The sequence below is a fragment of the Muricoccus vinaceus genome (genome assembly GCF_042433125.1).
In the GTDB taxonomy this organism is placed as follows: Bacteria; Pseudomonadota; Alphaproteobacteria; order Acetobacterales; family Acetobacteraceae; genus Roseomonas; species Roseomonas vinacea.
The window spans coordinates 1-44353 of record NZ_JBHLVZ010000110.1 but is presented as its reverse complement, the minus strand read 5'-3'; the positions used below and the strand labels follow the sequence as shown (position 1 = coordinate 44353).

Annotated in this window: 37 protein-coding genes; 11 read left to right on the top strand and 26 right to left on the bottom strand. The window is 72.7% G+C overall.

Going from position 1 to position 44353, the window contains the following annotated elements; genetic code table 11:
• The first annotated feature begins 296 nt into the window (after positions 1 to 296).
• From ACFFIC_RS28170 to ACFFIC_RS28160, 3 genes are read left to right on the top strand one after another with little or no spacing between them, the layout of a single operon-like run.
• On the top strand, positions 297 to 1091 hold the full coding sequence (locus ACFFIC_RS28170) for a VOC family protein (RefSeq protein WP_377056715.1): 795 nt from the start codon (positions 297 to 299) through the stop codon (positions 1089 to 1091).
• A 1-nt stretch (position 1092) separates the two neighbouring features.
• Complete coding sequence (locus ACFFIC_RS28165; protein ID WP_377056713.1) at positions 1093 to 1374, top strand: VOC family protein; 282 nt, start codon at positions 1093 to 1095, stop codon at positions 1372 to 1374.
• Positions 1374 to 1658 carry a zinc-binding dehydrogenase gene (locus tag ACFFIC_RS28160; protein WP_377056711.1) on the top strand — a complete coding sequence of 95 codons (285 nt, stop codon included), beginning with the start codon at positions 1374 to 1376 and terminating at the stop codon, positions 1656 to 1658. Before ACFFIC_RS28165 ends, ACFFIC_RS28160 begins: the two co-directional genes overlap by 1 nt.
• Before the next feature lie 60 nt (positions 1659 to 1718).
• Here ACFFIC_RS28160 and ACFFIC_RS28155 read toward each other — a convergent pair whose 3' ends face one another.
• From ACFFIC_RS28155 to ACFFIC_RS28125, 7 genes are all read right to left on the bottom strand, one after another.
• Positions 1719 to 1976: a hypothetical protein gene (locus ACFFIC_RS28155; RefSeq protein WP_377056709.1), complete on the bottom strand. Its 258-nt coding sequence runs from the start codon at positions 1974 to 1976 to the stop codon at positions 1719 to 1721.
• Between the two features lie 104 nt (positions 1977 to 2080).
• Entirely contained in the window at positions 2081 to 3472 is a 1392-nt protein-coding gene (locus tag ACFFIC_RS28150) for an AtzE family amidohydrolase (RefSeq protein ID WP_377056707.1), read from the bottom strand.
• A 20-nt stretch (positions 3473 to 3492) separates the two neighbouring features.
• Entirely contained in the window at positions 3493 to 3699 is a 207-nt protein-coding gene (locus ACFFIC_RS28145; protein ID WP_377056705.1) for a DUF4089 domain-containing protein, read from the bottom strand.
• An 11-nt stretch (positions 3700 to 3710) separates the two neighbouring features.
• Positions 3711 to 5384, bottom strand: coding sequence for a dipeptide ABC transporter ATP-binding protein (locus ACFFIC_RS28140; RefSeq protein WP_377056703.1), 1674 nt, complete (start codon positions 5382 to 5384; stop codon positions 3711 to 3713).
• Positions 5381 to 6274, bottom strand: a complete 894-nt coding sequence (locus tag ACFFIC_RS28135; protein WP_377056701.1) for an ABC transporter permease — start codon at positions 6272 to 6274, stop codon at positions 5381 to 5383. Before ACFFIC_RS28135 ends, ACFFIC_RS28140 begins: the two co-directional genes overlap by 4 nt.
• On the bottom strand, positions 6274 to 7284 hold the full coding sequence (locus ACFFIC_RS28130) for an ABC transporter permease (RefSeq protein ID WP_377056699.1): 1011 nt from the start codon (positions 7282 to 7284) through the stop codon (positions 6274 to 6276). The genes ACFFIC_RS28135 and ACFFIC_RS28130 overlap by 1 nt, the downstream gene beginning before the upstream one ends.
• Positions 7285 to 7290: 6 nt before the next feature.
• Positions 7291 to 8886, bottom strand: a complete 1596-nt coding sequence (locus tag ACFFIC_RS28125) for an ABC transporter substrate-binding protein (protein WP_377056697.1) — start codon at positions 8884 to 8886, stop codon at positions 7291 to 7293.
• Between the two features lie 153 nt (positions 8887 to 9039).
• Here ACFFIC_RS28125 and ACFFIC_RS28120 point away from each other — a divergent pair, with 153 nt between their 5' ends.
• The 5 genes from ACFFIC_RS28120 (at position 9040) to ACFFIC_RS28100 (ending at position 15245) form a co-directional block, all read left to right on the top strand.
• Positions 9040 to 10803: a monovalent cation:proton antiporter-2 (CPA2) family protein gene (locus tag ACFFIC_RS28120; RefSeq protein WP_377056695.1), complete on the top strand. Its 1764-nt coding sequence runs from the start codon at positions 9040 to 9042 to the stop codon at positions 10801 to 10803.
• A 114-nt stretch (positions 10804 to 10917) separates the two neighbouring features.
• Positions 10918 to 12237: an ergothioneine biosynthesis protein EgtB gene (gene egtB, locus ACFFIC_RS28115; RefSeq protein WP_377056693.1), complete on the top strand. Its 1320-nt coding sequence runs from the start codon at positions 10918 to 10920 to the stop codon at positions 12235 to 12237.
• A complete protein-coding gene (gene egtD / locus ACFFIC_RS28110) occupies positions 12234 to 13223 on the top strand; it encodes an L-histidine N(alpha)-methyltransferase (protein ID WP_377056691.1) in 990 nt (329 codons plus the stop codon). The genes egtB and egtD overlap by 4 nt, the downstream gene beginning before the upstream one ends.
• 203 nt (positions 13224 to 13426) lie before the next feature.
• On the top strand, positions 13427 to 13837 hold the full coding sequence (locus ACFFIC_RS28105) for a response regulator (RefSeq protein ID WP_377056689.1): 411 nt from the start codon (positions 13427 to 13429) through the stop codon (positions 13835 to 13837).
• Between the two features lie 118 nt (positions 13838 to 13955).
• Positions 13956 to 15245 carry a phospholipase D-like domain-containing protein gene (locus ACFFIC_RS28100; protein ID WP_377056687.1) on the top strand — a complete coding sequence of 430 codons (1290 nt, stop codon included), beginning with the start codon at positions 13956 to 13958 and terminating at the stop codon, positions 15243 to 15245.
• A 19-nt stretch (positions 15246 to 15264) separates the two neighbouring features.
• Here the strand turns inward: ACFFIC_RS28100 and ACFFIC_RS28095 are convergent, their stop codons facing one another.
• The 4 genes from ACFFIC_RS28095 to ACFFIC_RS28080 all read right to left on the bottom strand — a co-directional run bounded on the left by ACFFIC_RS28095 (position 15265) and on the right by ACFFIC_RS28080 (position 21972).
• Positions 15265 to 18579 (bottom strand): DEAD/DEAH box helicase, encoded by a 3315-nt coding sequence (locus ACFFIC_RS28095; RefSeq protein WP_377056685.1) that lies wholly within the window; start codon positions 18577 to 18579, stop codon positions 15265 to 15267.
• A gap of 60 nt (positions 18580 to 18639) precedes the next feature.
• The gene (locus tag ACFFIC_RS28090; protein ID WP_377056683.1) at positions 18640 to 20058 is read right to left on the bottom strand and encodes a dihydrolipoyl dehydrogenase family protein; all 1419 of its coding nucleotides are present in this window, start codon (positions 20056 to 20058) and stop codon (positions 18640 to 18642) included.
• Positions 20051 to 20788, bottom strand: a complete 738-nt coding sequence (locus ACFFIC_RS28085) for a TVP38/TMEM64 family protein (RefSeq protein WP_377056681.1) — start codon at positions 20786 to 20788, stop codon at positions 20051 to 20053. Before ACFFIC_RS28085 ends, ACFFIC_RS28090 begins: the two co-directional genes overlap by 8 nt.
• Positions 20789 to 20868: 80 nt before the next feature.
• Positions 20869 to 21972, bottom strand: coding sequence for an NAD(P)/FAD-dependent oxidoreductase (locus tag ACFFIC_RS28080; RefSeq protein WP_377056721.1), 1104 nt, complete (start codon positions 21970 to 21972; stop codon positions 20869 to 20871).
• On the opposite strand from ACFFIC_RS28080, the gene ACFFIC_RS28075 reads away from it, so the two are divergent.
• Positions 21971 to 22762, top strand: coding sequence for a glycosyltransferase (locus ACFFIC_RS28075; RefSeq protein ID WP_377056719.1), 792 nt, complete (start codon positions 21971 to 21973; stop codon positions 22760 to 22762). The genes ACFFIC_RS28080 and ACFFIC_RS28075 overlap by 2 nt on opposite strands.
• Complete coding sequence (locus tag ACFFIC_RS28070; protein WP_377056679.1) at positions 22759 to 23424, top strand: TIGR04282 family arsenosugar biosynthesis glycosyltransferase; 666 nt, start codon at positions 22759 to 22761, stop codon at positions 23422 to 23424. Before ACFFIC_RS28075 ends, ACFFIC_RS28070 begins: the two co-directional genes overlap by 4 nt.
• Before the next feature lie 49 nt (positions 23425 to 23473).
• Here ACFFIC_RS28070 and ACFFIC_RS28065 read toward each other — a convergent pair whose 3' ends face one another.
• The 10 genes from ACFFIC_RS28065 to ACFFIC_RS28020 all read right to left on the bottom strand — a co-directional run bounded on the left by ACFFIC_RS28065 (position 23474) and on the right by ACFFIC_RS28020 (position 38458).
• On the bottom strand, positions 23474 to 24448 hold the full coding sequence (locus ACFFIC_RS28065) for a UDP-glucuronic acid decarboxylase family protein (RefSeq protein WP_377056677.1): 975 nt from the start codon (positions 24446 to 24448) through the stop codon (positions 23474 to 23476).
• Between the two features lie 208 nt (positions 24449 to 24656).
• A complete protein-coding gene (locus ACFFIC_RS28060) occupies positions 24657 to 25367 on the bottom strand; it encodes an SDR family NAD(P)-dependent oxidoreductase (RefSeq protein WP_377056675.1) in 711 nt (236 codons plus the stop codon).
• A gap of 330 nt (positions 25368 to 25697) precedes the next feature.
• Positions 25698 to 29201 (bottom strand): AAA family ATPase, encoded by a 3504-nt coding sequence (locus tag ACFFIC_RS28055; RefSeq protein ID WP_377056673.1) that lies wholly within the window; start codon positions 29199 to 29201, stop codon positions 25698 to 25700.
• Positions 29202 to 29211: 10 nt separating this feature from the next.
• Complete coding sequence (locus tag ACFFIC_RS28050; RefSeq protein ID WP_377056671.1) at positions 29212 to 30540, bottom strand: metallophosphoesterase family protein; 1329 nt, start codon at positions 30538 to 30540, stop codon at positions 29212 to 29214.
• A 101-nt stretch (positions 30541 to 30641) separates the two neighbouring features.
• On the bottom strand, positions 30642 to 31445 hold the full coding sequence (locus tag ACFFIC_RS28045) for a PEP-CTERM sorting domain-containing protein (RefSeq protein WP_377056669.1): 804 nt from the start codon (positions 31443 to 31445) through the stop codon (positions 30642 to 30644).
• A gap of 249 nt (positions 31446 to 31694) precedes the next feature.
• Positions 31695 to 32816: a glycosyltransferase family 4 protein gene (locus ACFFIC_RS28040; protein ID WP_377056667.1), complete on the bottom strand. Its 1122-nt coding sequence runs from the start codon at positions 32814 to 32816 to the stop codon at positions 31695 to 31697.
• A 73-nt stretch (positions 32817 to 32889) separates the two neighbouring features.
• Entirely contained in the window at positions 32890 to 34065 is a 1176-nt protein-coding gene (locus ACFFIC_RS28035) for a glycosyltransferase family 4 protein (protein ID WP_377056665.1), read from the bottom strand.
• Positions 34062 to 35291 (bottom strand): GNAT family N-acetyltransferase, encoded by a 1230-nt coding sequence (locus tag ACFFIC_RS28030; RefSeq protein WP_377056663.1) that lies wholly within the window; start codon positions 35289 to 35291, stop codon positions 34062 to 34064. The genes ACFFIC_RS28035 and ACFFIC_RS28030 overlap by 4 nt, the downstream gene beginning before the upstream one ends.
• Entirely contained in the window at positions 35275 to 35997 is a 723-nt protein-coding gene (locus ACFFIC_RS28025; protein ID WP_377056661.1) for a YdcF family protein, read from the bottom strand. The genes ACFFIC_RS28030 and ACFFIC_RS28025 overlap by 17 nt, the downstream gene beginning before the upstream one ends.
• 55 nt (positions 35998 to 36052) lie before the next feature.
• Positions 36053 to 38458: a glycosyltransferase gene (locus tag ACFFIC_RS28020; RefSeq protein ID WP_377056659.1), complete on the bottom strand. Its 2406-nt coding sequence runs from the start codon at positions 38456 to 38458 to the stop codon at positions 36053 to 36055.
• Between the two features lie 80 nt (positions 38459 to 38538).
• On the opposite strand from ACFFIC_RS28020, the gene ACFFIC_RS28015 reads away from it, so the two are divergent.
• Complete coding sequence (locus ACFFIC_RS28015) at positions 38539 to 39618, top strand: GNAT family N-acetyltransferase (RefSeq protein WP_377056657.1); 1080 nt, start codon at positions 38539 to 38541, stop codon at positions 39616 to 39618.
• A gap of 14 nt (positions 39619 to 39632) precedes the next feature.
• Here ACFFIC_RS28015 and ACFFIC_RS28010 read toward each other — a convergent pair whose 3' ends face one another.
• The 5 genes from ACFFIC_RS28010 to ACFFIC_RS27990 all read right to left on the bottom strand — a co-directional run.
• Complete coding sequence (locus tag ACFFIC_RS28010; RefSeq protein WP_377056655.1) at positions 39633 to 40625, bottom strand: glycosyltransferase family A protein; 993 nt, start codon at positions 40623 to 40625, stop codon at positions 39633 to 39635.
• Entirely contained in the window at positions 40625 to 40786 is a 162-nt protein-coding gene (locus tag ACFFIC_RS28005) for a hypothetical protein (RefSeq protein WP_377056653.1), read from the bottom strand. Before ACFFIC_RS28005 ends, ACFFIC_RS28010 begins: the two co-directional genes overlap by 1 nt.
• A gap of 10 nt (positions 40787 to 40796) precedes the next feature.
• The gene (asnB, locus tag ACFFIC_RS28000) at positions 40797 to 42731 is read right to left on the bottom strand and encodes an asparagine synthase (glutamine-hydrolyzing) (RefSeq protein ID WP_377056651.1); all 1935 of its coding nucleotides are present in this window, start codon (positions 42729 to 42731) and stop codon (positions 40797 to 40799) included.
• 220 nt (positions 42732 to 42951) lie between these two features.
• The gene (locus ACFFIC_RS27995; protein WP_377056649.1) at positions 42952 to 44091 is read right to left on the bottom strand and encodes an NAD-dependent epimerase/dehydratase family protein; all 1140 of its coding nucleotides are present in this window, start codon (positions 44089 to 44091) and stop codon (positions 42952 to 42954) included.
• Between the two features lie 178 nt (positions 44092 to 44269).
• The coding region (locus ACFFIC_RS27990) for a PEP-CTERM sorting domain-containing protein (RefSeq protein WP_377056717.1) at positions 44270 to 44353 on the bottom strand (84 nt) is incomplete at its 5' end.

Here is a 44353-nt window from a genome sequence, read left to right as displayed (position 1 = left end):
ATCCCGCGCCGCCTCGGTCACCATCGCCTCCCGCCGCACAGCATCCACCCGCGCACCAGCGGCCAGGACGGGCTTGAAGGGAAGTCGGACGTCGTCGGGCATGGCTTCCTCCTTATCGTTTCCGCGAATTCTGGAGGGCGTGCCGCGACGCAGCATTGAGCTAGATCAAGTTTCCGGGCTGCCTCGCCCTGACACCCCGTGGCCCGCCGCGCAGCGTCCCCGTAACAAAGGTCCATCGCCCCGGTGGGAAGGCCCGGCCGGTCCGGCCGGGTACCCGCCGGCCAGGGAGGGAGGTCATGAAGGCTTTCGCCGGGCCCGATGCGCGCCACAGGCTGCTGCGATCCGCCCTCTGTGCCCCGGCGGCCCTCCTACTCGGCAGGGACGTGGCGGCACAGGCTCCCGGACCGGTGACCATCGTCGTGCCCGCGACTCCCGGAACGTCGCAGCACGTGCTGGCCCGCCTGCTCGCCCCCTTCCTGCAGCGGCGCCTCGGCCAAACCGCGATCGGGGAGAACCGCCCGGACGCCAGCGGCAACATCGGCACGCAGCACGTATGTGGGCGTGCAATTCGCGGTCTGGCGCTGCGTGATCCAGCAGGGCGGCATCCCCATCCAATGACAACGTCACCAAACGAAGCCACCGGCATCGCGCGGGTCTGCGGCCTCGGCCACCTGACCCTCGAAACCCCCGATCTTCCGCGGAAGCTCGACCACTTCATGCACGTGGTCGGCCTTTCCGTCATGACGCACGGGCGCGACGCCGCTTGGCTCGCTGGCCCGGACGGCCAGCCCGCGCTTGTGCTGCGGGCGGGCGCGGCGCTGCGGCCCGCGCGGCTTTCCCTCCGGCTTGGCGCTGATGCGGCGCCAGCGGAGGTGCTGCGCGACCTACGGAACCGTGGCCTGCGCGCGATGCGGCGCCACGACACGGGCCCCGGCCTGCCGGAGGCCGTCGCCTTCGTCGACCCAAACGGCCCAGAAGTGGAACTGCATCTCGGGCACGCCCCCGCCGCCGCGCCGGTCCGGCCCGAGGGCGGCGTGGTGCCGGAAAAGCTCGGCTACGTCGACCTTCTCCGTGCCGGACCCGCAGGCTAGCGTGCGCTTCTACTGCGACGTGCTGGGCTTCCGCGTGTCAGGCTGGATCGGCGACTTCTTTGCCTTTCTGCGCTGCAAACTCGATCACCACACGCTGAACTTCTTCCGCCGCGCGGACGCACCGCGGGGCCTGCACCACGTCGCCTTCGGATTGCGCGACTGGACCCATGTGCGCGACGCCTGCGACACGCTGGGCCGCCACCGCGTGCCGCTGACCTGGGGGCCGGGGCTGCACGGCGCCGGGCACAACATCTCGCCAGCCTCGGCCACAACGGGCGGCTGATGACGGCCGGCGCGCATGGCGGCGGCACGGTGCCGCTCGACGTTCGCCATCTCTACCTGAACCGCATCACCGTGATCGGCTCCGCCCCCCATGGCGCCGGCGACATGGATGCCAGCCTGCGGGCGGCGGCCGAGGGCCGCCATCGTGCCACCATCGACCGCATCATGCCGCTGGAGGAGGCCGCGGAGGCGCACCGCATCGTGGCCGCCGGGGAGGGGTTGGGAAAGGTCGTGCTCGTCCCGCCCGGCATCGCCCCGCAGCCCGCCGCACCCCGCGCCGCTTGAAGGGCAGAGGGGCTTGGCCCATCCTGGCCACAAGCGCACGGCCGCAAAGGCCGGCGGTGGTCAGGCCGTCGCCCCGGCTCCCTGGGACGCAGCGGCCCCCGGCGTAGCCCCCTGGGACGCCCGGCTTTCCTGCCACTGGCGCTGGACCTCGGCGTTCACCGCCTCGGCCGTCGCGCCGGGGCGGACGATCACCTCCGCACCGTTCAGGCGGAAGCGGTGGGGCAGCTGGTGCCGGTTCGCCTTCTCGACGCAGCGGGCGATGACGTGGGGCAGGTAGTCGGTCTCGCTCGTCTCGTAGTCCACGACACCCATGACCACGGTCGCCTCCCTTGCTTGCTGCGGCAAGCCTAGCAGGACCGTGCGCCACGTCACTCTCGTTGTGGACGCGGTTGCGTGATCGCGCGGAACGCCGCCGGGGCGGCTCAGGATGGGATGCGGGACCGCGCGACGCCCAGCCTTTCGAGCACCCGTGCCACGCGAAGCGCCAGGTCCTCCCGCCAGGGCGGCGCGATCACCTGCACGCCCAGCGGCAGCCCGTCATCGACCCAGACCGGCACGGCGCAGACCGGCAGGCCGATAAAGGAGACCGGCTGGGTGAACACCCCGATATTCGGCCGCAGCGGCAGCGTCGCCCCGTCCATCAGGATGCTGGCCTGCCCCAGGGCGGGCGCCCGGCATGGGGTGGAGGGCGCCAGAATGATGTCGGTGCCTTCGAACAGCGCCAGCACGCGGTCCCGGTACCAGCGGCGGAAGCGCTGGGCACGGTTGACCCAGGCGGCCGGGATGGCGGCGCCCGCGATCAGCCGGTCGCGCGTGGCAGGATCGAGGTCTCCAGGGCGGACGCGCAGGCGGTCGAGGTGCAGCGCGGCTCCCTCCGACGCCGTGATCACGAAGGCCGCCGCCCTTGCGCGCGCCGCCTCGGGCAGTTCGATCTGTGCGGTGGCACCGAGCGCCCGGGCCACGCGGTCCACGGCGGCGAAGCATTCGGGATCGCCGTTGCGCAGGAAGTGCCCGCCCGCGACGGCTATGCGGAGGCCGTCCGCGCCCTTTTCCAGCTCGGGCAGAACCGGCTCCGGCGCGCGCGGCGCCTGGGCGGGGTCCTCGGGGTCAGGACCCTGCATGGCGTCATAGGCGAGGGCGAGGTCGCGCGTGCCGCGTGCCAGCGGGCCAAGGTGGTCGAAGGATGAGACAAAGGGAAAGCTGCCGGCGCGGCTCAGCCGACCATAGGTGGGCTTCAGTCCGAAAAGCCCGCAGAAGGCCGCTGGAACCCGGATCGAGCCATTGGTGTCCGAGCCCAGCGCAAGGGGCACCATGCCGGAGGCGACCGCCCCGCCCGACCCGCCGGAGGAGCCGCCCGTCATCCGCGACGGGTCGTGCGGATTGCGCGAGGCGCCGTCGTGCACGTTCTCGCCCGTGAAGTCGTAGGCGTATTCGCCCATGTTCAGCCCGCCCAGCAGAATAGCCCCCGCGGCTTCCATGCGGCGCACCAGCGCGGCATCCCGCGCGGCGGGCGCGCGCCCGCGGTTGATCAGGGAGCCGGCGCGTGTCGGCAGCCCCGCGATGTCGAACAGGTTCTTCACGGCAAAGGGCACGCCCGCCAGCGGACCCGACCCACGGCCGGCCGCGCGTGCCGCATCGACGGCCTCGGCCGCCGCCAGCGCGCGGGCGGGGAGCAGGTCCGTGAAGGCGTTGAGGCGGGTGTTCAGGGCCGTGACGCGCGCGAGCGCCGCCTCGGTGACCGCCCGCGCCGAGACGGCGCCGGAGGCCACGGCCCGGGCGATCTCGGCGGCACCCGCCATGTCCGTCGGCACCATGCCCGTGGGTTCCAGGTCATTCATGCCGCGAAGACGGGCGCGGGCTCGGCCTCGTCCTCCAGCGGGAACGAGAGCACGGCACGGGCGGCGCCGGCGACGGCGCGCATGTTGGCCAGCACGTCGCCGCGCCATGCGGGATCGACGGGGATGCCCTGCAGCACGGCGGCGGCGTCGAGATAGGCGAGCATCGCCGCGTCATCCGGCAGGGGTGGCAAATCGGCGGGCATGGGGCGCCTCCTCAGGCGGGCGGGTGGGGAATGGCGGCGAGAAGCTCGCGCGTGTAGGCGGCGGCCGGGCGTTCCAGCACCTGCGCGACCGGACCTTCCTCCTCGACCCGGCCGGCGCGCATGACGATCACGCGGTCGCAGAGCAGGCGCACCACGTTGAGGTCGTGGCTGACGAAAAGGTAGCTCATGCCGAGCCGCAGCTTCAGGTCGTGCAGCAGATTCAGCACCACCGCCTGCACGGACACGTCCAGCGCCGCCGTGGGCTCGTCCAGGACAACGAGATCCGGGTCCAGCGCGATGGCGCGGGCGATGCCGACGCGGGCCTTCTGCCCGCCCGAGAGCTGGTGCGGAAAGCGGTCCAGCAGCGCCACCGGCAGGCCCACCAGCGTGGCAAGCTCCTCCACGCGCGACGCGAGCGCCGCGCCACGCAGCGTGCCCAGGCGGCGGATCGGATCGGAGATGGCGCGGGCGGCGCTGTGGCGGGGGTTGAGGCTGTCCGTCGGGTCCTGGAACACCATCTGGATGCGCCGGCGGAGCGGGGATGTCGCGAAGCCGCGGGCGGCGATGGAGCCGATGTCGTGCCCGTCGAAGGTAATGCGCCCGGCGGTGGGGTCCAGCAGCCGCATGATCATCATCGAGGTCGTGGACTTGCCGCAGCCGGACTCCCCGACGAGGCCCAGGCTCTCTCCCCGGCGGATTTCGAAGCCGATGCCGTCCACCGCACGGAAGGGCGCCTCGGGAGCGGCGCGGCCAGCCAGGCGCGCGAGGAAGCCGCCGGTTTCCTGGCGCGCGTATTCCTTCACGAGCCCCTCCACCCGCAGCAACGGGGACCCGGGGGCAGGGGCGGGCGGGAAGGGGGCGGCTCCCTCAGGCAGGAGGTCGCGCAGCCCGGCGCCGGGGCGCGGCGTGGCCCGCATCAGCCGCCGCGTGTAGGGATGCGAGGGCGCACGGAAGATCTCGGCCGCCCCGGCCGTCTCCACCACGCGCCCCTTCTCCATCACCACCACGCGGTCGCAATAGGTGGCGGCGAGGCCGAGGTCGTGGGTGATCAGCAGCGTGGACATGCCGCGGGCGCGGGTGAGCTCCGTCACCAGCTCCATCACCGATTTCTGCGTGGTGACATCAAGCCCCGTGGTGGGCTCGTCCGCGATCAGCAGCTGCGGCCGGCAGGCGAGGGCGAGGGCGATGACGATGCGCTGGCACATGCCCCCCGACAGCTCATAGGGATAGGCGTGGTAGCGCTCCGCGGGGCGGGCGATGCGGACCTGCTCCAGCACGGCGATGGCCCGCGCCCTGGCATCCGCCCGGCCCGCCTGCCCGTGCTGGCGGAGCACGTCCTCGATCTGGCGGCCGACCTTGCGGATCGGGTTCAGGGCCGCGCGCGGGTTCTGGAAGATCATGGAGATCTCCCGCCCGCGCAGGTCGCGCATCTCGGATTCCGGTAGCGCGCGCAGCGCCATGCCGGAAAAGGTGACGCTGCCTTCGGCGATGCGCCCGGCACGGTCCAGGATGCGCATCACCGCGTAGGAGGTGACGGACTTGCCGGAGCCGGACTCCCCCACCACGGCCACGGTCTCGCCCTTGGCGATCGAAAGGTCCACGCGCTCCACCGCGCGCACGGTGCCGCGCCGTGTGGCGAACTCCACCGAAAGGTCGCGGATGTCGAGCAGGGGGATGTCGCTCATGTGCGGCGCTGCGGGTCGACGATGTCGCGCAACCCGTCGCCCAGCAGGTTGAAGCAGAACACCGCGAGCATGAGCGCGAGGCCAGGAAAGAGCGCCACCCACCATTCGCCCGAGACGATGAAGCTCGCGCCCTCCGCCACCATGATCCCCCATTCCGGCGTGGGCGGGCGCACGCCCAGGCCAATGAAGGAGAGGCCGGCTGCGTTGAGGATGGCATACCCCATGGTGAGCGACATCTGCACGGCCATGATGGGCAGGATGTTCGGCAGGATGGTGGTGAGCAGGATGCGCATCTCCCCGTTGCCGCAGAGCCGCGCGGCCTGCACGTAGCCGGCTTCCCGCCGCACCAGCGCCTCCCCGCGCGCGATGCGGGCATAGAGCGGGAAATTCACGATGGCCGTGGCGAGCACGATGTTGGTGACGGTGTTGCCCAGCGCAGCCACCACGCCCATCGCGAGCACGAAGAGGGGAAAGGCCATGATGGTGTCCGCCAGCCGTCCGACGATGCGGTCCGTCCAGCCGCCGAAGAACCCCGCCGCCACGCCGGCCAGGCCACCGACGGCGAAAACCAGGGCCACCGAGAAGAAGGCAATGCCGAGGTCGAGGCGCGTCGCGGCGACCACGCGGCTGAGGATGTCGCGCCCGAGCTGATCCGTGCCGAACAGGTGCTGGGCGGAGGGCGGCTGCAGAGCGCGCATGGAATTGCTCGCCTGCGGGTCATAGGGCACCAGCGAAGGGCCGAGCAGCGCGCATCCCACCAGAAACAGAAGCAGCAGGAAGGAGAAGGCGGTGACGGGATTGCCCGCCAGCACATGGCGCGCGTGCCGCAGCAGGTTCCCCGTGGCGGAGGGGCGGGGCAGGGGGACCGCCTCGGCGGGCATGTCCGTCATCACCCGGCCTTCGCGCGCGGATCGATGAGGCCGTAGAGCAGGTCGATCGCGAGGTTCAGGGCGATGTAGAGGATCGCCATGGTCAGCACGAAGCCCTGCACCGGCGCGAAGTCCGAGGCGATCAGGGCCTCCACGGCGTAGGAGCCGATGCCCGGCCAGGCGAACACCTTCTCCACCAGCACGTTGGCGCCGAGCAGGAAGGAGAACACCATGCCGAGCGTGGTGACCACCGGCAGCATGGCGTTGCGGAAGGCATAGGTGACCACCACCGTGCGCCCGGCCAGACCGCTGGCGCGCGCGGTGCGGATGAAATCTGAATCCAGTGCGGCGAGCATGGAGGCACGGGTGATCCGCGCCAGCGGCGCCAACGCGAAGAGGGCGAGGGTGAGGGCGGGAAGCGCCAGCTGCGAGAGCGCGGCGAGAAAGGTTTCGCTGTCGCCCGCGAGCAGGCTGTCGATGAGATAGAAGTTGGTGACCGCCGGCGGCGCCGAGGAAAAGGCGTCCAGCCGCCCGAGCGGCGAGGGCGCCCAGCCCAGCAGGAAGTAGAACACATACACCGCCAGCAGCCCCGTGAAGAAAACAGGCAGCGAAACCCCCGCCGTGGTCAGCACGCGGCAGAGGTGATCCACCCAGGACCCCTGCCGCAGCGCCGCCAGGATGCCCATGGGCACCGCGACCAGCACCGCCAGCAGCAGGCCGCACAGGGTGAGCTCCGCCGAGGCGGGAAGCCGCGTCGCGATTTCGCGCAGCACGGGCTGCCCGGTGCCGAGCGAGGTGCCGAGGTCCCCGCGCGCGAGGTCCGACACGTAGCGGCCGAACTGCACGGGCAGCGTCTGGTCCAGGCCGAGCTGCGCCTTGATCTGCGCGATCGCCTCGGGCGAGGCCACCGGCCCCGCGAAGTAGCTGGCCGTGTCACCCGGCAGCACCCGGGTGAGCAGGAAGGTGACGATCACCACCCCGACGAGGCTCGGGACGGCCGTGCCGAGGCGCGAGAGGGCGATGCGCAGCACGGGCGCTCAGCCCTTGGTGAGGAAGCGGAAGTCGGGCTCGCGCGAGGGCCAGAACTGGTAGCCGCCGATCGAGCGCTGCATGGCGACGTCGTGCAGCGGCTGCGCGATGGGGATCATCGGCACGTCCTGCTCCGCCAGGCCGATGAAGCCCTTCACGGCCTCCGCGTAGCTGCCGGCATCGGGTGCGAAGCGCGCCGCGTCGATCAACTTGTCCATCGCCGGGTTCTGGTAGGAGGCGATGTTGAAGATCGAATTGTTGCCGTGGTAGTTCCAGAAGAAGAAGTAGTCGGGCCAGTCGAGCCAGCCGCCGAAGCGGTTGATCGCCATGGGCGCGGTCTTCTTGTTCAGCTCGCCGCGGAAGTTGGCGCCGGGGATCTTGTTGAGCTCCACCGTGATGCCGAGCGGCGCCAGCGCCTCCTTGACCAGCACCGCCATGGGCTCCGCGACGGTGGCCGAGCCCGCGTCGAACAGCAGCGAGGTGGTGAGGCCCCCCGGGGCCGCCTGCTGCACCAGTTCGCGCGCGCGCGCGACGTTGGTGCTGTAGGGAAAGGGCTGCGGCCAGGCGGTGGTGGGCCCGCCCGTCGCGCCCCACATCGGCACGCCGCGGCCAAAAAGGGATGCCTGCATGATCGCCTCGTAGGGCAGGGCCCATGCGACCGCCTGGCGCAGGCGCACATCGGTGAAGGGGCCGGTGGCCGCGTTCAGCGCCACGTACCAGATGGCATTGGGCACGGGCACGCCGACCACCTTCACGCGGCGCGCCTCGGCCAGGTCCTTGAAGTCCTTTGGCGGCAGGCCGTAGGAGATGTCTGCATCGCCGCGCTCGATCAGCGCGCGGCGGGTGGAGGGGGAGGGGATGTCGCGGGCGATGACGCGGCGCAGCTTCGGCATCGGCCCCGACTTCCAGTCGTCGTTGCGGGCATAGATGGTCTCCGTGCCCGGGCGGAAGGCCTCCACCCTGAAGGCGCCCGAACCCGCGACGTTGTTCTTCAGCCACTCCTTGGCCCAGGGATCGCCGCCCGAGTTGCGGATCGCCAGCTCGCTGTCGAACACAAAGGGAATGGTGACACCGAGGTTGGGCAGCGTCAGCTTGTCCTTCCTGATGTAGTCCACCCGGAAGGTGCGGTCGTCCAGCGCCACGAACTGCTCGGGCTTCTCCATGCTGCCCGCGTTCATCTGCGTGGTGGCGAAGCCGCCGATGGAGACGGCGCGGTCGAGCGACCACTTCACGTCCTTCGCCGTGACCGGGCGGCCGGAGTGGAAGGCAGCCTCGCGCAGGCGGAAGGTGCAGCTCATGCCGTCGCTGGCCTCCTGCCAGCTTTCGGCAAGCTCCGGCTCCAGCGACGTGATGTCGAAGGTGCTGCCGTTGCCCTCGCCGGGCAGCGGCACGCGCTTGTAGCGCACGAGCCGGTCGTAGCAGTTCAGCGCCACGCCGTTGACCGGCTGCGAGGAGCCCAGCCCCTGCATGTCCAGGCTGTTCGGCCCGTATTCCTGCACCAGGAGCAGGGTTTCGGCACGGCCGGGTGCGGGCTGCGCGGCCGCCGGGCGCAGCGCGGGGGCGGCGAGGGCGGTCGCGGAGGCGAGAAGGGTGCGGCGGCGCATGGGTCGTCCCCTGGGAAGCGCGGCGCACGAGATGCTGCGCCGTCGCCGGTCCCGGTAAGCAAACCCTGTGCCGGATGTGCCAGGCTGCGTCATTGCCAAGCCGGCGGGGCTCGTCCACCTATGGTGCGCGCAAACCCCCGGCACGGAGCGACCATGGCCGAAGCCGCCCACGCGACGGTTCTGCTTGAACCCGTCGTCCTGCTGTCCGCCGCCGTTCTGGCCGTGCCCATCGCCAAGCGCATCGGCCTCGGCTCTGTGCTCGGCTACATCGCGGCGGGGGTGGCGGTCGGTCCTTCCGTGCTCGGCCTTTTCGCCGAGCCCGGGCGGGTCACCGGGGTGGCGGAGCTCGGCATCGTGCTCCTGCTCTTCGTGATCGGGCTGGAGCTCAACCTGTCGCGCCTGTGGTCCATGCGGCGCGACATCATGGGGGTGGGCACGGCGCAGATCCTTGTGTCGGGCGCGCTGATCGCGCTCTACCCCTTCTTCGTGGCGGGCCGCAGCCTGCCCGCCTCCATCGTGGCGGGGCTCGGGCTCGCCCTGTCCTCCACGGCGCTGGTGATGCAGCTGCTGGAGGAACGGCGGGAGGTGGAGGCGCCGCATGGCCGCACCGCCTTCGCGGTGCTGCTGATGCAGGACCTGGCCATCGTGCCGCTGCTCGCTCTCGTGGCCTTCCTGTCCCCCCTGCCGCGCGCCGATGGCGGGCCGCTCTGGCTGGCCGCCGCGGAAATGCTGGCCGCCGTGGCGGCCGTGGTGCTGGTGGGGCGCTTCCTGCTCAATCCGCTCTTCGGTCTTCTGGCCCGCAGCGGCGCGCGGGAGATCATGACGGCGGCCGCCCTGCTGGTGGTGCTGGGCGCCGCGGCCCTGATGGCGGCGGTCGGGCTTTCCATGGCCACGGGCGCCTTTCTCGCCGGGGTGCTGCTCGCCGAATCCACCTACCGGCACGAGCTGGAGGCCGATATCGAGCCCTTCCGCGGGCTGCTGCTCGGGCTGTTCTTTCTGTCGGTCGGCATGAGCGTCGACCTCGCGGTGGTGCGCGCGAACTGGGCGGGGCTGCTCGCCGCCGCCAGCGTGCTGACGCTGACCAAGGCCTGCGCCATGTACGCGGTGTCCCGCGTCTTCGGGCATTCCCATCCGACGGCCGTCCGCGCCTCGCTGCTGCTCGCGCAGGGCGGCGAGTTCGGCTTCGTGCTGTATTCCACGGCCGCCGCCGCGCAGGTGATGACGCCCGAGCACGCGACGCTGCTTGTCGCCCTCGTGACCCTTTCCATGGCGCTCACGCCGCTGATCGTCCGCCTCGGCCCGCTGCTGATCCGGGAGCGCCCGGGTGCCGAGCCGGAGGAGGATTTCTCGGATGCCCGCGGCAGCGTGCTTCTGATCGGCTTCGGCCGCGTGGGCCAGCTCGTGGCGCAGGTGCTGCTGCGGCGGGGCTTCGCGCTCACCATCATCGATTCCGACGTGGAGCAGGTGGAGGCCGCTGCGCGCTTCGGCGCGCGCGTGCATTACGGGGACGGCACGCGCCTGGACGTGCTGCGCGCCGCCGGCGCCGGGCGGGCCCGGCTGATCGTGGTCTGCACCGACGTGCAGGACACCACCGACCGGGTGGTCACCCTCATGCGCGAAGCCTTTCCGGACACCCCCTGCGTGGTCCGCGCCTTCGACCGGCGCCACGCGCTCGCGCTGCGCCGGACCGGGGTGGTGGAGGTGCGCGAAACCGTTGAATCGGCACTCGCCATGGGGAGGGAGGCGCTGGTGAGCCTGGGTGTCCCGGCCGGGGATGCGGAGGCGGTGGAGCGCGACGTGCGCCGGCGCGACCAGGAGCGGCTGGCGCTCCAGGAGGCGGGCGGACTTTACGCGGGAGGCGGCCAGTACACGGTGCGCCCGGAGCCGCTGGAGCCACCCCTGGAACAGCGGAGCTAGCTGCCGAAGGGAGGGCCGGACGTGGAGGCGAGCCGGATGTCGTGATCGGGGAAGCCGCTTCCGGCCCTCGCGCCAGGCCGTCCGCGTCGTATCTAGGCAGGCATGGGAATCCTGATGCCTGACCACGCCGCCTCTTCTCCTCCGGCGGAGGAGGGCGGAAGCGGCATCGGCCCTTCCCCCGGCCGATCGCTGCGCGGCAGCGCGGACCAGGGGGTTCGCGCTCTGTACCGCCGCGTCCGCGCGGCAACCGAGGCGCTCGCCGCCCCGCTCTCCGCCGAGGACCAGACCGTGCAGTCCATGCCGGATGCGAGCCCGGCCAAGTGGCACCGCGCCCATACCACCTGGTTCTTCGAAACCTTCGTGCTCGCCTCCCGCCTGCCGGGTTATCGCGTCTTCGATCCCGCATTCGGCTATGTCTTCAACTCCTACTACGAGGCGGTCGGCCCCCGGCACCCCCGGCCCTCCCGCGGGATGCTCAGCCGCCCGGGGATCGAGGCCGTTGCGGCCTATCGGGCCCATGTGGACGCCGCCATGGAGCGCCTTCTGGATGGCGGCGACGAGGATGTTGCCGCGCTGGTGGTCATGGGGCTGCACCACGAGCAGCAGCACCAGGAGCTGCTGCTGACGGACATCAAGCACGCCTTCTCCCTCTCGCCGCTCAACCCGGCCTATGCGCCGCCACCTGCGCGCGGGCCGGTGGGCAAGCCTGCGAGCCCGGGATGGTGGCAGGCGAGCGGCGGCATCCACGCGGTGGGCCACGCGCCCTCGGGCGACCCGATGGACTTCGCCTTCGACAACGAGGGCCCGCGCCATGAGGTGCTGCTCCGCGACCACGCCATGGCCGACCGCCCCGTCAGCAACGGCGAGTTCCGCGCCTTCATGGAGGATGGCGGATACCGCCGCCCCGAGTTCTGGCTCTCCGAGGGATGGGCGCTGGCCCAGGCCTCGGCCTGGGAGGCCCCGGGCTACTGGCGGCGGGACGGGAGGGACTGGGTGGTCCATACGCTGCACGGACTGCTGCCGGTGCGCGACGACGAGCCGGTGCTGCATGTCAGCTTCTTCGAGGCGGCCGCCTACGCCGAATGGGCGGGCATGCGCCTGCCCACCGAGTTCGAATGGGAGGTTGCCGCGCAAGCGCGGGCGGGCACGGGCCTCCCCGCCGGCGGGCCGTGCGAGCATCCCCGCCCGCTCGTCCCGGGGTTGCGCCAGGATGTCTGGGAATGGACCGCCAGCCCCTATTCCGCCTATCCCGGCTACCGGCCGGCGCCGGGGGCGCTCGGCGAGTACAACGGCAAGTTCATGATCAACCAGATGGTGCTGCGCGGCCGGTCCTGCGCCACGGCCGAGGGGCACGAGCGCCCGACCTACCGCAACTTCTTCCCGCCCGGTGCCCGCTGGCAGTTCTCCGGCTTCCGTCTGGCGGCCGGCGCATGAACGTGGTCAGCGCCTTGCACGAACTGCGCGACCTTTCCCCGGGGAAGGAGGAATTCCGCGCGAGCGTGCTCGCCGGCCTCTCGGCCAGCCCGAAGACCCTGCCCTGCAAGTTCTTCTACGACGCCGAGGGATCGCGGCTCTTCGACCTGATCTGCGAATTGCCGGAATACTACCCCACCCGCACGGAGGTGGCCCTGCTGACGGCGCGCGCGGCCGAACTCGCGGCCCTAGCGGGCCCCGGTGCGGCGCTCGTGGAATTCGGCTCCGGCGCCGGGGTGAAGATACGCCTGCTGCTGGAAGCCATGCGGGAGCCCTCGCTCTACGTGCCCGTGGACATTTCCCGCGGGCACCTGCTGGCCGCGGCGGATGGCTTGGCCGAGGACTTTCCGGGCCTGCCGATCGCCCCTGTCTGCGCCGACTACACCGCGCCCTTCCTGCTGCCCGCCCCGTCCGGGCAGCCGCCGCGCCGCTGGGCCGGCTTCTTTCCGGGATCGACCATCGGCAACTTCACCCCGCCGGAGGCAACCGCGTTCCTGGCCGGCGCCGCGCGGCTGCTCGGGCCTGGATCGCTGATGATCGTCGGCACGGACCTGCCGAAGGAGCCGGCCGTTCTGATCCCGGCCTATGACGACGCGGCAGGGGTCACGGCGGCCTTCAACCTCAACCTCCTCGCCCGCATCAATGCGGAACTGGGCGGGGAGTTCGACCTCGCGGCGTTCCGTCACGAGGCACGCTGGAATGCCGCGGAGAGCCGCGTCGAGATGCATCTGGTCAGCCGGCACAACCAGTCCGCCCGCATCGGCGCGAGCCGCTTCACCTTCGCCGGCGGCGAGTCGATCCATACGGAGAATTCCTACAAATACGCAGCGGACGCGTTCCGCCGGCTGGCCGACGATGCAGGCTATCGCGCCCTGCGGTTCTGGACCGATCCGGCCGGCCTGTTCGGCATCCATGTTCTGGAGGTGCCGGCTTCCGCCCGAGTCTAGAAGCGCCTGAGCCGCTGCGACTTTCCCGATGGCGGCCGCTCCGGCAGCGGCCGCCGCAATGCAGCTATGCTCTGACGCGTCCAGAACACTGTTTTCGAGACCCATTTCCCACACGTTGAGGCGGTCACTCCACCAGTGGTTGCGTTGGTCTTGCGTCCAGCGCGTATTCCGCGTTGAACCATGGCTTCTCCAGGTGAGACCCAATGCCCGACCGATCGACCCGAGAAGGACCGCCGCGCGTGCTGGTGGCCGAGGATGAAGAGGCGGTTGCGCTCCTGATCGATCTTGACCTGAGCGAGAGCGGCTACAGCGTCACCTGTGCGCCGGACGGCGCCGTGGCCGCCGAGGCGCTGGCCGCGGAGCCGTTCGACGCCGTGGTGACGGATGTCCGGATGCCCAACCTGGATGGGGTCGGACTGGTGCGTAAGATCGTGGCGACCTGGCCGAGCATGCCCATCGTCGTGCTGAGCGGCTACATGACGGCGGAACAGAACCGCACGCTTCTGAGTCTGGGTGTCCGCCCCGAGGCGTTGCTGGAGAAGCCGGACGGCTTCCGCCACCTCCGCAGCACGCTCGAGGGACTGCTCGGGGACCGCAGCGCCGCGCCGGTCTAGCCAGGCAGAGGCGGGGCAGGAGACCCTTTCGCGGCCAGGCCGAACATCATTCCGTGAGGCCATCCGGCGGCCGCCCGGCGGTCCGAAACCTGCCATGAACGGCTGGCTTACTACGATTATGAAACGTTCATTCCCGCTTTCCGCCGTGGTCGCCATGGGCCTGCTCTCGGCCTGCGCCAGCGTGCCCACGCCGGGGGTGAGCCCGGACCTCCTCGCCGCGCGTGCTGCGGCCGATCCGGCGCGCAACCTCCAGCTCATGCGGGAACAGGGCGAGCGTTTCGCCGGGGTGCCGTTCCTGGGCGGAAACCGCGTGGACCTGCTGGTGGATGGGCCGAGCACCTTCGCCGCCCTGGCGGAGGCCATCCGCGCGGCGCGCACCCGCATCGACATGGAAAGCTACGAGTTCGACGAGCAGGCGGGCGGGCAGTTCGCCGACCTGCTGCTGGCCGCGCGCGCCCGCGGCGTCGAGGTGAACCTGATCTTCGACGCCTGGGGGGCTGCCGAAACCACGAGCGCCCTGTTCGACCGGCTGCGCGAGGGGGGCGTCCGGGTTCTGGAGTTCAACCCGCTGGGTCCGAACGGCCGGGTTCCGCTGTCGATCAACAAGCGCGACCACCGCAAGCTGCTCTGCGTCGATGGGCGGCTCGCGATCACCGGCGGGGTGAACATCAGCAAGGTCTATCAGAACGCGCCGCAGCCCCACGGCGCCGCCCCGGACGAGCAAGCCTGGCGGGACACCGACGTGCGGATCGAGGGGCCCGTCGTCGCACAGTTCGAGCGGTATTTCATGGAAACATGGCACCAGCAGAACGGCCCGCCGATCTCCGACCCCCCTCCCGCGCCCACGGGCCCCGTGGGCGACGTCACCGTGCAGGCGATCGATGGCGCGCCGGACAGCGGGCAGCCGCTGATCTACCGCACGCTGCTGGCCACCATCGCCCTGGCCCAGCGCTCGATTCACCTGACCACCGGCTATTTCGTGCCCACGCCGGACCTGTCGCGCGCGCTGATCGACGCCGCCCGGCGGGGGGTGGATGTGCAGGTGGTCGTGCCCGGGCAGAGCGACAGCGGCGCCGCCGTCGCCGCGGGCCGGGCCGCCTACGGGGATCTGCTGGCGGCAGGGGTGAAGATCCACGAGCGCCAGGGACGCGTGCTGCACGCCAAGACGGCGGTGGTGGACGGCGCCTGGTCCGCGGTCGGATCCTCCAACCTGGATTGGCGCAGCACGGTCTGGAACAACGAGATCGACGCCATCATTCTCGGCACCGGGTTCGGTGCCCAGATGGAGGCGCTGTTCCGGCGGGATGTCGCCAGCTCCCGCACCATGGACCTGGCGAGCTGGCGCGCGCGCGGGCTCGGGCCGCGGCTGGAGGAGCTCGGGGCCAAGCTGGTCGAAACCCTTCTCTGAGCCCGCGCCGTCGCCTGCGTCAGGCGGCCGCCTGCGATCCGGTGCTTTCGCCCGCCGCGCCGCGGGCCCGGCGTCCCCTCTGCCGCCCGAGCCGTGCCAGGAGGGCCTCCGCCATCGCGAGCGGTCCGCTCCCCGCGCCTGGCGGGGCGAGCAGGATGCGCTCCCCCTTGCGCTCCAGCGGCGGATCGGCGCGCGGCGGCTCCCCGCGGAAGGAGGCGGCGGCCGCGTTCGGACCCACCTCGAGCCTGCTGATCCCGAGCCGTCGGCAGCGCGCGCGCAGCCGCGCCAGGGCGAGGAGGTTGCACACCGGCTCGGGCGGGCTGCCGAAGCGATCCGCCACCTCCTCCACGAAGTCGTCCAGCGCGCCCATGTCGCCCCGGCGGAGGATGGCCGCCAGCCGCGCGTGGAGCTCCACCCGGGCGGCCTCGTCCTCGACGTAGTCCTTCGGGATGCAGGCGGGAACCGCGATGGCCAGGGCGGGCGTCCATGCCTCCGGCACGGCCTCACCGCGTGCCGCGCGCAGCGCGCGGTCCAGCAGGTGCTGGTAAAGCTCGAGGCCGATCATCTTCAGGTGCCCGGCCTGGCTTTCCCCCAGCAGGTCACCGGCGCCGCGCAGGTCCATGTCCCGCGCGCTGATCGCGAAGCCCGCGCCGATCCGGTCCAGTGCCTCCAGCGTGCGGAGGCGCTTGAGGGTGAGGGGGGAGGGCGGCTCGGCCGGGTCGGTCAGCAGGATCACCGTGCCGCGCACCCGCCCCCGGCCCACGCGGCCACGCAGCTGGTGAAGCTGGCCAAGGCCGAAGCGATCGGCGCGATGGATGAGCATGGTGTTGGCGCGCGGCACGTCGAGCCCGGTTTCGACGATGTTGGTGGAGAGCAGCACGTCGCCCTGCCCGTCCGCGAAGCGCACCAGGGCGGTGTCCACCTCCGCCGCGGGAAGCTCGCCATGGGCCTCGACGATGTCCAGCTCCGGCAGCAGCGCCTCGATGCGCTTCCGCATGGCCGGCAGGTCCTCGATGCGCGGACAGACCACGAAGCTCTGCCCGCCGCGCCGCCGCTCCCGCGACAGGGCCTGCAGGATCACCGCATCCTCCAGCGGGGCAAGCACGGTCCGGATGGGCTGGCGGCGGCCCGGCGGCGTCGCGATCACGCTCAGCGGCTGAAGGCCGATCAGCGCGGATTGCAGCGTGCGCGGGATGGGCGTCGCGGTCATGACCATCACATGCGCGCCCTCGCCGAGGCGGCGGAGCATGGCCTTCTGCCGCGTTCCGAAGCGCTGTTCCTCGTCGATGACGACCAGGCCCATTTCCTTGAGGGCGACGCCCTTTCCGGCGAGGGCCTGGGTGCCGATCACAATCCGCACCGTGCCGTCCGCGAGCCCGGCTTTCACGGCCTTCGCCTCGGCCGGAGTGGAAAGGCGGGACAGCTGCTCGATGCGGATCGGCTTGCCGCCGGCCCTGAGCCCCGAGAAGCGCCGGCGGAAGGTGTTGAGGTGCTGGCGCACCAGCACCGTGGTGGGCGCCAGCACCGCCACCTGCCGCCCCGCCAGCACCGCCACCGCGGCCGCGCGCAGCGCGACCTCGGTCTTGCCGAAGCCCACGTCGCCGCACACCAGCCGGTCCATCGGCCGGCCGGAGGCAAGGTCGTCCAGCACGGCGTCGATCGCCTCGGACTGGTCGGGGGTGAGGGCGAAGGGAAACCGGGCGGCGAAGCGGTCATAGGCACCGCGGGGCGCGCGCAGCACGGGCGCCCGGCGGCCCTCCGCGTCCCGCGCCAGGCGGAGAAGCGCCTCCGCGCTTTCCGCGACCTGCGCCTTCACCGCGTCGCGGCGCTTTGGCCAGGCCTCGCCGCCCAGCCGGTCGAGGGTCACGCCCTCCGCCTCGGCACCGTAGCGCCACAGGCGGTCCATCTCATCGAGCGGCACGAGCTGCGTGGCACCGCCGGCATATTCCAGGCGCAGGCAGTCCAGCACCGTGTCGGCGGCCGTCACCGCCTCCACGCCGCGGAGCGCGCCCAGCCCATGGTCCAGGTGGATCACCGCATCGCCGGGCTGAAGCACGGGATCGGCCAGGCCCGGCAGCCGGCGCTGGCCCGACGCCTGATCGTCCGGGCGGGGCGGGCGGACATCCCCGGGCGCGACCACAACCGCGCCGGGGCTGGCGAAGCCGGTCGCAAGGGGGCCGTCCAGCACGCCGAAGGTCCCCGGGGGGGCATCGCGCAGGGCGATCCATCCCGGCAGGTGCTCCGCCTCCCGCTCCAGCCTCTCCCGGACGAGGCGAAGCAGGGAGCGGGTGCGCTCCCGTTCCCGGCCGGCCAGGGCGACGCGCCGTCCGGCGGCTAGTTCGTCCTCCAGGAAGTCCAGAAAGGCGGCCTCGGGATCCCGCGCCTCCGTGAAGCGGGGCACCGTACCCTCCGGCTCCTCCTGGGCGGGTTCCAGCGCGATGACGCGGCGGCCGGCCAGCGCGGCGGCCCAGGCGGCATCGTCCAGGTAGAGCTTCGCCGGCTCCGAGGCCGGGCGCGTCGCCTCGTCGGCGGAAAGAAGGGCAAGGCGGGAGTGGAAGGCATCCGCCACATCCGCCGTGCGCTGGGCGCGCAGCGCCTCCACTTCCGGGTCGAGCACCACGGGCGCGCCGGGAAGCAGCTCGAAGATCGTGACGAGCCCCGGGTAATGATCGGCCAGCGCATGCTCCGCGCCCTGCGGCCGCGCTTCTTCCAATCCCTCGGGCAGCACGATCTCGGAGGCGGGACCGAGGCTCACGGCCCTGACCTCGTCCAGGCTGCGTTGCGTCAGGGGGTCATAGCGGCGGATGGACGTGATCCGTCCCTGCGCGTGCTCCACGCGGCAGGGCATGTCGCCGTCCCCGGCCGGGTGGATGTCGAACACCGCGCCGTGCAGCGCGGCCTCGCCGGGCTCGTCCACGCGGTCATCCGGCGCATAGCCCAGCCGCCCGAGGTCGCGCAGCAGCGCCTCCGGGTCGAGCGCGGCGCCGGCGGTGAGGTGGAGCATGGCATGGGCTTCCGGCGGCGGCAGGCGCTGCGTCGCGGCGTCCAGGCTCGCAAAGGCGAGGCAGGGCTCACCGCCCCGGGTCGCGAGGGCGTGCACCGCCGCCATGCGCTGCCCCATCACCTGCCGGGAGGGCGAGGCACGGTCATAGGGCATGCAGTCCCAGGCCGGCAGCACCACCACGCGCAGCGCGGGCGCGAGGGCGCGTGCCGCGGTGGCGAGGCGGGCGGCGCGGGCCTCGCTGCGCGTGACGTGCAGGGCGGTGCCGGCTTCCGCCGAGAGTTCCACAAGCCGGGCGGCGAGAAGGCCTTCCGGTTCGGTCGCGAAGTCCAAGGTGTATCCCTCTTGCGTTCTGCTTGTCAGAACGCACCGGCCTGACGATCGACGGCATCGCTAGCCTGGCAGGCGGCCCAGCATGCGAACCAGCCAGCGGGTGCGGGGGGCGAAAAGACGGTCCAGCGAGAAGGTTGCCGCGGCACGCTTGCCGATCTCGGACCGGGTGGGATAGGGCACCACCAGCCCCGCCATCGCGTCGGCGGAAAGCTTGCGCCCGATCGCGAGGGTCCAGGCGCCGATCATCTCCCCGGCATGGGGACCGGCGATGCCGGCACCGAGCAGCCGGCCACGCGGCGTGACGACGAGCTTGGCCAGGCCGTCCGTGCGGCCCTCCGCGATGGCCCGGTCGTTCTCGGCCAGTGGCCAGCGGAGGATGCGGACGTCCTGCCCCGCCGCACGCGCCTCCTCCTCCGTCATCCCGGCCTGAGCCAGTTCGGGGTCAGTGTAGGTGACGCGCGGCAGGGCGGCGTAGTCGATGCGCGCGGGCAGCCGGAACAGCATGCGGCGCGCGAGGATGCCCGCATGGTAGGAACCCACATGCGTCAGATAGCGCGGACCGATGTTCTGCGGGTCGGCGATGTCGCCCGCGGCATAGACACGGCGGGCGGAGAGGCTGCGCAGCCCGGCATCGGTGGCGATGCCGCGCGGCCCGGCGCGGATGCCGGCGGCCTCCAGGTTGAGCGCCTCGAGGTTGGGCGTGCGGCCGGTGGCCACCAGCAGGTGCGTGCCCGAGATGCGGCGCCCGTCCTCGAGCACCAGCGTGGGGCCGGGCTCCACCGCCGCGACGGAGGTGTTCTCCAGAAGCGCCACGCCATCGGCCAGGAGCGCGCCGCGCAGCACCCCCGCCAACTCGGCGTCCTCGCGCTTGGCGATGCGGCCGTGCTCCACCAGCGTCACGCGGCAGCCAAGCGCGGCATGGGCCTGCGCCATCTCCACCCCGATGGCGCCGCCACCGAGGATGAGCAAGTGTTCCGGCTTTTCCTTCAGGTCGAACAGCGTGGCATGGGTGAGGAAGGGGACGTCGCGCAGGCCCGGCAGGTCCGGAACGGCGGCCCGGCTTCCGGCGGCCACCACCACCCGGTGGGCGGTCAGGTGGCGCCCGCCCGCCTCCAGCGTGCCGGGCGCGACGAAGCGTGCCTCGGCCCGGATCACCTCGGCACCGAGGGAGCGGAAGCGTTCCTCGGAATCCTGCGGGGCGATGGCGGCGATGGCGCCGTGGACATGCGCCCGCACGGCGGCCCAGTCCACCTCGGGCTCGGGCAGGCGGATGCCCAGGCGCCCCGCGCGGCGGGCGGCGGAGGCGGCATGGGCGGCGGCCAGCAGCGCCTTGCTCGGCACGCAGCCGGTGTTCAGGCAATCGCCGCCCATGCGCTCCCGCTCGATCAGAACGACGCGCAGGCCGAGCCGTGCGGCGACATAGGTGATCGAGAGCCCCGCCGAGCCGGCGCCGATCACCGCGAGGTCGAAGTCAGCCATGGCGTTCCTTCCAGCGCCGCCAGGCAACCGGCAGCAGGGAGAGCAGGGCGAGGCCGATCAGCGGCAGCAGAACGGCCGGGCGCAGGATGATGGACAGGTCGGGCTGCCGCCCCTCCGCCAGCACCGTGCCCAGCCCGGCGCCGACGGAGGCGAAGACGAAGGTGCCGGGCAGGATGCCGAGAAGGGTCGCGCCGAAGAAGGTGCGGAGCGGCATGCGAACCAGCGCGGGCGCGAGGTTCACCAGCCAGAAGGGAAACAGCGGCAGCAGCCGCAGCGCCAGCAGAAAGGAGAAGCCGTCGCGCTCCAGCCCCGGCCGGATGCGGGCCATCAGCGGCCCCGCGCGCCCCGCCAGCCAACCGCCGAGGGCGTGCCGCGCGGCCAGGAACAGCAGCGTCGCGCCGAGCGTGGCGCCCAGCACGGCCAGCGCCCCGCCGAACAGCGTGCCGAAGAGCAGGCCGCCGGCCAGCGTGATCACCACCGCCCCCGGAAGGGACAGCGCCGCCGCCGCGGCATAGGCGGCCACATAGGCCAGGGGGGACAGAAGCGGACGGGCGGCGACGGCTTCTCCCAGTGCGGCGTGCTGGCGGGCCAGGGCCTCAAACGAAAGATGCCGGTGCAGGCCGAGCGCGAAGGCGAGCGCGAGTGCGGCCAGCACCAGCAGCAGGGGCCAGAAGCGCCTGGCGCCGCCCTCCCGGGCTTCCGGTTCGTCCTGGGTTGGCTCGGCCGCCACGGCGCCTCCTGCCGGGCAAGGGCCCGCTCCAGGGTGACATGGGGGTGGGACGCGCCCGCGCATCCCGTACCGCGGAGGCTTCAGGCGCGGAACTGGTCCAGGAAGCGGCGATCGAGCCAGTTTTTCCAGCGCAGCGCCAGCCTGCCCTGAAGGTGCCGGGCCCCACGGCTGGCGAAGCCCGTGCCGTCCCCGAGGTTCATGATCCAGAGGTGGTGCCGCTGCGGGCGGAAGCGCCGCGGGGCACCGCCCCCGGCCGCGGCCAGCAGGTTGTGGAGCAGCACCGGTGCCTGGCGGACGGCAAAGACCCCGGCGCGCGGCAGGCGGTGGCCTTGGAGAGCCACGCAGTCCCCCGCGCCGTGGACCCGCGCGTCCAGCGGCGAGCGCAGGTGGTGATCCACGACCAGGCCGCCATCCTCCGCGAGGGGCAGCCCGAACGTGGCAAGCAGCGCCGGCGGGCGCAGCCCCGTGGCGAGAGCCACGACGTCGAAGGGCAGGGGGCCGGCCGAGGTGTCCAGCCGGTCCGGGTGGATGGCCGTGATACGGCCGGGAGTGACCTCCACCCCACGCCGGCGGAGGCTCTCCAGCAAGGGCCCGGACACCGTGGGGGGCAGGTTGCGAAGGGGCGGGCCGTCCCCGGCCAGGAGCGTGACGCGCAGGCGGCCGCCGCGCCGCGCGGCCAGGCCCGCAAGGCTCGCGGCGATCTCGGCGCCGGTGATGCCTCCTCCGGCAACAACCGCGCGCACGGCCTCCCCCATGGCAAAGCGTCGCTCCAGCGCCTGGCGCAGTCGCCAGAGGCTGGGGATGGGCTTGGCCGGGAAGACGCGGTCCGGCAGGGCCGCCGCGCCGGGCAGGGGCGCGGTTTCGCTCCCCAGCGCAAGGGAGATCAGGTCGAAGGGCAGGTCGCGCCCGTCATCGAGGATCGCGCGCCCTGCTTCCCGGTCCAGGCCCGCGAGCCGGCCGGCCACGAAGCGGGCGCCGGTCCGTGCCGCGAGGGCCGCGACGTCCACCTGGTCTTCCACCGGGGCGCACTCGCCGTTCAGCACGCCCGTGGCGAGGCCGGAATACCAGAAGCGACCGGGAGCAAGGAGCGTGAGGGCGTGGCCGCGGCGTTGGAACTCCGCCGCGTGGCGCAGCAGAAGCAGATGCGCATGGCCGGCTCCGGTGAGGAGAACGTGCTTGCCGATGGGGGGATCCTCGCGCGCCGTCCCGGCGGCCTATAATCCATCCATGCCCCCGCCCGAAACGGCCGCGCCGATCCCGCCGAGGACCGCCATACTGCACCGCACTTCACCGACCCTCTCCGTCATCCTGCCCCTTGCGCCCGACGAAACCGAGGACGGGCCGCTGCTGGATGCGCTGCGCGGACTTCCGGGGGGCAGCGAGGTGATCCTGGTGCGCGCCGGTGGCGGACCGCGCCCGGTGCCGCCGGGCTGGCCGGACGGCGTGATCCTTCGGCAGATGGAGGCGCCGCGCGGCCGGGCGCGGCAGATGAATGCCGGGGCGCGGGCCGCGCGCGGGGCATGGCTGTGGTTCCTGCACGCCGACAGCCGCTTCACGCCGCAGACCCTTCCGGCGCTGCTCCGCTTCACCGGGCGGGAGGAGGCGGCGCTGGGCTGGTTCGACCTAGCCTTCCGCCCGGACGGCCCCCGCCTGGCCCGGCTGAACGCCTGGGGCGCCAACTGGCGCTCGGCCCGGCTCGGCCTGCCCTTCGGCGACCAGGGCTTCGTGTTGCCGGCGGAGTCCTTCCGGCAACTCGGCCTTTACGACGAGGCGGCGCCCTATGGGGAGGACCACCTGCTGGCCTGGGCGGCGCACGGGGCGGGCCTGCCGCTGCGGCGGATCGGGGCGGGGCTTTCCACCTCCGCCCGCAAGTACGCGCGGTACGGCTGGGGGCGGACCACCTGGCTGCACTGGCGGCTGACGGCGGCCCAGGCCTGGGCCGCCTGGCGGCGGAACAGTGGGCGGAGCGCGTGAGCACCGCTCTGGCCATCTTCGTGAAGACCCCTGGCCTTTCCCCGGTGAAGACCCGGCTGGGCGCGGAAATCGGGACGGAGGCGGCGGTGCGCTTCCACCGGATGGCCTCCGCGGCCGTGGCGGCGGTGGCGCGCGCGGCCGGGGCGTCGCTGGTGCCGCACTGGGCCGTGGCCGAGCCCGCCGCGCTGGTTCATCCGGACTGGACCGGATTCCCCTGCGTCGCGCAGGGCGAGGGTGGACTGGGGGAACGGATGGGCCGGGTCTACCAGGCGCTGCTCGCCCGGCACGGCTCCGTGCTGCTGGTGGGCGCGGATTCGCCGCAGATGAGCGCCTCGCTGCTGCGGGGTGCGGCCGCGGCCCTGCGGGGCGAGGCGCCCTTCGTGATCGGCCCCTCGGAGGATGGCGGGTTCTGGCTCTTCGGCGGGCGTGCCCCCGTGCCGAACCGCGTCTGGACCTCGGTCATCTATTCGCGGGAGGACACGGCCGCGCGCTTCCAGCAGGCCCTGGCCGGGGAAGGGGCGGTCACCCCGATGCCGCGCCTGTTCGACGCGGACACGGCCACGGAACTCGCGGCGGTGCGGGACGCGCTGGCGGCCCTCGTGGCCCCCCTCCCGGAGCAGGCGGCGCTGCTTGGCTGGCTGCGGGGCCTCGGCCTGGGGTGAGGCGCCTTCGGCCGGGCCGCGCCGTTCCCGCTCGCCGCCGCGGGAGGGCTCAGGCCTTCGTGGCCACCAGCTCCCCGGGGCGGCGCAGGGCCTGGTCGAAATAGTCGATGGTGGCGCGCAGGCCCTCCGCCAGCCCCACCTTCGGTTGCCAGCCGAGCGATTCACGGGCGCGCTCGATGTTGGGCTTGCGCTGGCGGGGGTCGTCGCTCGGCAAGGGGCGGGCGACGATGCGGCTCGGCCCGCCGATCTCGGCCAGGATGATCTCGGCCAGCTCGCGGATGCTGAACTCGACGGGATTGCCGAGATTGACCGGGCCGGTGATCTCGGGCGGCGATTCCATGAGCCGCACGAAGCCGTCGATCAGGTCCGACACGTAGCAGAAGGACCGCGTCTGGCTGCCGTCGCCGTAGATGGTGATGGGCTCGCCGCGCAGCGCCTGCACGATGAAGTTCGAGACCACGCGCCCGTCGTTGGGGTGCATCCGGGGCCCGTAGGTGTTGAAGATCCGCGCCACCTTGATCTGCAGGTTGTGCTGGCGGCGGTAGTCGAAGAACAGCGTCTCGGCGCAGCGCTTGCCCTCGTCGTAGCAGGAGCGGACGCCGATCGGGTTGACGTTGCCCCAGTATTCCTCGGGCTGCGGATGCACGGAGGGATCGCCATAAACCTCGCTGGTGGAGGCCTGGAACACGGGAATGCGGAGGCGCTTCGCGAGTCCGAGCACGTTGATCGCGCCGTGCACGCTGACCTTCGTGGTCTGCACGGGGTCGCGCTGGTAATGCACCGGGGAGGCCGGACAGGCCAGGTTGTAGATCTGGTCCACCTCCAGGTAGATCGGGAAGGTGATGTCGTGCCGCACCACCTCGAAATACGGGTTGGCCAGCAGGTGGACGATGTTGTCCCGCGTGCCCGTGAAGTAGTTGTCGAGGCAGATCACGTGGTCGCCGCGCGCGAGCAGGCGTTCGCACAGGTGGGAGCCGAGGAAGCCGGCCCCTCCGGTTACCAGAACTCGCTTACGCAGGTGCATCCGCCGCTCCATCTTCGGGCCAGGGCCCAGGCCTTCCGCCATCGCGCACCCGCCGCCGCGCCGGCCACGCCAGGCGGGCAGGGCATGCCGCAACGCGCGCCGTCCTGGCCCCAGTCCCTATCCCCGCGGCGCGCTCCGCGCAATTCCATGGGAGGGAGCGCGGAGCCCATCCGGCGGCCGGGCGATCCGGCGACCGCCCCTGGCGCCCCTAGAGCGAGCTTCCGCCGCAGACCAGGATCTGCTGCCCCGTGATCGCGCCCGCCTCCGGCCCCATCAGGAAGGCGGTCAGGGCGGCGACCTCCTCCGGGGCGATCAGGCGGCCGATCGGCGGCACGCGCGGGGCGATGCCGGCGCGGGCGGGATCGCGCAGCATGGGCGTGTCGGTGGCGGCCGGGGACACCACGTTCACCGTGATGCCGCGCGGCGCCAGCTCCAGCGCCCAGGAGCGCGCCATGGCAACCAGCGCGGCCTTGCCGGCGGCGTACTGGCTGCGCTCCGCCGCCCCCGCCGAGCCCCGGCTTCCGATCAGCACGATCCGCCCGCCCTGCGGCAGCACAGGGGCCAGCGCATCGGCCAGCGCGAAGGCCGCGTCCACGTGCAGGCGCCAGAGGGTGCGTCCCGCTTCCAGATCCAGCGCGCCGAGCGGGCCGCCGCGCATCAGTCCGGCCGCGTGCACGAGGGCATCGGGGCGCAGTCCAGCCAACGCCGGTGCGATGGAGACGGGGTCGAGCAGGTCCACGGAGCGGTGATCGAGGCCAGGCCTCGGCCCGGGGTCGGTGCGGCTCAGGCCCGTCACCGTCCAGCCGTCACGCAGCAGGCGCGCGGTGATGGCGGCGCCGATGCCTGAGCTGGCGCCGGTGACCACCGCATGGCGGCTTGCCCCGGATGCCCCGGGGATGGAAGTGGTCTGCGTCGTCATGAACCCTGGCCGGTGCATCCGCCGCCGGTCGCCGGCGCGGGGAGGACGGAAACTCCGCCACTTCCCCGGCGGCGTCCAGGCCCGAGCAGCCCAGGGAATGCCCGGGGATGGTCAATGCCCGGCCCCAGGGCGCCCGGCTGCCCGTCATGGTCACCGTGGTGTTCGGGACCTGGCCGGCGGGAAAGGGTCCGCCCTATTCCCCATGGCCAGCGACGTCCGCGCCTATATGGAAGGGCTTCGCTGGATGCCCGCCGATGCGGAGGCGGCCCCGGCGCTACCTCGACCTTTCGCACGACGAACGCGCGATGGCCGCGCTGCAGCGCCGCGCCGTCAGGCCGCCGCGCCCTCAAGCCTTTGCAGATGGAAGGCGGAGGCCGGCAGCGTGTCGCGCAGCACCTGGAGCAGGTGCTCGTGGTGGCTGAGCAGGATCACCTGCGCCGTCTCGCTCAGCCGCAGCAGCGCCCGGAAGGCGGCAGCGGCGCGCGCATCGTCGAAGCTCTGCAGGATGTCGTCGCCGATGAAGGGCAGCACGGTGCCGCTTGCGGCGTGGTCCTCGATGGCCACAATTCGCAGCGCCAGGAAAAGCTGGTCGCGCGTGCCCTCCGAAAGCTGGTCCACCCCGGCCTCCTCGTCGGGGAAGCCGCGGGGGCACAGCGTGAGCCGCGCCGTTCCGCGCTCGTCCTCGCGGAAGGCCACGCCGGAATAGGCGCCGCCCGTGAGGCCCGAGAACGCATCGCCGATGCGGCGGAGAAGTGCGTCGTCCGTGCCCTCCTGCACGGCGCCGAGGGCGGCATCGAGCAGCCCGGCGGCCACCTGCATCAGCAGCGCGTCGTCCAGCGTCTGGCCGATCTCCCCGGCCGCGGCGGCCTCGTCGGAGGCGGCGCGCATCGCGAGGTCGTCACCGGCCAGTTGCCGCATCTCCAGCTCCAGCCGGGTGGCGGCGGCGACCTGGGCCTGGGCTTCGGCGGCGTGGCGGCCCCGCTCGGCCTCCGCCCCGGCCAGGGCCTGCTCCAGCCCCTCTGGCGGCTGCGCCGACGCCTCGGCCCTGAGGGCTTCCAGGCCGAGCCCGTCGCCGTTCTCCAGCAACTCGGCCTCGGCGGCGGCGCGCAGCCCGTCCTGGCGCGCGCGCTCCGCGGCCAGGGCGATGCGCTGCTCGGCCAGTTCGGCGCTCGGCGCCCCTGCGGCGGCGATCACCTCGCTCAGCGCCGCAGCCGCCTTGTCCAGCGCGGCCTGCTGCTCCCGGACCGCCTCAGCGCCGGCCGCGTGCTGGCGTTGCAGAACCTCCCTGGCCTCGGCGCGCGCGGCCTCGGCGCGGTGGCGGCGGTCGAGCTCGCGCAGCCCGGCCAGGGCATCCGGCTCTGGAGGAAGGCCGAGCGCCGCGCGCAGCTGCGCCTGGCCGGCGCGGAAACGATCCAGGGCGCGGCGCCAGGCGGCAACATCGGCCTCCAGCCGCGCGGCCTCGCCCAGCGCCGTGCCCAGGGCCTCGCGCAGGTCGAGCCGTGCCGCCACGGCAGCGGGGTCCGCACCCGCGTTCTCGCCAAGCTGCGCCAGGGCGGTGTCCCATTCCTCCCGCCAGCGCGCACGCCGCTCCCATGCTGCCTCCTCCTCGGCGGCGACCCCGCGCAGGGCATCGCGCGCCGCCTCGGCGGCGGCCAGGACGAGCCGGCGCTCCTCCTCGGCCGCGCGCTGCCGGCGAACGGCTTCCTCCGCGCGGTCCAGCAGGGCAGGGAGGGATGCCTCCGCCGGGGAACTGCCGAGCGCATCGGCCAGCCGGGCGGCGGCGGCCTCCGTCCAGCCCTGCAACTCCGCCAGGGCCGCCCGGGCAAGCCTCTCGGCCTGTGCCGCCGCCAGCCCTTCCTCCCGTGCGGAAAGGGCGCGCTGCGCTTCGGCGAGGCCCGCCGCGGGGTCCAGGCCAAGCGTCCCGATGGCCGCGCCCCAGTGCCGCCCGGCCAGCGCGCAGCCTTCCCCCGCGCTGGCTTCCGCCTCGCGCAGGGCGTCCACCGACGCCGCGCCCGCGGCAATGGAGAGGTCCAGGGCTTCGGACCGCGCGGCGCGTCCGGCGTCCGCCAGCCGCGCATCGGCCACTGCGTCGGCCGCGGCCACGGCCTCCGCATAGGCGAGCGGCAGGGGCCGGCCATGAGCGTATCCGGCCTCGGCAGCGGGAGCGGCCTCGCCCGAGAGGCGGCGGAAGACCAGGTCCCAGCCCGCCTCCCGCCGGTCTCTCGCGCTTGCCAGGGCGGCACGGGTCGGCGGCGGGCCGGCAGCCTCGAGCGCAGCCCGGTCGGCCCGCGCCGCCGCGAGAACGTCCTGCGCACGTGTCACGGCATCGGCGGCCCGCTCCAGCCCGGCGCGGGCGGCGGAAAGGGCGGCAAAGAGACGTTCCAGCGCGGCAAGGCCCGGCGGGTCGATCGCGGCCAGGACATCCGGGTCGCGCAGCGGAAGGGGAAGCCGGGCCAGCGCGGCGGCCAGGCGCGCCTCCGCCTCGGCAAGGGCCCGCGCGGCCGCCGCCCGCTGCGCCACCGGTTCCCCGCCGCGCCGTATCTCGCGCAGCAACTGTTCCAGCCGCTGGCCCCCGCCGGGCGCGGGCAGGGCGGCGAGGGCGCGTTCGGCCTCCTGCAGCCGCGCCGTCTGCGCCGCCCTTCGCTCCGGCAGGCTTGCCGAGGCGGCACCCTCCGCCGCGTGCTCCGCCGCCAGGCGGCGCAGCGCCGCGAGCAGCCGGGCCGAGGGCACGAGGGAAGCAGGATCCTCCGCACCGGCGAGGCCGAGCCCGGAGAGATGCCCCGCGGCCCGGGCCAGGGCGGCCGCCAGAGCGGCCTCCGCATCCGGCAACCCGTCCTGCGCCTGCGCCGCGAGGCCGGACGCGGCGAGCAGCGCCTCCAGTTCGGGGCCGCGGGCGAGAAGGTCCTCATCCGCGGGGAGGGCGGCGATCTCGGCCCTGAGCCGTTCGAGCGAGGTCTGCGCCGTGGCAAGCCTCTGGCTGGCCGCCGCGGCAGCCCCGCGCGCTTCCGGCAGGCGCCGGGCCAGGTCCGGCGGAAGGATCGGCGCGCCGGGGTTGGCCGCCACCCATTCCGCCGCCGCGTCCCGCCGGGCCAGCATCGGGCGCACGCGCCGCACCCGCTCCAGCCGGCGCAGGTGTTCCCCCGCCGCACCCGCCGCCGCATTGGCCGCATCCCGCGAGCCAAGCGCCTCGCGCAGCGCCCGCTCCCGCTCGTCCCATTGCTGCGGGCGAACCAGGCTGGCGTTGAGCTGGCGCCGAGCATCCGACCAGCGATCCAGCGCGGCGTAGAAGGGGCGCTGGGCGGTCTTGCGCAGCGGCGCCAGCCGGTCCCGCTCCTCCTCCAGGCTGCGGCGGAGGAGAGATGCTTCGCGCAGCCCCCCGGCCGCGGCCAGCAGCGCGTCGGCAAGCGCCCCGCCGGAGCTGAGCAGCTCCCGCCCTCCCTGCCGGAGGCGTTCCGTGTCCAGGGCATAAAGCTGGGACAACAGCTTCGCGTCCCCGCGCCCGAGCAGCCGGTCCAGCCAGCCCTGGTCGAGCGGGGCCTCCTCCGGGCCGGTCAGCGTGTTCTTGTTCCCCTTCCGCCGAACGAAGCTGAAGGGGGTTCCGTCCGAAGCAACCCCGCTCGCGGCGAGCTGCATCCCGGCATAGCCGTGGCGGAAGCCCATGGGCGTCTGCCCGCCGATCCCGAACAGCAATTCCCCGAAGGCGTGCCGCAGCACCGACTTCCCGGTGCCGTTGGGCGCGAGAACGAGGTTGATCCGCCCGGGCGCCGGGTCGAAGTCGAGGGTGGTGTCGGCGAAGCTGCCATAGCGGCGAAGGGCGAGGCTGGTCAGGCGCATCCTGGGCCGCTCAGCCCTGGGCAAGGCGGGCGAGAAGCAGGTCCCGGGCGCGGTGCAGCAACTCGGGCGGCAGCCGGCCCTCGGCCGCGAGCACCGCGGGATGGTTCTCGCCCAGGGCCTGCCGCAGCCTTCCGGCGCCGCGGTCCAGCATGGCCCCGGCATAGGCGCGGGCGGACTCGCCAGGCCCGGCGGCTGCGGACGGATCGGCGGCCAGCGCCTCGATGGCGTGAACCAGCCGCCCCACCGCGTCTTCGCGGGCCCGGAGCGCGTCGAGGTCCAGCATGGAGCGGGTGGCGACGCGCACCTCCTCCAGCCAGAAGGCGCCGGCCTCGGCCACCTCCAGCCCGGCGGCGATCAGCTTCTGCCGGAGGGCGGCGGGGTCGCGGGCAAGCGCCGCATGGGCGGGGCAGGGGCCTTCCAGGCGAAGGCGCAGCGCCAGCAGCCGCCCCTCGGCGCCGTCGAGCGCCGTGCCGATGGCGCGGCGGCAGCGTTCCAGCACCGCATCCTCGTCGGCCGCGCCTTCGCAATCCACCACCAGCCGCTCCCAGCGCACGACGTCGAGCGCGCGGTGCTCCACGGACACCACCCGGCCGTGCTGCACGTTGACCAGGCTCGCGCCCTTGGCACCGGTCTCGTTCACGTGGCGGCCCTGGAGGTTGCCGGGAAACACGATCCAGGGCTCGCGCAGCACCTCCTCCCGGGCGTGGATGTGGCCGAGCGCCCAGTAGTCGTAGCCATGGGCCGCCAGCTGCTCCACCGTGCAGGGGGCATAGGAGGCGTGGCCCGGGCGGCCGGTGGCGGCGGTGTGCAGCAGGCCGATGTTGAAGCGGTTGGCCACTGGCGCGGGATAGGATTGCGCGAGATTGCTCTGCACGTCGCGCGTGCCGAAGCTTTGTCCGTGCAGCACCACGGCGAATTCCGGCCAGTCCACCGTGTCCGGCCGGTCGGCACGCAGCAGCGTGGCGCCCTCCGGCAGGCGCAGCGAGCGGGTCAGCACGCTTTCCGCGTCGTGGTTGCCGCGGATGGCGACCACGCGGATCCCCGCGCGGGTGAGGCGCGCGAAGGCCGCCACCAGCACCTGCCCGGTGCGGAAGTCCGGCCAGTCTCCGTCGTAAAGGTCACCGGCCACCACCACGAAATCCACGGCCTCGGCGATGGCCAGCGCCACGAGGTTGTCGAGCGCGTCGCGCGTGGCGCGGCGGATGCGGGCGGCGGGCGCATCCCCGCCGAGCCCGCGAAGCGGGCTGTCCAGGTGAAGGTCGGCGGCGTGGAGGAAGCGGAAGCTGTTCAATGCGCGCCCGTGCTGCGTCGCCGGCACTCCAGGGGATCGGGGGTGCATCCGGCGCGCCGGCGCCCATCCTACCCCGCACGCGACGATTCGTCAGGACTGGGAGGCGGCGACCCGCGAGTGGGCCGCCGCCACCTGGTCAGGCCGCCCCGTCAGGCCGCCTGGGGCTGGCGGCGGCGGACGAGGCCGAGGCCGGCGAGGCCCAGTCCGAACAGCGCGAGCGAGGCGGGCTCGGGCACGTTCGTCGTGGGCGGCGGGATCACGGCGCCGAAGCCATCGAGATAGGCATAGCCCGTGTGGCCCGTGGGCTCGCAGTCCGCCGCGAGCAGCGACAGCGTGAAGGTGTGGCCGCTGAGCGAGGAGTCGATGGCGATCTGCTCGATCTGCCAGGCCGAGGTGTAGAAGAGTCCGCCCAGGGAGGAGAAGCGGGCATCAACGCCGCCGCCCCCTGCACCGGCATTGTAGGTGCGGCTGACAAGGTCGGTGCCGGTGGTATCGTCGCGCAGCGTGATCTTCAGCAGCGCGGACTCGTCCTGCGCGTGACCGCCGTTTTCCAGCACGGCCTTCCAGGCGAAGAAGATGTTGGCGTCGGTGTAGTTGGCCACTGTCTGGCTGATCGCAGACCCGAAGCCGCCGTTTCCTGTGTCCTCGGCGCGATAGGCGAAGTTGCCGCTGTAAACCGTGCCGCCGAGGGCGCTGCCGAGGTTCGGATCCACGTAGCTCGTGCCGATCACGGCCGAGCGCGTTCCGGCATCGGTGTTGAGCGGCCCACCGGGCAGGACGTTGGACGGGTTGAGGGAGGCGTTCGGCGTGTTCCCGCGGTAGCCGCCGCCGGTGGTCCAGCCGGATGCGGTCCCATCCTCGAAGGAGCCGTTCACGAAGCCCGCCGCAAGGGTCGTGGTGGACGAAAAGGCCAGAGCAGTGAGGCCGAGCAACGCGTGCGCTGTTCTGATCATCGCGGTGTTCCTTGTTCATCATTTCGCCCGGCGGGAGCTGGCCTGGCAAATGTCAAGGGTGCGACTTCTGTGCCAAAAAAGTATCGTTGTTTTGCAACGGGTTGCATCGAAAGAAAAATATTTTATGTTACGATGTAAAACCTATCGACAGGGATGATTTCGGTGTCCGAACCGCGCGCGGCCATTACGGGCGATCGCTGGCGCATCGTGGCGCGAAGCGCTGTTGCGAGGGGTTCCCGGCCGGGGTCGCTAGGCGCGCTGTTCTCGAGGGTCGAGCAGCCCGGCATAGGCCTGGAACATGGTTTCCTCGTCGTAGCAGGCTTCGGCTCTGGCACGGTTGTCGGAACCCAGCCGGCTTCGCAGGGCCGCGTCGCGCAGGAGGGGCCGCAGCGCATCCGCCAGGGCGGCATCCGTGCCGGCGGCGGGCGCCATGTGCGGGCGATTGGCCGGCGCCAGCATGGTGCGAACGTCGCCGACATCGGTGGAGGCGATCGCCAGCCCCGTGGCCATCGCCTCCAGAACCGAGAAGGGCATCTGCTCCGTGCTTGAGGAAAGCGCGAAAAGGTCCAGCCCCCGGTAAGCCGCCGCGGGATCCGGGATCGCCCCCGTGAAGAGCACCGATCCGGCGATGCCGAGTTCACCCGCCAGCGCCTCCAGCATGGGGCGCTCCACCCCTTCCCCGATCACCGCGAGGCGCATGGGCGTGCCCTCCTGCAGGAGAAGGGCAGCCGCGCGGATCAGCCGGGCGATGTTCTTCTCCGTCCGCAGGGCCGCGACGGTTCCGACCACCGGGCCTTCGCCCGGCACCTCCGGCAGGGCCTTGGGACCATCCGGGCGGAAACGGCGAAGGTCCAGTCCGTTCGGGATGTGGCGCAGCCTCCCCGCCGGAAGGCGCCACAGGTCGGTCGCCGCGCGCAAGAGCGTCTCGGAGGGAAGCACCACGGTGCTTCGCCGCAGGAGAAGCCGGCGGGCGAGCACGCGGCGCGGCTTCTGCCCGGCGCTCTCGTCCGGTCCGAAGCCGTCCTCGGTGTGGATATGCCGGATGCCGGGCGCCAGAAGGCGGGCCGCCACCCAGTCCATGCTGCCCCAGTTGCTGGTCACCAGGGCGGCAGGCCGCAGGCGGCGCAGGAGCCGTGCGATCCTGATCATCCCGCGCACCCCGCTGCCCTTCGCGGCAGGCGAGGCGACGAGCTCCAGCGGAACCTCCGCCTCCAGCCGGGCCGTGCAGTCGGTCCGCCCGTCCAGGGCCACCACCGCATGGCGCCAGCGCGGGCCGAAGCGGTTGGCCAGGGCGCAGAAGCGAACCTGCGCGCCGCCCACCGCGAAGGTCGGGAACACGTGCAGAAGAAGCGGCTGGCGCGCCGGTGCCATGTCGGATGTCTTCCCGGGCGTCGTTCGCGCCGTCATCGGATGGGGGAACCGGGCCACGGTGTCGCTGCGGCGCTCACGCCGCCGAAGCCGGGGAAAGGGCGCCGGTCGCGCCATGGCGGCGCCGCAGCAGGTCTTCGGCCATGGCCACGACGCGGCGGGCATTGCCGGTCCAGGTCAGGTCGCGCTTCAGCACCTCCGCCCTCGCGGCGGCGCCGAGGCGGGCGCGCAGCGCGGGGTCGGAGGCGAGCCGGGCAATCGCCTCCCACATCGCCCCTTCCCGCGCCGGGTCGAAAAGCAGCGCGGTGCGGCCATCCTCCAGCACCTCACGCAGGTTGGGCTGGTCCGGGGCCACGATGGCGCGGCCCGCGGCCATGTACTCGAAAACCTTCAGGGGCGAGGCGTAGGCGACGGCGGCGGGCTGAAGGGCGATGTCGAATCCCGCGACCAGCCCGGGGATCACCTCGTGATCCACCACGCCGTCGAAGCGCACGCGCTCGCCGATACCGAGCGAGGCGGCAAGCGATTCCAGCCCCGGCCGGGCCGGGCCGTCGCCCACCACGCGCAGTTGCAGGGCCTCCGCCCCGTTCCAGCCCGCCATGGACCGCACGACCTTGTCCATGCCGTGCCAGTCCCTGATGAAGCCGACGAAGCCGAGGGTCAGCGGGCCCGACGGCGGGCGCGGCGCGGGCTCGGGGTAATGGGCGAGCTGGATGCCATTCGGGATCACGGTGATGCGCTCGCGCGGCACCCCCTCCTGGGCGATGCGGTCGGCCAGCACCTCCGTGACGGGCAGCACGCGGTCGGCCGCGCGCCAGGTGTGGCGCTCGGCGGCGGCGGCGAGGCGGCCCAGCCGCAGGTTGCCGTGGCGCGCCCGCTCGTCGGCGAGGGGAGCGTTCACCTCCAGCAGGTAGGGCAGGCGGAGGCGGCGGGCGAGCGTGGCTCCCGCCAGGAAGAACAGGTTCGCGCGCTCATAGATCACGTCCGGCCGGAACTCCCGCGCGGCCTGCGCCAGCTGGCGGTACGCCGGAACGTTGTAGGCGAGCTCCGCCGCCTCCGCGGCCCACCCGGGCAGCAGGCGGCGGGCGAGCCCGACCGCGCGGCTTTCACCGCCCCAGCCGCCCTGGCCGTAGAAGGAAGGACCCACGAGGCGCACCTCGTGCCCTTCCGCCCGCATCGCCGCCACCATCTCCTCGAGGTGGACGCCCTGGCCGTCGCGCGACCCGATCCGGTGGCTGTAGAGAATCTTCATGCCGCGCTCCGCTCTTCCCCGGCCTTGCCCGCCCGCCCCTTGCCGCCACCCGTGCCCGGCGACCGGGCAGCCCACCATTCGCGCCCAAGGCGCAAGGCCTGTCCCGCCGCCTGGCGGGCGATCGCCGCCAGCCCCGAGGGGTGGAGCGGATCGGCGATGATCAGCCCGATCCTTCGCCGCCGCTGGCCGGCCCAGAGCCGCTTGTAAGGGTCATCGCCGCGGCCGAAGTCAACCTCGGACACGCCGCCATCGCCATCCAGGATGTCGGCCATCATCATCGCCGTGAGCACCGTGCCCGGCGAGTGTTCCCGCTCCGCCTCGTCATGGGCCAGCTTCAGCACAACGGCCCGCCTGCCTGAGACAGCCCAGTACTGCGCCGCGACCGGGGTGTCGTTCTCCCGCAGGCGCAGCACACCCAGCCTGAGCGTGCCCTCCGCGGCCATGGCCCGCATCAGCGTGGCATCGAACCGGGGGGAGGGCTCATGCGGCTTCCAGCTCCGGGCGCGGACGGCCTCGTAGGCGCCGATGGCCGCCTCCAGCCGGTCACCCGGGGCATCGACCGATTCGAACCGCATGCGCCGGAGGCAGCGCGGCGTCCTGCGCCGGATGGTGGACTGCAGCGCGGAGGGACGGCCGCTGAGGTATCCTTCCCAGCCATCCTCGGGCACGACGGGCTCGTGCCAGTTGCCGAAATGACCGAAGCGCAGCGGCACCAGCCCGGCCGAGCGCAGGCCCCTCAGGAAAGCGCCGAAGTCTCGCTCCTCCGGTGCCAGGCAGTCCAGCACGGCCGGGGGCTGGCCGCGAAGGGCCCGCCCCAGGTCTCGCCCGGCTTCGCGCAGCGCCACCGCCGGATTCGCGCCGGATGCCACGAGCGGTCGCCAGCCCAGCGAATACGGCGTGGTCAGGCTGTGCATCCGCCCGTCCCGGCGCATGAGCGGCATCAGCACCGTGTTTCCGGCACCGAGCGCAAGCAGTGGCTCCGCACCCTCCGGCAGGCCTGCCGAAAGCGTGGCCGTGTACCAGGCGCGCCCACCCAGCGCGTCCAGCCGTGCCGGCGGCAGGTGGCGGTCGCACCAGCCCGGAAGGGGCTCGCCTGGCGCGAGGGCGCGGAGGGCAGCGGACGGCCGGCGATGATCCGCGGGGGATGGCTCCGTTTCCGCTCCGACAACTCCCTCGGCCGCCATTGCCGGGGCGGATGGCCGGTCGCCTTCAGTCGCGGAGCGCATAAACCAGCCTCCCCATCCATTCACGCAACGCGAACCAGCTTTCCGCCAGATGGTCGGGCCGCGGGAGCCAGTCGCTGGCCCGTCCATCCGGGGCGCGGTCGGTGCGAACGGGGAAGGGCTGCGCCGAGACGCCGGCGCGCGCGAAGGCCTCCATGGCCCGGGTCATGTGCCAGCCATGCGTCACAAGGAACACCGTGTTGATGCCTTCCGTCCGCAGCATGGCCGCACCCAGCACGGCATTGTCGCGCGTGTCCCCGGCCGCCGCCTCGATCCAGCGGGTGGGGATGCGGAAGTCCTGCGAGAGGCTGCGTGCCATGACGATGCCCAACGGCTCGGCGCCCGGCGAGTTCGGCCCGCCCGTGACGAGCAGGGGCAGTCCGGTGCGGCGCTGCAGCGCGGCCCCCGCCCGCAGCCGTTCGAGCGTCAGCGGGCCGACCTCCGTTCCCGCGTCGGTGCGCGCCCCGTCGCCGCCCAGCACCACGATCGCCCCGGGCGGGGCGGAAGGCGCGACCGGCTTGGGGTACAGCGACGTGAGAAGGGTTCCCGCCACGAAGGGTGTGGCGAGCAGGAGCTGCAACACGGCCGCGCCGCAGACAAGCAGCAGGCCCGCCCGCCGGCCACGCCAGGACAACCCGGCCCCGAGGATCTGCAGGAGCACCAGCAGCAGGGGCGGCAACAGGAGAGCCGTGAGCGCGGCCTGAAGCATCAGGCTGGGCTGTTCACGGCAGAATCAGTCGGACGGGAGCAATGCGGGCGTGCGGTCATGCCGGCGATTGCGGCTCCAGCGCGGCGGCGGGGCGAAGGCCGGCCGCTGCGGAGGGTGCCGCCCGGCAGCCCGGCGCGGCCGACGCCGGCAGCCCTCGCACCGCGCGCCAGGACACGGGCTGCCCCCCCACCTCCTCGCGAAAGAAGGTATAGAACCCGTTGAGCCACGCCAGGAAATGGTCGAGGTCGGCGGCGCTGCGGACATAGGGCGTATTGCCGGGCGCGAGCGAGGGCGAGTGATAGGTGAGAACAAAGGTCCGGTGTCCATCGGCCACCATCACGCGGACCAGCCGCTTCGCCTCGTCCAGCGTCATGCCTTCCGGGCTCAGCCGGATCCGCTCGAGCAGGCCGAGATGCGACAGCGCACCGGTAAGACCCGTCCGGCCCGCGAGGCGGTGAAAGGCGACCGGTCCGAGCCGGGCGCCGTAACGCCGGGCGAGGCGCCCGACCAGCGCGCCCGTGACCGGGATTTCCAGCAGGGTGCGGTCGCGGTCGCACCAATAGGGCCGGGCTGAGATCCCCCAGGACCCCCACTGTCCCTGGCAGTTCGGCTGCCAGCCCGGGGTCACGCTCGTGTCGGCGAGGTAACCCAGGTGGCGCAGCACGTCCGCGGTGCGCGGCCCGACGCCGAAGCGGCCCGTCCGGTAGATCAGCGGCCGGTCGCCGAAGGCCTCGGCCAGCTTGTCCGTCAGCCGCCGCGCCTTTTCCAGCTCCAGCGCCGGGGGAAGGTTGCCGGCATAGGAGTTGTGCTCGCAGACCAGCTCCTCGAAGGGCGGCGTCACCCAGGGGTGCATCTGGGCACCCACCTCGCAGGCGCCGTCGCGCAGCAATTCCCGCAGCGGTGCGCGCCCGGCATCCTGGTTCGCCACCGGGTAATCGGCGAGGTAGAGCGGCACCACCCCGTGCCGCTCGAAGACGCGGTGCGCCAGGTGCTGCTTCGCCATGGAGGACACGTCCGAGGCATCGCGCGAGAAAGGCCGCGACCAGTCGAAGGCCTCCTCGGCATCCACCATCGTGACGAGGCGGGGACGCCCGTCGGCCGGCGGCGGAGCCAGGTGGTGAAAGCGCGTATCCAGCACGGAGGCCGTGGCGCCGAGGCCGGTTTCCATCTCGGGCCCCGCCGCCGGGGTGGATGCCCCTGGCATGGAGCCCGCGGCGGCGGGAACCGCCGGCGCCGTCAGCGGCGAGGGCCTGGTCTCCCCCGGCAGGGCCGGGCTTTCGCCGGGTGCGGCCGCCCCGCTTTCGCTGTTCTGCGCGTCCACCGGCAGGCCGTAGATGTCCAGGTACTGGCGCGCCACCGTCCGCATGCCGAACCGGCGGCGGACGAGATCGCGCCCTGCGGCGCCAAGCCGCCGGCGCAGCGCGGGGTCGGCCGCCATGCGCGTCACCGCCGCGACGTATTCCGCGGCGGTGTCGAACAGGCTGCCCGTTTCCCCTTCGAGCACGAAGCTATCGTTCACCCCGGGAAGGCGGCGCACCGCCACGGGCAAGCCGTGCGCCATCGCTTCGGGCACCACCGTGCCGAAACCTTCCATGCGCGAGGCGAAAACCAGGATATCGGCGGCCGCGAACCAGGGATGGGGGTTGGACTGCTCTCCGGCGAGGTGAACCCGTCCTTCCAGCCCCAGCGCGCGCGCGCGCTCACGCAGGGCCTCCACATAGTCGGGCTCCAGGGGGGGGCCGAGCAGCAGAAGACGGGAATGGGGCGCCGCGCTCAGTATGGCCGGCAGGTTTTCGATCAGGAACATCGGGTCCTTGCGACGGCACAGGCCGCCAACAAAGAGCAGCACCGTGTCCCCGGGCGCGAAGCCGAGGTCTTCGCGCAGCCGGGCTCCCGTGCCGGGCGGCTGTTCCGGCACCGTTACCCCGCAGGGCACGAGGAAGCACCGGGCGGGGTCCGCGCCGGCCGACAAGGTTTCGTTCAGCAGCTTGGGGCTGATCGAGATGTAGGCGTTGAAGAGGCCGAAGGCGCGCGCCACCAGTGGGCGCAGCGACCGCCTGTACTGATGGGTGAGCACCGGAAGGCTGTCGTCCAGCGTGGCCGAGAGCACGAGCCGCCGGCCCGCGAGGCGCGTCAGAAGATAGCTGAGGAAGTACCAGTCCGCATGGGTGCGGAAGTGCACGGTGTCATAGCGGCGGATGTTGCGCAGGAACCACCAGACGAGCGCCGCCTCCCGCCCGAGCGCGCCCAGCGGGCGGCGGCTGAGATGGACCACCCGGCCGAGGGTGGAGCAGGCCGCCGCCTCGCGCGGATCGGCCGGGCGCGGGGTATGGGTCACCAGCAGGTCGTGCCCCACCGCGGGCGCGACCTCCTGCATGACGGCGGAGGAGCGCTCCAGGAACACGCCCTCCCCGGTGAAGGCCGGACGGTAATATTTCAGAACGTGAAGAACACGATTCATTGCTTATTTCTCCGCAGCGCGGCTTTCCGTTGCGCCGCCTCCGTGGTCCGCTGCGACCAATGGATGGGATGGGAACACCGTTGGCACTGCAGGTGACGCTCGCCCACGCGCGCGACCTCGCTGACCTGGAGGAAGCCTGGCGCGGTCTGGAGGCGCAGGCAGCGCCTCCTTTCTTCCGGAGCTGGACCTGGGTGGGCTGCCTGGCCGGGGAGCGGTTCCGCGATCCGGTGCTGGTGCGAGCCGAGCGCGGCGGGCGGCTGGTCGGGCTGGCCCTGTTCAACCGCAGCGGACGCCCCTGGCACCGCCGGCTCTGCCTGTCGGAAAGCGGCGAGCCGCAGCTGGATGCGCCGTTCATCGAGCACAACGGTCCCCTCCTGGCGCCCGGCGAAGGGGCGGAGACCATGGCGGCGATGCTGCGTTGCGCGCTGCGGATGCGCGGAATCGCCGCGTTGCGCCTGAGCGGCGTGGAGGGCGCCGTGATCGAGGCGGCCCGCGCGGCCGGAGCCGTGGTGCCGCGCCGCCAGGATCGCTCCGCCCCGCTGGTGCGCCTCGATGCGCTGCGCCTCGCCGGGGGAGACTACCTCGGCGCGCTCAGCGCCAACACGCGCAGCCAGCTCCGCCGATCCAACCGGCGCTACGCGGCGGAGGGGGAGGTGACGCTGGATCGCGCGGACACCGTTCCCGGCGCGCTGGCCTGGCTCGACGCCCTGGTGGACCTGCACGGCGCCGCCTGGCGCGCGCGGGGGCAGCCCGGGGCCTTTGCGGACCCCTTCATGCTCCGCTTCCACCGCGCCCTGGTCGCGCGCGGCGTTCCCCGCGGAGAGGTCGACCTGCTGCGGGCCAGCGCCGGCGGACGACCCATCGGCTATCTCTACAACTTCCGCCTGGGCGGACATGTCTGCGCCTACCAGAGCGGCTTCGACTACGCCGTGCCGGATCCACACGCCAAGCCCGGACTCACCTGCCACCATCTGGCGATCGAGCGCGCGCTGCGGCTGGGCGACCATTGCTACGACTTCCTGGGCGGCGACGACCGCTACAAGCGAAGCCTGGCGACGGATGCCTCGACGCTGGTCTGGGCGGAAGCGGCGCGCAGCCGTTCCGTGCTGGCCGTCGCTGCGAGGCTGCGCCAGGCGGTGCTCTGGACGGCGGCGCCGTAGCGTTCTGCACCGCTTCATTCCGGCACCGCGGCGACGAGCCGCGGCTCCAGAGCGGAGGTCTCGGGCGGCGCCGCGCGGCGGATGCGGCGCAGGGCCAGCGCGGCGAAGGGATCGCGCGCCAGCCTGGGCCTCGCCTCCGGAACGGCGGCGAGCCAGTCCAGGATCATGCTGTCCGCCCGTTCCGGCAGGGCCCCGAAGCCGCCGCATCGGCCCTGGCCAGGATAGATGGTGTGGCGGATCGCACCGGATTCGAGCCGCCCGCGGCCCTGCTGCACCAGCCGCCGCAGGTGGCGCCTGATATCGGCGGGGCTCCAGGGGCGCAGCGGTTGCAGGGTCCAGCTCGCCTCAGGCTCCACCGCGATGTGCGGCGGGCGCCAGGGACTGCTGGCGGAGTCCAGGTCGTGCATCACGAAGGAGCCGAGCAGCCCGTCCCCCCTGTAGAGCCCGAGCGGCAACCGCAGGCCGGAGGCGGCCAGGCGCTCCACGAAGCTGCCGCGCAGCGCGAAGAGCGATCCGTGAAGCCCTGGATATTCAAGCATATCCGCCCGCAGGGCCGCCGCGCTGCGGCCGGAGCTGGGCACCGCCGCCGCGGCCATCGCGAGAGGTTCCGCCACCAGCCGCGCGGCCAAGCGGCGCAGGGCGTCCGGCTTCACGGCGGCATAGGCATCCACGAAGACGTGCAGCCCGGCCTCGGGGCGCAGCCGGTGAAGATACTGGTTGATGGCGTTGGACTTGTCGGCGTGGGGAATGGACCAGACGCTGCCGCGCAGGCGCGCTTCGCGCATCAGGCGCGGCGCCGCCTGCTCAGACCCGTCCGTGCTGCCGTTCAGCAGAAGCGACACCTCTGCCTGCGCGCCCGCCGTCGCGGCCGCCAGGGCCTCCAGGCAACGCGGCAGCGAGGCCATCTCGTTGCGGGCGAAGATGGCGATGCTCCAGGGCGCGCAGTCCTGCCCGGCCGGCCGGCTCCCGCCAGCCTCCGTGTGGTCCCGGTGCGGGATGGAGTCCATCAGCCGCTCCGCCCCGCATCCGCGGTCGCCCGCCCAAGGGAGTTGGTGGCGCCGGTCGGCCAGGACGCGGCAACGGCGGCGGGCCGCTGCATGGCCCATCCGCCGCTCCGCGCCGGGCCGGCGGGGATGCCGCGCCGTTCCGTTGCCGCGCGCCCGATCATGCCGCCCGGATCACGCCTGCACCGCGTCCGGCACGCGGGCGAAGCCGTGCAGGTCCGGTGATTCCCCGGCGAGGAAGCCCTCAAAGACCAGCAGCTGCCAGAGCGCCTGCGCATGGTCCGCCTGCCCGGCCGCGTGCTCGTCCACCAACCGGAGGAGCTGTGGTCCGTCGAAGAGGCCCGAATCCATCATTGCCGCGCCGTTGAGACGGGCGCGCAACTCCGGCGCGCGCGCGCGGAACTGGTCGCCGATCCGGTCGGCGAAGCCCTGCTTGGGCGCCGAAAGAACCGCCTGCGGCAGGAGCGGCGCCGCGACCTCGCGCAGAAGCTGCTTGCCGACGCCACCGCGCAGCTTCAGCGACGCCGGCAGCCCCATGCCGAAGGCGACCACGTCCGGGTCCAGCAAGGGTGGGCGCACCTCCAGCGAAACGGCCATGCTGGTGCGGTCCACCTTGGTCAGGATGTCGCCCGGCAGATAGGTGTGCAGGTCCGCGTACTGCGCTTGCAGCAGCGGCTCCGCCGGGTCGCACTCGGCCATCAGGGTCGCGAACCGGTCGGACGGATCGTGCCCGGACAGCGAGGCCCGGAGCGCCGGGGAAAGCAGGGCGCGGCGACGTTCGTCCTGCAGCTTGCAGACGGTGCGGTAGTAGCCCATCGCGCTGTCGAGGCTGAGTTCCGTCAGGGTGCTCTTGGCGCGCAACCAGCGCGGTGCCCCGGCCAGCACGGGATAGGCGCGGGCCAGGCTCGCCACGGCGCTGCGACGGAGCGCGGCCGGCAGCAGGCGGCGCGCGGCTTCCGCCAGGGTGTGGAAGCGGTAGCGGCGGTAACCCGCGAAAACCTCGTCGCCCCCGTCGCCGGACAGGGCAACGGTGACGTGCTTGCGCGCCATGGCGCAGACCGCGAGGGTCGGCACGGCGGAATGGTCGCCGAAAGGCTCCCCGAAGATCGCGGCCTGACGGCGGGCGGCCGCGAGGTAATCGGCGCTGCCGGTCTCGGCATGGTGCAGGGTGCCATGCGCCTCGGCGATCTGAGCCGCGCGCGGGCGCTCGTCCGCCGTTCCGGGAAAGCCCATGGTGAAGGTGGCCAGCGGGGAGGATGAGGCTTCCGAGGCCAGGGCGACCACGGTGCCGGAATCCACGCCGCCCGACAGGAAGGCACCGAGCGGCACATCCGACATCAGCCGGTCGCGCACGCTGCCGCGCAGCAGATCCGAAAGCGCGCCCCGCGCGTCCGCCGGCGCCGCCGCGACCGTGGTGGGCGGACGCCAGTAGGCGCGTGGCGCCGGAAGGGGCGCCGAGGGAACCGCGTTGCGGTCCAGAAGCAGGAAATGGCCCGCCGGCAACTTCAGGACGTCGCGGTAGATGCAGGCCGGATCCGGCACGTAGCCCAGGGCCAGGAAATCCTCCACAGCCCCGGGGTCCAGGCGGCGGCTCATGCCCGGCAGCGCCATCAGCGCGCAAAGCTCGGAAGAGAAGGCGATTCCGCCGGCAGGGCGCCGGGCGTAGTGCAGGGGCTTCTCGCCCAGGCGGTCCCGCGCGAGCAGCAGCGTTCCCTGCGCACGATCCCAAAGGGCGAAGGCGAACATGCCGTTCAGCCGATCAAGGCACCCCACCCCCCACTGCGTCCAGGCATGGAGGATCGCCTCCGTGTCGGAATGGGTGCGGAACACATGCCCGGCGCCCTCCAGCTCGCGCCGCAGCGCGAGATGGTTGTAGATCTCGCCGTTGAAGACGATCACCACGCCGCCATCGGCCGTTTCCATGGGCTGTGCACCGCCACCCAGGTCAACGATCGCCAGGCGCCGGTGCCCAAGCCCGAGCCCCGCTTCCTCATGATAGCCGGCGCCGTCAGGACCGCGGTGGCGCAGAGCGTCCGCCATGCGGCGAAGGTCGGCGCCATCGGGCGGCGTATGCGCGCCCGGGCAGAAAATTCCGACGATCCCGCACATCAGGCCAAAGCTCCGGAAAAGGCGGTGCAGAACTCACCGCACGGCAACGTTTCGATTGCAGGATATAGTGTCGGCCGGTGACGGAATATTGACGTTTCGGCGTTACCACCCTTTTGTGAACAGACCGGAAGCGGCGCGGCGGGGCAGTCCCTGTCGCGGAGCGCGACCTCCGCGAAGCCGGAGGCCCGGGCAGGATGGGAGATATGCAAATGAATGTTCCCTACCTCGCCGATCCCGAGCTGGCCTGTGAGGACGTTAAGCTGCCTTCCGCCACTCCGCTGGAGGCTTCCGTCGGTTCGCTGTCCGAGGGCAGGGTCTCCGAACGGCTCGCCTGGCCGGTTGCCGCGCTGGTCATCACGGCCGTCTCCGCCTTGCTCTGGGCGGTGCCCGCCACATTCGCCGTCTGGCTGTTCCGGTAGGCTGCTCCATCCGCAGCAACAGGCTGTTCCTTCATCCAGTCGAGCGTGGCCGCAAGCCCTTCCCGCAGCGATACTGGCATGCCCAGGCCGAGCACCGTCTGCGCCCTCTCGCGGCTTCCCAAGGAGTGCCGGATCTCCCCCAGGCGCGGCGGCTGGTTCCGCACCTCCAGTTGGGTGTCGCAGAGCGAGGCGATGGTCTCCGCCAGCGCCCGCACCGAGGTGGGCTGCCCCGTGCAGACGTTGAGCACCGGCGCCTCCGGCGAGGCGCGGTCCATCGCCCTCATCAGGGCCGCCACCACATCCGCCACGAAGATGAAATCCCGCGTCTGCTCTCCGTCGCCATAGAGATCGATGCCTTCGCCGCGCGACAGGCGGTCGCAGAAGATGGAGATCACGCCAGAATAGGGCGACTTCGGGTCCTGCCGCGGGCCGAAGACATTGAAGAACCGGAGGCCGCAGCTCGGTAGCCCATGAACCTGCCCGGCAGCCCGCGCGTGCTGCTCGCAGCCGAGCTTGTCCGCGCCATAGGCCGAGAGAGGACGCGGGTAGGTGGTCTCCTCCAGAGGCAATGGCCCCGCATCGCCGTAGGCTGCAGCGGAGGAGGCATAGACAACCGGCAGCCGACGCGGCGAGGCGGCGTCGAACACGGCAAGGGTGCCCGAAAGGTTCACCCGGTGGGTGGCCAGCAGTTCGCGCACCCCCCGTTCCACCGAGGCGATCGCGGCGAGGTGAAAGCACCCGTCCACGCCGTCCATGGCTTTCCGCACAGCGGCGGGATCCGACACGTCGCCGAGCACGAAACTGGCGCCCGCGCGGAGGTTCTCCATCTTTCCGGTGGAAAGGTCGTCCAGGATGCGCACGGCGTCACCGCGCGCAAGCAACGCCTCCGCCAGATGGGATCCGATGAAGCCGCAGCCACCGGTCAGCAGATAGGTCGCCAAACGCCGTTCCTTTCATCGCCAGGCGAGGGTGGGCACGCCGCTCCCCAGAACGGCGCGCACCGGGCGATCAGGATGGCTGTCCCGGCACCGGACCGCCCAACGCGGAGGGGCCGGGCGCGCAAGCGCCCGGCCCTGACCGCCTCGCTCGCGGTGGCAACGCGCCACCACCTGCACGGCTTCACACGGTGTCGCTGGAACCCTTGCGGCGGCGCACCAGGCCCATGCCGAGCAGGCCCATGCCGAAGAGGGCGAGGGAGGCGGG

Coding starts and splice junctions, on each gene's coding strand:
- ACFFIC_RS28055 (WP_377056673.1), bottom strand. CDS start 29,201: ATGCGCCTGACCAGCCTCGCCCTTCGCCGCTATGGCAGCTTCGCCGAC.
- ACFFIC_RS28075 (WP_377056719.1), top strand. CDS start 21,971: ATGGGGGGATCCTCGCGCGCCGTCCCGGCGGCCTATAATCCATCCATG.
- ACFFIC_RS28065 (WP_377056677.1), bottom strand. CDS start 24,448: ATGCACCTGCGTAAGCGAGTTCTGGTAACCGGAGGGGCCGGCTTCCTC.
- egtD (WP_377056691.1), top strand. CDS start 12,234: ATGAACGTGGTCAGCGCCTTGCACGAACTGCGCGACCTTTCCCCGGGG.
- ACFFIC_RS28025 (WP_377056661.1), bottom strand. CDS start 35,997: ATGCTTCAGGCCGCGCTCACGGCTCTCCTGTTGCCGCCCCTGCTGCTG.
- ACFFIC_RS28020 (WP_377056659.1), bottom strand. CDS start 38,458: ATGAATCGTGTTCTTCACGTTCTGAAATATTACCGTCCGGCCTTCACC.
- ACFFIC_RS28140 (WP_377056703.1), bottom strand. CDS start 5,384: ATGAGCGACATCCCCCTGCTCGACATCCGCGACCTTTCGGTGGAGTTC.
- ACFFIC_RS28170 (WP_377056715.1), top strand. CDS start 297: ATGAAGGCTTTCGCCGGGCCCGATGCGCGCCACAGGCTGCTGCGATCC.
- ACFFIC_RS28010 (WP_377056655.1), bottom strand. CDS start 40,625: ATGGACTCCATCCCGCACCGGGACCACACGGAGGCTGGCGGGAGCCGG.
- ACFFIC_RS28120 (WP_377056695.1), top strand. CDS start 9,040: ATGGCCGAAGCCGCCCACGCGACGGTTCTGCTTGAACCCGTCGTCCTG.
- ACFFIC_RS28060 (WP_377056675.1), bottom strand. CDS start 25,367: ATGACGACGCAGACCACTTCCATCCCCGGGGCATCCGGGGCAAGCCGC.
- ACFFIC_RS28050 (WP_377056671.1), bottom strand. CDS start 30,540: ATGCACCCCCGATCCCCTGGAGTGCCGGCGACGCAGCACGGGCGCGCA.
- ACFFIC_RS28100 (WP_377056687.1), top strand. CDS start 13,956: ATGAAACGTTCATTCCCGCTTTCCGCCGTGGTCGCCATGGGCCTGCTC.
- ACFFIC_RS28090 (WP_377056683.1), bottom strand. CDS start 20,058: ATGGCTGACTTCGACCTCGCGGTGATCGGCGCCGGCTCGGCGGGGCTC.
- ACFFIC_RS28145 (WP_377056705.1), bottom strand. CDS start 3,699: ATGCCCGCCGATTTGCCACCCCTGCCGGATGACGCGGCGATGCTCGCC.
- ACFFIC_RS28135 (WP_377056701.1), bottom strand. CDS start 6,274: ATGACGGACATGCCCGCCGAGGCGGTCCCCCTGCCCCGCCCCTCCGCC.
- ACFFIC_RS28125 (WP_377056697.1), bottom strand. CDS start 8,886: ATGCGCCGCCGCACCCTTCTCGCCTCCGCGACCGCCCTCGCCGCCCCC.
- egtB (WP_377056693.1), top strand. CDS start 10,918: ATGCCTGACCACGCCGCCTCTTCTCCTCCGGCGGAGGAGGGCGGAAGC.
- ACFFIC_RS28035 (WP_377056665.1), bottom strand. CDS start 34,065: ATGAAGATTCTCTACAGCCACCGGATCGGGTCGCGCGACGGCCAGGGC.
- ACFFIC_RS28030 (WP_377056663.1), bottom strand. CDS start 35,291: ATGCGCTCCGCGACTGAAGGCGACCGGCCATCCGCCCCGGCAATGGCG.
- ACFFIC_RS28005 (WP_377056653.1), bottom strand. CDS start 40,786: ATGATCGGGCGCGCGGCAACGGAACGGCGCGGCATCCCCGCCGGCCCG.
- asnB (WP_377056651.1), bottom strand. CDS start 42,731: ATGTGCGGGATCGTCGGAATTTTCTGCCCGGGCGCGCATACGCCGCCC.
- ACFFIC_RS28160 (WP_377056711.1), top strand. CDS start 1,374: ATGACGGCCGGCGCGCATGGCGGCGGCACGGTGCCGCTCGACGTTCGC.
- ACFFIC_RS28150 (WP_377056707.1), bottom strand. CDS start 3,472: ATGGTGCCGACGGACATGGCGGGTGCCGCCGAGATCGCCCGGGCCGTG.
- ACFFIC_RS28105 (WP_377056689.1), top strand. CDS start 13,427: ATGCCCGACCGATCGACCCGAGAAGGACCGCCGCGCGTGCTGGTGGCC.
- ACFFIC_RS28040 (WP_377056667.1), bottom strand. CDS start 32,816: ATGGCACCGGCGCGCCAGCCGCTTCTTCTGCACGTGTTCCCGACCTTC.
- ACFFIC_RS28045 (WP_377056669.1), bottom strand. CDS start 31,445: ATGATCAGAACAGCGCACGCGTTGCTCGGCCTCACTGCTCTGGCCTTT.